Source organism: Streptomyces sp. NPDC001848 (genome assembly GCF_042891915.1).
GTDB lineage: Bacteria > Actinomycetota > Actinomycetes > Streptomycetales > Streptomycetaceae > Streptomyces.
Window position 1 is genome coordinate 1 of sequence record NZ_JBIATP010000012.1, and the last position, 55281, is coordinate 55281.

General features: G+C 71.0%; 54 protein-coding genes (1 of these 54 only partly in view). 23 read left to right on the top strand and 31 right to left on the bottom strand.

The annotated features are described in order from the left end of the window. Positions 1-231: 231 nt before the first annotated feature. The gene (locus tag ACFYZJ_RS24320) at positions 232-936 is read right to left on the bottom strand and encodes a PH domain-containing protein (RefSeq protein WP_388571249.1); all 705 of its coding nucleotides are present in this window, start codon (positions 934-936) and stop codon (positions 232-234) included. A 239-nt stretch (positions 937-1175) separates the two neighbouring features. Here ACFYZJ_RS24320 and deoC point away from each other — a divergent pair, with 239 nt between their 5' ends. From deoC to ACFYZJ_RS24335, 3 genes are read left to right on the top strand one after another with little or no spacing between them, the layout of a single operon-like run. Beyond that, on the top strand, positions 1176-2135 hold the full coding sequence (gene deoC / locus ACFYZJ_RS24325) for a deoxyribose-phosphate aldolase (protein WP_388571661.1): 960 nt from the start codon (positions 1176-1178) through the stop codon (positions 2133-2135). Between the two features lie 5 nt (positions 2136-2140). Continuing rightward, complete coding sequence (locus ACFYZJ_RS24330) at positions 2141-3577, top strand: aldehyde dehydrogenase family protein (protein WP_388571251.1); 1437 nt, start codon at positions 2141-2143, stop codon at positions 3575-3577. Continuing rightward, complete coding sequence (locus ACFYZJ_RS24335; protein WP_388571252.1) at positions 3570-4472, top strand: aldehyde dehydrogenase family protein; 903 nt, start codon at positions 3570-3572, stop codon at positions 4470-4472. The genes ACFYZJ_RS24330 and ACFYZJ_RS24335 overlap by 8 nt, the downstream gene beginning before the upstream one ends. Before the next feature lie 133 nt (positions 4473-4605). Here ACFYZJ_RS24335 and ACFYZJ_RS24340 read toward each other — a convergent pair whose 3' ends face one another. Then, positions 4606-5031, bottom strand: a complete 426-nt coding sequence (locus ACFYZJ_RS24340; protein ID WP_388571254.1) for a hypothetical protein — start codon at positions 5029-5031, stop codon at positions 4606-4608. A 63-nt stretch (positions 5032-5094) separates the two neighbouring features. Here ACFYZJ_RS24340 and ACFYZJ_RS24345 point away from each other — a divergent pair, with 63 nt between their 5' ends. After that, positions 5095-5793 carry a uridine kinase gene (locus ACFYZJ_RS24345; protein ID WP_388571256.1) on the top strand — a complete coding sequence of 233 codons (699 nt, stop codon included), beginning with the start codon at positions 5095-5097 and terminating at the stop codon, positions 5791-5793. Positions 5794-5973: 180 nt separating this feature from the next. Here ACFYZJ_RS24345 and ACFYZJ_RS24350 read toward each other — a convergent pair whose 3' ends face one another. Continuing rightward, positions 5974-6747: a SigE family RNA polymerase sigma factor gene (locus ACFYZJ_RS24350; protein ID WP_388571258.1), complete on the bottom strand. Its 774-nt coding sequence runs from the start codon at positions 6745-6747 to the stop codon at positions 5974-5976. Between the two features lie 263 nt (positions 6748-7010). On the opposite strand from ACFYZJ_RS24350, the gene afsQ1 reads away from it, so the two are divergent. The 5 genes from afsQ1 to ACFYZJ_RS24375 all read left to right on the top strand — a co-directional run bounded on the left by afsQ1 (position 7011) and on the right by ACFYZJ_RS24375 (position 11017). Continuing rightward, the gene (afsQ1, locus tag ACFYZJ_RS24355; RefSeq protein WP_103837555.1) at positions 7011-7688 is read left to right on the top strand and encodes a two-component system response regulator AfsQ1; all 678 of its coding nucleotides are present in this window, start codon (positions 7011-7013) and stop codon (positions 7686-7688) included. Continuing rightward, positions 7685-9250, top strand: a complete 1566-nt coding sequence (locus ACFYZJ_RS24360; RefSeq protein ID WP_388571260.1) for an ATP-binding protein — start codon at positions 7685-7687, stop codon at positions 9248-9250. The genes afsQ1 and ACFYZJ_RS24360 overlap by 4 nt, the downstream gene beginning before the upstream one ends. Positions 9251-9417: 167 nt before the next feature. Continuing rightward, complete coding sequence (locus ACFYZJ_RS24365) at positions 9418-10050, top strand: hypothetical protein (RefSeq protein WP_388571663.1); 633 nt, start codon at positions 9418-9420, stop codon at positions 10048-10050. Positions 10051-10129: 79 nt separating this feature from the next. Further along, a complete protein-coding gene (locus ACFYZJ_RS24370) occupies positions 10130-10681 on the top strand; it encodes a VanZ family protein (protein ID WP_388571262.1) in 552 nt (183 codons plus the stop codon). A 129-nt stretch (positions 10682-10810) separates the two neighbouring features. Beyond that, a complete protein-coding gene (locus tag ACFYZJ_RS24375) occupies positions 10811-11017 on the top strand; it encodes a PspC domain-containing protein (RefSeq protein WP_388571264.1) in 207 nt (68 codons plus the stop codon). A gap of 72 nt (positions 11018-11089) precedes the next feature. Here the strand turns inward: ACFYZJ_RS24375 and ACFYZJ_RS24380 are convergent, their stop codons facing one another. Both ACFYZJ_RS24380 and ACFYZJ_RS24385 read right to left on the bottom strand, forming a co-directional pair. Continuing rightward, a complete protein-coding gene (locus tag ACFYZJ_RS24380) occupies positions 11090-11440 on the bottom strand; it encodes an ATP-binding protein (RefSeq protein ID WP_388571266.1) in 351 nt (116 codons plus the stop codon). A 131-nt stretch (positions 11441-11571) separates the two neighbouring features. Further along, positions 11572-12726: an adenosine deaminase gene (locus tag ACFYZJ_RS24385; protein WP_388571268.1), complete on the bottom strand. Its 1155-nt coding sequence runs from the start codon at positions 12724-12726 to the stop codon at positions 11572-11574. A gap of 113 nt (positions 12727-12839) precedes the next feature. On the opposite strand from ACFYZJ_RS24385, the gene ACFYZJ_RS24390 reads away from it, so the two are divergent. Continuing rightward, positions 12840-13601, top strand: a complete 762-nt coding sequence (locus tag ACFYZJ_RS24390) for an alpha/beta hydrolase (protein WP_388571270.1) — start codon at positions 12840-12842, stop codon at positions 13599-13601. A 22-nt stretch (positions 13602-13623) separates the two neighbouring features. Here the strand turns inward: ACFYZJ_RS24390 and ACFYZJ_RS24395 are convergent, their stop codons facing one another. Then, a complete protein-coding gene (locus tag ACFYZJ_RS24395; RefSeq protein ID WP_388571272.1) occupies positions 13624-14586 on the bottom strand; it encodes a LysR family transcriptional regulator in 963 nt (320 codons plus the stop codon). Positions 14587-14649: 63 nt separating this feature from the next. Here ACFYZJ_RS24395 and ACFYZJ_RS24400 point away from each other — a divergent pair, with 63 nt between their 5' ends. After that, positions 14650-15930 carry an MFS transporter gene (locus tag ACFYZJ_RS24400; RefSeq protein ID WP_388571274.1) on the top strand — a complete coding sequence of 427 codons (1281 nt, stop codon included), beginning with the start codon at positions 14650-14652 and terminating at the stop codon, positions 15928-15930. Positions 15931-16093: 163 nt separating this feature from the next. Continuing rightward, entirely contained in the window at positions 16094-17101 is a 1008-nt protein-coding gene (locus ACFYZJ_RS24405; RefSeq protein ID WP_388571275.1) for a sigma-70 family RNA polymerase sigma factor, read from the top strand. On the opposite strand, the gene ACFYZJ_RS24410 is transcribed toward ACFYZJ_RS24405, so the two are convergent. The 14 genes from ACFYZJ_RS24410 to ACFYZJ_RS24475 all read right to left on the bottom strand — a co-directional run bounded on the left by ACFYZJ_RS24410 (position 16994) and on the right by ACFYZJ_RS24475 (position 34176). Continuing rightward, positions 16994-17380: an STAS domain-containing protein gene (locus tag ACFYZJ_RS24410; protein WP_388571277.1), complete on the bottom strand. Its 387-nt coding sequence runs from the start codon at positions 17378-17380 to the stop codon at positions 16994-16996. The genes ACFYZJ_RS24405 and ACFYZJ_RS24410 overlap by 108 nt on opposite strands. Before the next feature lie 18 nt (positions 17381-17398). Further along, the gene (locus ACFYZJ_RS24415) at positions 17399-17989 is read right to left on the bottom strand and encodes a Uma2 family endonuclease (RefSeq protein ID WP_388571278.1); all 591 of its coding nucleotides are present in this window, start codon (positions 17987-17989) and stop codon (positions 17399-17401) included. Positions 17990-18085: 96 nt separating this feature from the next. Continuing rightward, positions 18086-19369: a thymidine phosphorylase gene (locus ACFYZJ_RS24420; protein ID WP_388571280.1), complete on the bottom strand. Its 1284-nt coding sequence runs from the start codon at positions 19367-19369 to the stop codon at positions 18086-18088. Positions 19370-19461: 92 nt separating this feature from the next. Further along, positions 19462-19863 (bottom strand): cytidine deaminase, encoded by a 402-nt coding sequence (locus ACFYZJ_RS24425; RefSeq protein WP_388571282.1) that lies wholly within the window; start codon positions 19861-19863, stop codon positions 19462-19464. Further along, a complete protein-coding gene (locus ACFYZJ_RS24430) occupies positions 19860-21122 on the bottom strand; it encodes an ABC transporter permease (protein ID WP_388571284.1) in 1263 nt (420 codons plus the stop codon). Before ACFYZJ_RS24430 ends, ACFYZJ_RS24425 begins: the two co-directional genes overlap by 4 nt. Then, entirely contained in the window at positions 21119-22252 is a 1134-nt protein-coding gene (locus tag ACFYZJ_RS24435) for an ABC transporter permease (protein WP_388571286.1), read from the bottom strand. Before ACFYZJ_RS24435 ends, ACFYZJ_RS24430 begins: the two co-directional genes overlap by 4 nt. Continuing rightward, the gene (locus ACFYZJ_RS24440; RefSeq protein ID WP_388571288.1) at positions 22249-23958 is read right to left on the bottom strand and encodes an ABC transporter ATP-binding protein; all 1710 of its coding nucleotides are present in this window, start codon (positions 23956-23958) and stop codon (positions 22249-22251) included. Before ACFYZJ_RS24440 ends, ACFYZJ_RS24435 begins: the two co-directional genes overlap by 4 nt. Before the next feature lie 183 nt (positions 23959-24141). Next, positions 24142-25188: a BMP family protein gene (locus tag ACFYZJ_RS24445; protein ID WP_388571290.1), complete on the bottom strand. Its 1047-nt coding sequence runs from the start codon at positions 25186-25188 to the stop codon at positions 24142-24144. A 772-nt stretch (positions 25189-25960) separates the two neighbouring features. After that, positions 25961-26992, bottom strand: coding sequence for a BMP family protein (locus tag ACFYZJ_RS24450; RefSeq protein WP_388571291.1), 1032 nt, complete (start codon positions 26990-26992; stop codon positions 25961-25963). A gap of 344 nt (positions 26993-27336) precedes the next feature. Continuing rightward, entirely contained in the window at positions 27337-28560 is a 1224-nt protein-coding gene (locus ACFYZJ_RS24455) for an amidohydrolase (RefSeq protein WP_388571293.1), read from the bottom strand. Positions 28561-29178: 618 nt separating this feature from the next. After that, on the bottom strand, positions 29179-30495 hold the full coding sequence (locus tag ACFYZJ_RS24460) for a hypothetical protein (RefSeq protein ID WP_388571295.1): 1317 nt from the start codon (positions 30493-30495) through the stop codon (positions 29179-29181). Between the two features lie 26 nt (positions 30496-30521). Continuing rightward, a complete protein-coding gene (locus ACFYZJ_RS24465) occupies positions 30522-31460 on the bottom strand; it encodes an N-acetylneuraminate synthase family protein (RefSeq protein WP_388571297.1) in 939 nt (312 codons plus the stop codon). 14 nt (positions 31461-31474) lie between these two features. After that, positions 31475-32779: a cytidylyltransferase domain-containing protein gene (locus tag ACFYZJ_RS24470; RefSeq protein ID WP_388571299.1), complete on the bottom strand. Its 1305-nt coding sequence runs from the start codon at positions 32777-32779 to the stop codon at positions 31475-31477. A 23-nt stretch (positions 32780-32802) separates the two neighbouring features. Beyond that, a complete protein-coding gene (locus tag ACFYZJ_RS24475) occupies positions 32803-34176 on the bottom strand; it encodes a DUF6716 putative glycosyltransferase (protein WP_388571301.1) in 1374 nt (457 codons plus the stop codon). A 198-nt stretch (positions 34177-34374) separates the two neighbouring features. Between ACFYZJ_RS24475 and ACFYZJ_RS24480 the strand changes: the two genes are divergently transcribed. The 3 genes from ACFYZJ_RS24480 (at position 34375) to ACFYZJ_RS24490 (ending at position 37905) form a co-directional block, all read left to right on the top strand. Then, positions 34375-35352, top strand: coding sequence for a glycosyltransferase family 2 protein (locus ACFYZJ_RS24480; protein WP_388571303.1), 978 nt, complete (start codon positions 34375-34377; stop codon positions 35350-35352). Continuing rightward, positions 35349-36683: an alpha-2,8-polysialyltransferase family protein gene (locus tag ACFYZJ_RS24485; RefSeq protein WP_388571305.1), complete on the top strand. Its 1335-nt coding sequence runs from the start codon at positions 35349-35351 to the stop codon at positions 36681-36683. The genes ACFYZJ_RS24480 and ACFYZJ_RS24485 overlap by 4 nt, the downstream gene beginning before the upstream one ends. A gap of 253 nt (positions 36684-36936) precedes the next feature. Further along, a complete protein-coding gene (locus ACFYZJ_RS24490; RefSeq protein ID WP_388571307.1) occupies positions 36937-37905 on the top strand; it encodes a class I SAM-dependent methyltransferase in 969 nt (322 codons plus the stop codon). A 3-nt stretch (positions 37906-37908) separates the two neighbouring features. Here ACFYZJ_RS24490 and ACFYZJ_RS24495 read toward each other — a convergent pair whose 3' ends face one another. After that, a complete protein-coding gene (locus ACFYZJ_RS24495; protein ID WP_388571308.1) occupies positions 37909-38556 on the bottom strand; it encodes a TetR/AcrR family transcriptional regulator C-terminal domain-containing protein in 648 nt (215 codons plus the stop codon). A 71-nt stretch (positions 38557-38627) separates the two neighbouring features. Between ACFYZJ_RS24495 and ACFYZJ_RS24500 the strand changes: the two genes are divergently transcribed. Continuing rightward, positions 38628-40016 carry an FAD-dependent oxidoreductase gene (locus tag ACFYZJ_RS24500; RefSeq protein WP_388571310.1) on the top strand — a complete coding sequence of 463 codons (1389 nt, stop codon included), beginning with the start codon at positions 38628-38630 and terminating at the stop codon, positions 40014-40016. Here ACFYZJ_RS24500 and ACFYZJ_RS24505 read toward each other — a convergent pair. Beyond that, a complete protein-coding gene (locus ACFYZJ_RS24505; protein WP_388571311.1) occupies positions 39979-40479 on the bottom strand; it encodes a MarR family winged helix-turn-helix transcriptional regulator in 501 nt (166 codons plus the stop codon). The two genes, ACFYZJ_RS24500 and ACFYZJ_RS24505, sit on opposite strands and share 38 nt — an antisense overlap. 117 nt (positions 40480-40596) lie before the next feature. Here ACFYZJ_RS24505 and ACFYZJ_RS24510 point away from each other — a divergent pair, with 117 nt between their 5' ends. Further along, positions 40597-41133, top strand: coding sequence for a phenolic acid decarboxylase (locus ACFYZJ_RS24510; protein WP_388571313.1), 537 nt, complete (start codon positions 40597-40599; stop codon positions 41131-41133). 46 nt (positions 41134-41179) lie between these two features. Here the strand turns inward: ACFYZJ_RS24510 and ACFYZJ_RS24515 are convergent, their stop codons facing one another. After that, entirely contained in the window at positions 41180-41317 is a 138-nt protein-coding gene (locus ACFYZJ_RS24515) for a hypothetical protein (protein ID WP_388571314.1), read from the bottom strand. Positions 41318-41378: 61 nt separating this feature from the next. Further along, a complete protein-coding gene (locus tag ACFYZJ_RS24520) occupies positions 41379-42959 on the bottom strand; it encodes a methylmalonyl-CoA mutase (RefSeq protein WP_388571315.1) in 1581 nt (526 codons plus the stop codon). A gap of 238 nt (positions 42960-43197) precedes the next feature. Here ACFYZJ_RS24520 and ACFYZJ_RS24525 point away from each other — a divergent pair, with 238 nt between their 5' ends. Beyond that, positions 43198-44052: a L,D-transpeptidase family protein gene (locus ACFYZJ_RS24525; protein WP_388571316.1), complete on the top strand. Its 855-nt coding sequence runs from the start codon at positions 43198-43200 to the stop codon at positions 44050-44052. Between the two features lie 222 nt (positions 44053-44274). On the opposite strand, the gene ACFYZJ_RS24530 is transcribed toward ACFYZJ_RS24525, so the two are convergent. The 7 genes from ACFYZJ_RS24530 to ACFYZJ_RS24560 all read right to left on the bottom strand — a co-directional run bounded on the left by ACFYZJ_RS24530 (position 44275) and on the right by ACFYZJ_RS24560 (position 51081). Further along, positions 44275-45318: a hypothetical protein gene (locus ACFYZJ_RS24530; RefSeq protein ID WP_388571317.1), complete on the bottom strand. Its 1044-nt coding sequence runs from the start codon at positions 45316-45318 to the stop codon at positions 44275-44277. Beyond that, entirely contained in the window at positions 45318-45992 is a 675-nt protein-coding gene (locus ACFYZJ_RS24535) for an RNA polymerase sigma factor (RefSeq protein ID WP_388571318.1), read from the bottom strand. The genes ACFYZJ_RS24530 and ACFYZJ_RS24535 overlap by 1 nt, the downstream gene beginning before the upstream one ends. Before the next feature lie 409 nt (positions 45993-46401). Continuing rightward, the gene (locus ACFYZJ_RS24540) at positions 46402-47277 is read right to left on the bottom strand and encodes a hypothetical protein (protein ID WP_388571319.1); all 876 of its coding nucleotides are present in this window, start codon (positions 47275-47277) and stop codon (positions 46402-46404) included. A 36-nt stretch (positions 47278-47313) separates the two neighbouring features. After that, positions 47314-47931, bottom strand: a complete 618-nt coding sequence (locus ACFYZJ_RS24545; RefSeq protein WP_388571320.1) for an RNA polymerase sigma factor — start codon at positions 47929-47931, stop codon at positions 47314-47316. 189 nt (positions 47932-48120) lie between these two features. Beyond that, positions 48121-48438, bottom strand: a complete 318-nt coding sequence (locus tag ACFYZJ_RS24550) for a hypothetical protein (RefSeq protein ID WP_388571664.1) — start codon at positions 48436-48438, stop codon at positions 48121-48123. A 232-nt stretch (positions 48439-48670) separates the two neighbouring features. After that, positions 48671-49240, bottom strand: a complete 570-nt coding sequence (locus tag ACFYZJ_RS24555; protein WP_388571321.1) for a hypothetical protein — start codon at positions 49238-49240, stop codon at positions 48671-48673. Positions 49241-49395: 155 nt separating this feature from the next. Beyond that, positions 49396-51081 (bottom strand): glycoside hydrolase family 20 protein, encoded by a 1686-nt coding sequence (locus ACFYZJ_RS24560; protein WP_388571322.1) that lies wholly within the window; start codon positions 51079-51081, stop codon positions 49396-49398. 226 nt (positions 51082-51307) lie between these two features. Here ACFYZJ_RS24560 and ACFYZJ_RS24565 point away from each other — a divergent pair, with 226 nt between their 5' ends. The 5 genes from ACFYZJ_RS24565 to ACFYZJ_RS24585 all read left to right on the top strand — a co-directional run. Continuing rightward, complete coding sequence (locus ACFYZJ_RS24565; protein WP_388571323.1) at positions 51308-51910, top strand: 2-oxo-4-hydroxy-4-carboxy-5-ureidoimidazoline decarboxylase; 603 nt, start codon at positions 51308-51310, stop codon at positions 51908-51910. Between the two features lie 279 nt (positions 51911-52189). After that, positions 52190-52570 carry a succinate dehydrogenase, cytochrome b556 subunit gene (sdhC, locus tag ACFYZJ_RS24570; RefSeq protein WP_388571324.1) on the top strand — a complete coding sequence of 127 codons (381 nt, stop codon included), beginning with the start codon at positions 52190-52192 and terminating at the stop codon, positions 52568-52570. A 5-nt stretch (positions 52571-52575) separates the two neighbouring features. Next, the gene (locus ACFYZJ_RS24575) at positions 52576-53058 is read left to right on the top strand and encodes a succinate dehydrogenase hydrophobic membrane anchor subunit (protein ID WP_388571325.1); all 483 of its coding nucleotides are present in this window, start codon (positions 52576-52578) and stop codon (positions 53056-53058) included. A 19-nt stretch (positions 53059-53077) separates the two neighbouring features. Then, positions 53078-54832 (top strand): succinate dehydrogenase flavoprotein subunit, encoded by a 1755-nt coding sequence (sdhA, locus tag ACFYZJ_RS24580; RefSeq protein WP_388571326.1) that lies wholly within the window; start codon positions 53078-53080, stop codon positions 54830-54832. Next, positions 54832-55281, top strand: the 5' portion of a protein-coding gene (locus ACFYZJ_RS24585; protein WP_388571327.1) for a succinate dehydrogenase iron-sulfur subunit. It continues 321 nt past the right edge of the window; only the first 450 of its 771 coding nucleotides appear in the window; it begins with the start codon at positions 54832-54834; the stop codon falls past the right edge of the window. Before sdhA ends, ACFYZJ_RS24585 begins: the two co-directional genes overlap by 1 nt.

Sequence of the window (55281 nt, forward strand, 5' to 3'; positions counted from 1 at the left end):
CGCCCTTGACTCGGCCCGCGGAAGCACGACCCTGGCAAAGAAGCGGGCGGCCCCACGGCCACATCAGCACCACGCGTCCACCCAAACCACCCCCCGAGCCACCCAAACCACCCCCGAGCCACCCAAGCCCCCCCGAGCCACCCAAACCACCCCCGGCCGGCCCGGCACACTCCCCCAGCCCTCACAGCCCCCCAGACAACGCCGGACGCCACCGCCGCCGTCCGGTCAGCCTCAACCCACCGCCAGGAGAATCGCGAGCAGCACCGCTCCGGCGACCGTCGGTCCCGCGATCTCGTAGGCCCAGCGGACCGTCACCTCGCCCTGGGCCGTCTCCTTGTGCTCCCGAGTCTCGTGCAGCTCGCGCAGGTCAGCCATGATCTGGTCGGTAGCGGCGCGGACGGGTACGGTCGGCCCGGCGGCCCCCGCCGGACCGGCGCCCTGCCCACCGAGGCCGGAGGAAAGAGGCCGCGGCGGCCGGTCCGTGGTGCGCTCACCGGGTCCCGTCCCGGTGGCCCGCGCCTGCTGCCGTGCCGCCCTCTTGCGTGCCCGCATCGACACGGGTACCGCCCACAACTGGTACTTGGTGCCGGACTTGGCGATGACCTCGTTGGAGTAGCCGGACCGCAGCGCCGCGACCTGGCCCCAGGGCAGGACGATCACGCGGAAGGGGTTGCGGATGCGCAGCCGCTCGTCGTTGGCGTACACGGCCGGCCGCAGGGTGAAGGCGACCACCGGCGGCACGATGAGGATCATCGCGGCGAGCGCCAGCCATGGGGTGCGGCCGTGGCCGGTGAACAGCGCGTCGAAGCCGAGCCACGCGACGATGGCGAGCAGCAGGACACCGCCCGCGATGCCTCCGGACGACCGGTGGACCCGGTCCCTGAACTCGGGGGCCGGCGGCTGCGGCGCTGGTGACTCGTGCTCGGGCGTCGTCATGGTCCCGATTCTGCACGACGGGCCCGGCTTGGTCGTGGGCGGTCTCGCCGGTCCGTCCCCGCCGACCGTCTCGCGGGAGTGTCCCCGCCGACCGTCCCGCAGGATCCTTCCCGCCGACCGTCCCGCACGATCCTCCCGCCGACCGTCCCGCCGGACCGTCACGGCAAAGCTCGCTCCGTGGCGATGCCCACGCGGGGGTGTACAGCTGCTACGCGCGTAGATATGCTCGGCTGGTGACCATGCCCACCACTGCACCCCGCGCAAAAGCTCTCGCCGACGTCACCGCGTCCGACAGCGCGCTGCGCCGCTTCCTCCACGGGCTGCCCGGCGTCGACGCGGTCGGCCTCGAGGCGCGCGCCGCCTCGCTCGGCACCCGTTCCATCAAGACCACCGCGAAGGCGTACGCCATCGACCTCGCCATCTCGATGGTCGACCTGACGACGCTGGAAGGCGCGGACACCCCGGGCAAGGTCCGGGCGCTCGGCGCCAAGGCGGTGCACCCCGACCCGACGGACCGTACGACACCCTCCACGGCCGCGGTCTGCGTCTACCCCGACATGGTGGCCGTCGCCAAGGAGGCCGTCGCGGGCTCCGGCGTGAAGGTCGCCTCGGTCGCCACCGCCTTCCCGGCGGGCCGCGCCGCGCTCGAGGTGAAGCTCGCCGACGTCCGTGAGGCCGTCGCCGCCGGCGCCGACGAGATCGACATGGTCATCGACCGGGGGGCGTTCCTCGCGGGCCGGTACCTGAAGGTGTACGAGGAGATCGTCGCCGTGAAGGAGGCCTGCGGGACGTCCGCCCGTCTGAAGGTCATCTTCGAGACCGGCGAGCTGTCGACGTACGACAACATCCGCCGCGCGAGCTGGCTCGGCATGCTGGCCGGCGCCGACTTCATCAAGACCTCGACGGGCAAGGTCGCCGTCAACGCCACGCCCGCCAACACCCTCCTCATGCTGGAGGCGGTGCGCGACTTCCGCGCCCAGACCGGCGTCCAGGTCGGCGTGAAGCCGGCCGGCGGCATCCGTACCAGCAAGGACGCGATCAAGTTCCTCGTCCTGGTCAACGAGACCGTCGGCGAGGACTGGCTGGACAACCACTGGTTCCGCTTCGGCGCCTCCTCGCTGCTGAACGATCTGCTGATGCAGCGTCAGAAGCTGGCCACCGGCCGCTACTCCGGCCCCGACTACGTGACGGTGGACTGATCACCATGGCATCCGCATTCGAGTACGCACCGGCGCCCGAGTCCCGCTCGATCGTCGACATCGCCCCCACCTACGGCCTGTTCGTCGACGGAGAGTTCACCGAGGCGGCCGACGGCAAGGTCTTCAAGACGATCTCGCCGAGCACGGAAGAGGTGCTGTCCGAGGTCGCCCAGGCCGGCGAGGCCGACGTCGACCGAGCGGTGAAGGCCGCCCGCAAGGCGTTCGAGAAGTGGTCGGCGCTGCCCGGCTCCGAGCGCGCCAAGTACCTGTTCCGCATCGCCCGCATCATCCAGGAGCGCAGCCGCGAGCTGGCCGTCCTGGAGACGCTGGACAACGGCAAGCCCATCAAGGAGACCCGGGACGCCGACCTCCCCTTGGTCGCCGCGCACTTCTTCTACTACGCGGGCTGGGCCGACAAGCTCGACCACGCCGGTTTCGGCCCGAACCCCAAGCCTCTGGGCGTCGCCGGCCAGGTCATCCCCTGGAACTTCCCCCTGCTGATGCTGGCGTGGAAGATCGCCCCGGCGCTCGCCACCGGCAACACGGTCGTCCTGAAGCCGGCGGAGACGACCCCCCTCTCGGCGCTGTTCTTCGCGGACATCTGCCGCCAGGCGGGTCTCCCCAAGGGTGTCGTCAACATCCTTCCGGGCTACGGCGACACAGGGGCCGCCCTCGTCGCGCACCCGGACGTGAACAAGGTCGCCTTCACCGGCTCCACGGCGGTCGGCAAGGAGATCGCCCGGACCGTGGCGGGCACCCGCAAGAAGCTGACCCTCGAACTGGGCGGCAAGGGCGCGAACATCGTCTTCGACGACGCGCCGATCGACCAGGCCGTCGAGGGCATCGTGGGCGGCATCTTCTTCAACCAGGGCCAGGTCTGCTGCGCGGGCTCCCGCCTGCTGGTCCAGGAGTCGATCCACGACGAGCTCCTCGACTCCCTCAAGCGCCGCCTGTCCACGCTCCGCCTGGGCGATCCCCTGGACAAGAACACCGACATCGGCGCGATCAACTCCGCCGAGCAGCTGGCCCGGATCACCGCGCTCGCCGAGCAGGGCGAGGCGGAGGGCGCCGAGCGCTGGTCTCCGGCCTGCGACATCCCGGAGAGCGGCTACTGGTTCGCCCCGACGCTCTTCACGAACGTCACCCAGGCGCACACCATCGCCCGCGACGAGATCTTCGGCCCGGTGCTCTCCGTCCTCACCTTCCGCACCCCGGACGAGGCCGTCGCCAAGGCCAACAACACCCCCTACGGCCTGTCCGCCGGCATCTGGACGGAGAAGGGGTCCAGGATCCTGGCCGTCGCGAACAAGCTGCGCGCCGGTGTCGTCTGGTCCAACACGTTCAACAAGTTCGACCCCACCTCGCCGTTCGGCGGCTACAAGGAGTCGGGCTTCGGCCGCGAGGGCGGCCGCCACGGCCTGGAGGCGTACCTCGATGTCTGACAAGTCCGAAACGATTGAACGGCTTTCCGTCTTCAAGACCTACAAGCTGTACGTCGGCGGGAAGTTCCCGCGTTCCGAGAGCGGCCGGGTGTACGAGGTGACGGACTCGAAGAGCAAGTGGCTGGCGAACGCGCCGCTCTCCTCCCGCAAGGACGCTCGTGACGCGGTGGTCGCCGCCCGCAAGGCGTTCGGGGCCTGGTCGGGTGCGACGGCGTACAACCGCGGCCAGATCCTCTACCGCATCGCCGAGATGCTGGAGGGCCGCAAGGAGCAGTTCGTCCGGGAGGTCGCGGACGCCGAGGGGCTGTCCAAGTCGAAGGCTGCGGCGGTCGTGGACGCGGCGATCGACCGCTGGGTCTGGTACGCGGGCTGGACCGACAAGATCGCCCAGGTGGTGGGCGGCGGCAACCCGGTCGCGGGCCCGTTCTTCAACCTCTCCAGCCCCGAGCCGACGGGCGTGGTGGCCGTCCTCGCGCCCCAGGAGTCGTCCTTCCTCGGGCTGGTCTCCGTGGTGGCTCCGGTGATCGCGACCGGCAACACAGCGGTGGTCGTGGCGTCCGAGAAGGCCCCGCTCCCGGCCCTGTCCCTCGGCGAGGTCCTGGCCACCTCCGACCTGCCGGGCGGGGTGGTCAACGTCCTGTCCGGCCGTACGGCGGAGATCGCCGCGCCGCTGGCCGCGCACCAGGACGTCAACGCGATCGACCTGGCCGGCGCGGACGACGTCCTGGCGAAGGAGCTGGAGATCGCGGCGGCGGACAACCTGAAGCGCGTTCTGCGTCCACAGCCTGTGGATTACTTCGAGACGCCCGGCATCGAGCGCATGACCGCTTTCCTGGAAACGAAGACGGTCTGGCACCCGACGGGGTCGCTGGGCGCGTCCGGTTCGTCGTACTGACGCCGTCCCGGCGGGCCGCCGCCGACTGCCCCTCGCGGGCCGAAGACAAGCCCGTCACAGGCCGGAGAGCCGCGCCTTCCCCTCGTCCGGGGAAGGCGTGGCTCTCCGTATGCTGCCGCCGGTCGGGAAGCGGTCAGCGCAGCGCCCCGACCACCTGGCCGACCACCGGCACACTGCCGAGCGACTCCGCCTCGGCCACCGGCCGGGTCAGGGACCGGGACGACAGCGGCTTGAAGTCGGCGAGTTGGGTGGCGACACCGTTGTCGAGCGGGTCGACTCCCGTGCCCGCGAGCGGGTTGGGCTTCAGGCCCGCGAGCGGCCGGGCCGCGTACCGCACGGGCCCGGTGACGTACCCCACGGTCCCCGTCAGCGCCGAAACCCCCGCCTGCGGGTCGACCTTGCCCAGCGACGTGGGCCGGGTCCGCATCACGTCGGCCGGCGGGGCGCTGTCCGCCGCCGACGCCGAGGCGGCGCCCGCCCCCAGGGCGACGCCCGCGGTCGCGAGAGCGACGAACGCGCGCTGGGCGGTGGGGGACTTGGGGGACGCGTGTCGTGCCATGGCTGCTGCCACCTTCTTGCTGCGAAACGTGAGGATGTCGCCACGCAGCGTAGTTGAGGTGTGATGTGCGCTCCAAACGTCGACCCGCGGGGCCCGCAGGGTGAACGGAATGCGTCACACTGGTGTCTCGTGAGTCCTCATCCCCCGGCCCGCGCCCGCGTCGTGCTGCTGTGCGGCCCCTCCGGCTCCGGCAAGTCCCTCGTCGCCACCCGCTCCGGCCTGCCCGTGCTGCGGCTCGACGACTTCTACAAGGAGGGTGACGACCCCACCCTGCCACTGGTGGAGGGCAGCTCGGACATCGACTGGGACCATCCGCAGTCGTGGGACGCGGATGTCGCGGTCGCGGCCATCGCCGAACTGTGTGTCACAGGCCGTACGACGGTGCCGGTGTACGACATCGCCCTGAGTGCGCGTACGGGCGAGGAGACGCTGGACATCGACCGTGCGCCGGCGTTCGTCGCGGAGGGCGTCTTCGCCGCCGAGATCATAGAGCGCTGCCGGGAGCTCGGGGTGATGGCGGACGCGCTGTGCCTGACCCGTGGGCCCCTCACCACGTTCCGCCGCCGCTTCCTGCGCGACCTGAGGGAAGGTCGCAAGTCGGTGCCGTTCCTGCTGCGCCGCGGCTGGCGGCTGATGCGCGCCGAGCGGTCGATCGTTGCCCGGCAGACGGCGCTCGGCGCGTACGCCTGCGACCGGGAGGAGGCACTGGACCGGTTGGCCGCGGCGGCGGGACCGCGGGCGTCGGTGGGTACGGCGGCGTAGCCAGTAGGGCGCGTACAACAGGCGCGTACAACAAGAGCGGGACTGGATGGACCCCCCGGCCCTCCAGTCCCGCTCTCTTGTGCTCCCCCGTGATCCCCCGTTTTCCCCTTGTCCCCCGTGCTTCCCTCCCCGGTACCGCTCCCCCGTTTCCCCCGGTACTCCCCCGTGTCCCCCCGTCCTTCAGGCGACGAGCTCGCCGAAGGACTCCTCCTGGTCACGGCCGAAGCTGAGGACCTCGTCCTCGCGCAGCCGGCGGAGCGACCGCCAGATGCTGGACTTCACCGTGCCCACACTGATGTCGAGGATCTCCGCGATCTCCGGGTCCGTGCGGCCCTCGTAGTAGCGCAGGACCAGCATGGTGCGCTGGAGTTCCGGCAGCCGGGCGAGCGCCTGCCACAGGACGGCGCGCAGCTCCGTACCGCGCATCGCGTCCGTGTCACCGGGCGTCTCCGGCAGCTCCTCGGTCGGGTATTCGTTCAGTTTTCGGCGGCGCCACGCGCTGATGTGCAGGTTGGTCATCGTGCGCCGCAGGTAGCCCCCGACGGCGGCCTTGTCGCTGATCCGGTCCCACGCCCGGTAGGTCGAGAACAGCGCGCTCTGCAGCAGGTCCTCGGCCTCGAAACGGTCACCGGTCAGGTGGTAGGCGGTGGCGTACAGGGAGGCGCGGCGCTCCTCGACGTAGGCGGTGAACTCCGCCTCCGTCGCCGAACGACGCTCCCCCGAGTCCTCCCCGTACGCGGCTCCCCCGTGCGTTTCCCCCGTGTGAGCGTCGACCACCGTCATGAACGCGGTGTGCTGACGCCCGGTGCCGCGAGCGCAGCCCCGTCCTCCCCCACGCTCGAACACGCTCGCGCGGGAGGGACCGCCATCTGCACCGGACTTCTCGGAACCGCGGGTCACGTCGTGCAGACGCGTGACCACTGCACTGGTGCTTGTGCCCTGCAGCGTGTTCATCTCGCGCCCCCCGTCGTGGAGTCCCGGTCGTCGGCTCGTTTCCTTGCCTGTGCCGAAAAGCTTGCCCGGGGCAGTTCATGGCCGTGTCCGTCGACTGTCACAGAGCTGTCACAGGGGTCGTCCGCAGCCGTGTCACAGCCCGCTCACACAGAGGAGCGGTACGGCTGCGCAGGCGTTGCGGGCAGTGGCGTCCTGCCGTGCGGGAGGGGCCGGAGCAGCCCGACAGTCGAAAGACGGCCACGGCATGGGCCAGAATGACCCCCGTGCCTTCCCTGTTGCTGATCGAGGACGACGACGCCATCCGAACGGCCCTGGAGCTCTCTCTGACGCGCCAGGGACACCGTGTGGCCACCGCTGCCACCGGCGAGGACGGTCTGAAGCTGCTGCGCGAGCAGCGGCCGGACCTGATCGTGCTGGACGTGATGCTGCCCGGCATCGACGGGTTCGAGGTGTGCCGTCGCATCCGGCGCACCGACCAGCTGCCGATCATCCTGCTGACCGCGCGCAGTGACGACATCGACGTCGTGGTCGGGCTGGAGTCCGGCGCCGACGACTACGTCGTCAAGCCCGTGCAGGGGCGGGTGCTGGACGCCCGGATCCGGGCCGTGCTGCGCCGCGGGGAGCGCGAGGCCAGCGACTCGGCTGCCTTCGGCAACCTCGTCATCGACCGGGCCGCGATGACCGTCACCAAGAACGGCCAGGACCTGCAGCTGACCCCGACCGAGCTGCGGCTGCTCCTGGAGCTGAGCCGGCGGCCCGGGCAGGCGCTGTCCCGGCAGCAGTTGCTGCGGCTGGTGTGGGAGCACGACTACCTGGGCGACTCCCGGCTGGTCGACGCGTGTGTGCAGCGGCTGCGGGCCAAGGTGGAGGACGTGCCGTCCTCACCCACGCTCATTCGTACGGTCCGTGGTGTCGGTTACCGGCTGGACGCCCCTCAGTGACCGATTCGCCAGGGGGAATCCGCGGCTGGGCCGCGGCTCGCCGGACCGTACTGTCCCGTCTGCGCTTCACGAGTCTGCGTCTGCGCCTGGTCGTGGTGTTCGGGCTGGTCGCGCTGACCGCCGCCGTGTCGGCGTCCGGCATCGCGTACTGGCTGAACCGTGAGGCCGTGCTCACCCGCACCCAGGACGCGGTGCTGCGCGACTTCCAGCAGGAGATGCAGAACCACGCGAGTTCGCTTCCGCTGCATCCGACGCAGGACGAGCTGCAGCACACCGCCGGGCAGATGGCGAACAGCAGTCAGCGTTTCAGCGTGCTGCTGGTCGCGCGGGACGAGCGCGGGAAGACGATCGTCGGCAACTCCGACCTGGACTCCTTCACGCTCGACGACGTGCCGAGGTCGCTGCGGAAGGCCGTCGACAAGCAGCAGAAGGTGTCGTCCACCAACAGGTACGCCCACCACCTGTACTGGCAGCGGATCGTGGAGGGCGGCAAGCCGTACCTGGTGGGCGGTGCCCAGGTGATCGGCGGGGGGACGACCGGCTACATGCTCAAGTCCCTGGAGCCGGAGGCCAAGGACCTGGACTCGCTCGCCTGGTCGCTCGGTATCGCCACCGGTCTCGCGCTGATCGGCTCGGCGCTGCTCGCGCAGGCCGCCGCCACCACCGTGCTGAAGCCGGTGCACCGCCTCGGCGTCGCGGCCCGGCGCCTGGGCGAGGGCAAGCTGGACACCCGGCTGCGGGTGTCCGGCACGGACGAGCTGGCCGAGCTGTCACGGACGTTCAACCGCGCCGCCGAGTCCCTGGAGAAGACGGTCGCGGACATGAGCGCCCGGGAGGAGGCCTCTCGCCGCTTCGTCGCCGACATGTCCCACGAGCTGCGGACGCCGCTCACGGCGATCACGGCGGTCACGGAGGTGCTGGAGGAGGAGCTGGACGCGGAGACCGGCAGCGTGGACCCGATGATCGAGCCGGCCGTCCGGCTGGTGGTCAGCGAGACGCGGCGGCTGGGCGACCTCGTCGAGAACCTGATGGAGGTCACTCGCTTCGACGCGGGCACGGCCCGGCTGGTCCTGGACGACGTGGACATCGCCGACCAGATCACCGCGTGCATCGACGCCCGCGCCTGGCTGGACGCCGTCGAGCTCGATGCCGAGCGCGGCATCATGGCCCGCCTGGACCCGCGCCGCCTCGATGTGATCCTGGCGAACCTGATCGGCAACGCGCTCAAGCACGGCGGTTCGCCGGTACGGGTGTCGGTGCGTGAGGAGGGCGAGGAGTTGGTCATCCGGGTGCGGGACCACGGTCCCGGCATCCCCGAGGACGTCCTGCCGCACGTCTTCGACCGCTTCTACAAGGCGAGCGCCTCGCGCCCGCGTTCCGAGGGCAGCGGTCTCGGTCTGTCCATCGCGCAGGAGAACGCGCACATCCACGGCGGCAGCATCAGCGCCGCCAACTCCCCGGAGGGCGGGGCGGTGTTCACGCTGCGCCTGCCGCGCGACGCGTCGCCGTTGGTCGAGCAGGAGACGCGGAACGGGAACGGCACCGAGGAGAAGGCGCGATGAGGGCACGGGGCGGACGCCTGACGGCGATATGGGGCGGGCGCCCGGTGCTGCCGCGGCGCGGGCGCCGCGTGGCCGTACGGCGGGGACGCCCGGCGGCGTCGGACGGCGAGCGCGCCGGGGGTTCACGGGGCCCCCACGCGGCGGTGCTCCGGGGCGAACGGCCGGCGGTGGGCGGCACACGCCCGGTTGCCGGGCGCCGTGCACGCCCCTGGCTCGCCGTGCCGTTGCTCGCCGCGCTGCTGGCGGGGTGCGGGATCCGGGCCACCCAGGTGCCGACGGACTTCGGACCGGCGCCGTCCCGGATGCCGTGCGCGCTGTCCGGTGCGGACCTGGCCACGCAGGCGGCCCGGGGTGTTCCCGTCCAGGTCTTCCTGCTGTGCGCCTCGCAGCTGGTGACTGTGGACCGTTCCGTGCGCATCCCGGACGGAACGGCCGAGCGGCAGCGCCGGGTGCTGGTGGCGCAGGGGCTGCTCGACCAGCTCGCCACGACGCCGTCGCCCGCGGAGAAGCAGACCGGCTACACGACGGACGTGGCCGGCGGCATCACGGTGAGCGGCCCGCGTGGCAGGGACCCGGAGGACACGTTCCGGCTCAGCAGCCGGCTGCAGGACCTCACCTCCTCCGCGCTCGCGCAGATCGTCTGCACGTTCGCCGACTCGGAGGCGACCGCCGCCGACGACGGGACGGTCGTCCTCGGCGGACCGGACGACCGGCCGCTGCGCCGCTACCGGTGCACGCCTTCGGTGCGCTCGCACCCGGGGGCGGTGGCGCCGCCGTCGACCGAGGTCACCGGCGAGTGATCGGTGGGGGACGCCCCTGAGGTGAGCGAGCCTGTCACAAGGGGGAACCGATCGTGCCGGGTCCGGCGTCTAGGGGGGCGTGCAGCGTCAAGGCTCAATCGGCGGCAGCGCCGCGATCCGCGTCCGTGTGGCAGGGGGTGTCCTCCTCGTCGCACACCTCGCGCTCGTCGCCTGGATCACGCTGCGCCCGCTGGACGTTCCCTGGGTGAGGCCCGCCAACCTGCATCCGCTCGCCGGCATCAGAGCCGATCTGGCGCTGGGCTGGCCGGAGGCCGCCCGCCGCATCGGCAAGGGGCTCGCGCTGCTCGCACCTCTGGGGGTGCTGCTGCCCGTGGTGGGCGGACGGCTCGCCGTCTCCCCGCTCGCCTCGCTGGCGCGTACGGTCGCCGCGGGCACCCTGATCTCTCTGGGCATCGAGCTGCTGCAGACGGGGGTGCCCGGACAGGTCGTGGACATCGACGCGCTCCTGCTCAACACGGTCGGGGTGGCGCTGGCGCACGTCCTGGTCGTGCCCGTGGCACGGTTCCGGCTGCGTCGGCGGGTGGAGTCCCAGGGGCGGGACGCCCATCCCTGGGAGGAGCCCGCTCAGGGTCGGACCCCGACGATTCCCAGGGTGGGAATAGCTCCGTAGAGTGACGCTTCGTCCGCTTCGCCCCCGTAGCGTGGAACACGTCGAAAGCGCCGAGGAGTTCGGCGTCGGCCCCCGGGCTTCCGGCAGCCGCCGGAGCGGGGTTCCACCACGGTTCGCGAAGGAGCCACCATGACCGCCCTGGCCCGCCCCACCCACGGACGGATGATCGGCGGAGTGTGCGCAGCGCTGGCACGGCGCTTCGGCACCTCCGCGACCACGATGCGCGTGATCTTCCTGCTGTCCTGCCTGCTCCCGGGCCCGCAGTTCCTGCTGTACATAGCCCTGTGGATCCTGTTCCCCTCGGAGGAGAAGGCGGCGGCCGGCACGGCCTGGTGACCCTGGGGGTCGCAGGCACGCCGATGGGCGCCCCGAGGGGGGCGCCCATCGTGGTCGTGGGGGCGGCTTCGCTCAGCCCAGCGGGACGCCGTTCACCGGCAGGCCGTGCGTGGGCAGCCCCTGCACCGGCAGCCCGCCGAGCAGCCCGGTGACGGGCGCGACGGGGCCGTTGCGCAGGGCCTTCTCGGCGGCGGGCTGGGCGGCGGCCACCACGGTGCCGAGCGCGTTCTGCCCCTGGCCGAGCGCCTGGTCCGCGCCGGGCAGCGTCTTGGCGACGTTGCCCGTCGGCAGCGCCTGGGTGACGGAGTCCAGTGCGGCGGCGTCCGGCACGGCGGGGGCCGCGCTCGCGACACCCGCGCCCGCGGCGGCGAAGGCGGCGCCGAGGGCGGCGACACCGAGGGTCCTGGCAGCAGACTGCTTCATGTTGAACGCGTCCTTGGGTCCGATGGCGGAGATCTGAGCGGTCCAAAACCGTAAACACGCGCCGACGGACTCCGCAAACATACGAATACGGCCGGACGATGATCGCCCGGCCGTCTCGAAAAAGCCCTCCGTCACCCTTCCGGCGTGCCGGAACCCCTGGTGGAGGCGGTCTGCTGGAACAGCCATTCGGACTTCAACTCGGCGTATCCCGGCTTGATGACGTCATTGATCATCGCCAGTCGTTCATCGAAAGGAATGAATGCTGACTTCATAGCATTGACGGAGAACCACTGAAGGTCGTCGAGCGTGTAACCGAATGCCTCGACCAGGTGGTCGAATTCCCGGCTCATGCTCGTCCCCGACATCAGACGGTTGTCCGTGTTCACCGTGGCACGGAAGTGCAGCCGCCGCAGCAGGCCGATGGGGTGGTCGGTGTACGAGTCGGCGGCGCCGGTCTGGAGGTTGGAGCTCGGGCACAGTTCCAGCGGGATGCGCTTGTCGCGGACGTAGGAGGCGAGGCGCCCGAGCTTGACCGTGCCGTCCTGAAGGACCTGGATGTCGTCGATGATGCGCACGCCGTGCCCGAGCCGGTCGGCGCCGCACCACTGCAGGGCCTGCCAGATGGACGGCAGCCCGAAGGCCTCCCCGGCGTGGATGGTGAAGTGGTTGTTCTCCCGCTTGAGGTACTCGAAGGCGTCGAGGTGCCGGGTGGGCGGGTAACCCGCCTCGGCTCCGGCGATGTCGAAGCCGACGACGCCCAGGTCCCGGTACCGGTTGGCGAGTTCGGCGATCTCCAGGGCGCGGGCGGCGTGCCGCATGGCGGTGAGCAGGGCGCCGACACGGATGCGGTGGCCGGCCGCCTTCGCCCGCCGCTCGCCCAGCCGGAAGCCCTCGTTGACCGCCTCGACGACCTCCTCCAGGCTGAGCCCGCCCTCCAGGTGCTGCTCGGGCGCGTACCGCACCTCGGCGTAGACGACCCCGTCCTCGGCGAGGTCCTCGGCACACTCGGCGGCCACGCGCACCAGCGCCTCGCGGGTCTGCATCACGCCGACGGTGTGGGAGAAGGTCTCCAGGTACCGCTCCAGGGAACCGGAGTCGGCGGCCTCGCGGAACCAGACGCCGAGCTTGTCGGGGTCGGTCTCGGGGAGGTGGGAGTACCCGGTCTCGCGGGCGAGGTCGACGATGGTGCCGGGGCGCAGACCGCCGTCGAGGTGGTCGTGGAGCAGGACCTTGGGAGCCCGGCGGATCTGGTCCCAGCTCGGGGTGTTCTGGTGCTGGCTCGTCATTGCCGCACCATACGTCCTACGCGCGTAGAGCGCGGGGTGCGGCGAAGCGTCGATACCCAAAGGTGATCCACCGGCCAGGTTTCGTACACCGTCGCTTCTGACACTGTTCTGTCATGGCACATCAAGCGACGCCGGTTCGCAGGGCCCGGCTGGGGAGGGCGCTCGGCCCGGAACCGACGGCGGTGAGCGGCGCGGTTCTGCTGCTCCCCGGTGGTGACGAGGTGTCCTCCCGAAGACCGCTCCCTGTGATGGCCACCGCCTCGGTCCGCGGGCTCGGCCGCCGGCTGACCCGGGCCGGGCACGGCGAGGGCCTGGTCACGCATGTGGTGCACTACCGCTACCGCGGCTGGAACGGCAGCGAGGCACATCTGGCCCAGGACGCCGACTGGGCGGCCGAGGAGGTCGTCCGCCGCTACGGTGACGTGCCGGTCTGTCTGGTCGGCGTGGGCATGGGCGGCCGGGCGGCGCTGCACGCGGCCGGGCACACGGCCGTCAACTCGGTCGTGGCGCTGGCCCCTTGGCTGCCCGAGGAGGACGTCGCGGCGCCACCCGAACCGGTGAAGCAGCTCGCCGGACGCCGGGTGCTGATCGTGCACGGCACGAACGACGAACGCACGGACCCGGAGCTGTCGTTCCGCCTGGCGGCGCGGGCCAAGAAGACCAACCGGGACATCTGCCGTTTCGAAGTCCACTCCGACGGCCATGGGTTGCACCAGTACCGCTCGGAAGTCCACGCACTGGCCGAGGACTTCGTGATGGGGACCCTGTTCGGACGGGCGTTCTCCCGCCCGGTCCAGGACGCGCTGGCGGCTCCGCCGCCGCTGGGGTTGCGGATGCCGTTGGCCGCCGGCTTCGGGCGGTCGTTGCGACGGTAGCGCCGGTGGGGGCGGGGCGCGGTCAGTCGGGCAGAAGCCGCCCCCTCCTCGACAGCAGGAACTTCTTGAAGGCCGCCACCGGTGGCGTGTCCACGTGCCCCGCGAGCCACGCCACGCCGATCTCCCGCACCGCCCGCGGCGCGGTGACCGTGAGCTCCACGACCCCGGGCCGCGGCACGGCCGGCGGTGGCAGCAGAGCCACCCCCAGTCCCGCCGTGACCAGGCCGCGCAGTGTCTCCGCCTCCTCGCCCTCGAAGGCGATCCGCGGCTTGAACCCCGCCTCGCGGCACAGGTCGTCGGTGATGCGCCGCATCCCGTATCCGGGCTCCAGGGTCACGAACGTCTCGTCGGCCGCTTCCGCGAGCCGCACGCGCCGTCGGCCGGCGAGCCGGTGGTCGGCGGGCACCACCAGCCGCAACTTCTGCTCGTCGAGCCGCCGGGCGACCAGATCGGGCGCGTCCGGCACCGGAGAGGTCAGGCACAGGTCCAGCTCCCCCGCCCGCAGCCGCTCCAGCATCGCCTCGCCGTAGTTCTGGACGAGGCTGAAGCGGACGCGCGGATGGTCGGCGCGGAACGCGTGGATCAGCCCGGGCACGGTCTCGGCGCCCATCGTGTGCAGAAAGCCGAAGGCGACCTTGCCGGCGGCCGGGTCGGCGTCCGCGCGCACCTCCTCCGCCGCCCGTTCGATCTCCGCGAGGGCCCGCTCGACGGAGGCGAGGAACGTGCGCCCCGCCGGGGTGAGGGCGACCGTGCGGCCGCGCCGGGCGAACAGCTGCACTCCCAGGTCCTCTTCGAGCCGGACCAGGGCGCGGGACAGGGTGGACTGCGGGACCTGCATCTCCTGCGCGGCGCGCGTCACGTGCTCGGTGCGGGCGACGCCGGCGAAGTACGCAAGGCGCGGCGCGAGCAGCGTGACGATGTCTTCTGTGTCACTTGTGTCACTGAACGATGACAGGCGAGCGGCTGACCTCTGCTGATGCACCATGGGAACGATTATGGCGTTTCTGTGCATTGGACGGATCAACGGTGGTGTCCGTACGTTCGAGGCATGCCTGCTGCCGATACCGGGGCGTCCACCACCGTGGGCGCCGATGCCGTCACCGTCCCCGCCCAAGACTCCCGGATGACCCCGGGTGGCCCCGGCTACCGCCGGATGAGCCTCGCGCTCTTCCTGGCCGGCGTGGCCACCTTCGCACTCCTCTACTCCACGCAGGCCCTCCTGCCGCTCGTCTCCCGTGACTTCGCAGTGAGCGCGAGCGCGGCGAGCTGGACGGTGTCCGGCGCGACCGGCGCGCTGGCGCTGTTCGTGCTCCCCATGAGCGCCCTGTCGGAACGCTTCGGACGGCGCACGCTGATGACGGCGTCGCTGGCCGTGGCGGTGACCGTCGGACTGCTCGTCCCCTTCGCTCCGTCGCTCGGCTGGCTGATCGTGCTGCGGGCGGTGCAGGGCGCGGCGCTGGCCGGGCTGCCCGCGTCGGCGCAGGCGTATCTGGCGGAGGAGGTCCGGCCCAAGGCCCTGGTCACGGCGATCGGTCTGTTCGTGGCCGGGAACAGCGTCGGCGGGATGAGCGGCCGGATCATCACCGGCTGGGTCGCGCAGGAGTGGGGCTGGCGGGTGGCCGTGGGCACGGTCGGGGTGATCGCGGTCGCCTGCGCGGTGGCGTTCCGTCTGCTGTTGCCGGCGCCGAAGCACTTCACGGCGGGCTCGTTGCGCCCGCGCGTGCTGGCCCGCACGGTCCGCGACCACCTCGCCAACCCGCTGCTGCGCCGGCTGTACGCGATCGGCGCGCTGTTCATGATGGTGTTCGGCGGCGTGTACACGGTGATCGGCTACCGCCTGACGGAGGCGCCGTTCGGGCTGCCGCAGGGCATCATCGGCTCGATCTTCCTGGTGTACCTGGTGGGCACGGTGTCGGCGTCGACGGCGGGCCGGCTGGTGGGCCGACTGGGCCGTCGCGGGGCGCTGTACCTGGCGGGCGGCACGACCACGGCGGGCCTGCTGCTCTCCCTGGCCCCCACGCTGCCGCTGGTCCTGCTGGGCCTGGTCCTGATCACGGCGGGGTTCTTCGCGGGCCACGCGGTGGCGTCGTCGGCGGTCAGTCACACGGCGAAGGAGGGCCGCGCGCAGGCGTCCGCCCTCTACCAGTCGGCGTACTACATCGGGTCCAGCACGGGCAGCACGCTGGGCGCGGTCGCCTTCCACGCCGGGGGCTGGGCCGGAACGGTGGGGATGGGCGTGCTGGCGGTCGCGGGCGTCGTGGTGATCACCCTGTTCGGGTCGCGGGCGGCTCGGGTCGCCGCGCGCCGGGAGCCGGTGCCCGCGCACTGAGCCCGGTCCCGAGGCCGGCGCCCGCCCGCTGAGCCCCACCCGGAAGCCGTCCTGACCTGGTTGTTCACCCGCTCCGGGGGCCATTGTCAGTGGGCTGCTGTAGCTTCCGAAGTGCTGGGGCGCGAAGGTGCGCCACAGGAACGGCCGCAGGGGTGGGTGGACCATGAGCGACGGTACGGCGATGGTGGAGGACCTCGACGTCCGGCTGGAGAAGCACCGGGTCGAGCTGACGGGGTACTGCTACCGCATGCTCGGCTCGTCCTTCGAGGCCGAGGACGCGGTGCAGGACACGATGGTCCGCGCCTGGCGGAGCTACGAGAAGTTCGAGGGCCGCTCCTCCTTGCGTTCGTGGCTGTACCGGATCGCGACGAACGTCTGCCTGGACATGCTGAACGCGGGCCACAAGCGGGCCCGCCCGATGGACCTGACCGAGGCCACGCCGCTGGAGCGGGCCGCCCTGTCCCCGCGCCCGGACCACACCTGGCTGGAGCCGATGCCCGACGCTCGCGTCCTGCCGGCGACCGGGGACCCGGCGGAGGCGGCCGTGGCCAAGGAATCCGTCCGCCTGGCCTTGATGGCGGCCCTGCAGCAGTTGCCGCCCAAGCAGCGGGCGGTGCTCATCCTGCGGGAGGTGCTGGCCTGGAAGGCGAGCGAGGTCGCCGAGCTGCTGGACACCTCGGTCGCGTCGGTCAACAGCGCGTTGCAGCGGGCGCGCGCGACGCTCTCGGAGAAGAGTGGCGAGGGGTCCGAAGCGGCCGTCTCCGATCCCCTCGACGAGGAGCAGAAGAAGCTTCTGGAGCGCTATGTGGCCGCCTTCGAGGGGTACGACATGGCGGCGCTGACGGCTCTGCTGCACGAGGACGCGGTGATGACGATGCCGCCGTTCGACCTGTGGCTGCGCGGCACCTCGGACATCACCGGTTTCATGACCACGCTCGGCGCCGCCTGCGCGGGCTCGCGGCTGGTGCCGGTCGCGGCGAACGGCCTGCCGGGGTTCGCCCAGTACAAGCCGGACCCGGACAAGGGCGGCTTCACGGCCTGGGCGGTGCAGGTGCTGGAGATGTCAGCGGGCCGGATCACCGGGTTCCACTGCTTCCTCGACACTCAGCGGTGGTTCCCGCTGTTCGGGCTGCCCCTCGAACTCGATCGGGAGGCCGACGAGGTCGAGTAGCGCGCGCAGGGCGGGCGCCGGGTCGCGCAGCCGGATGCGGCCCCCGGCCCGGCGGGCGGCGAGCTGGAGGCGGGCCAGTACGTCGACGGTGGCGAGCCGCACGGGTCTGAGGGCGCCGACGTCGCATACGACGACCCCGGTGCCCGTGGCCTTCAGCAGCGCCTGCACGTTGTCGCCGAGCTGCGCCACCTCGTCGGGGGCGACGGGGCCGGTCAGCACGAGTACGGGGGGTGTCTTGGCGTCCACGGAGGGTGGACCGGGCGGACGCCGGCAACTCATCGGCTGGCGGCGGTACCTCTAGCCGCCCGGAAACTCGCTGGTGTCGATGACGAGATCGAAGGGAGCCGGAAGCTTGATGGTCGCGCCGAACTTGGCGGTGCTCAGCGGGCGGTAAACGTCACCCTTCGGTTCTCCGTAGAGCGTGGCGGTGGGGCCTTCGGGAGCCCAGCGGTCGACGAGCAGGTAGAGCGGGATGCCTGCGGCGGCGTAGGCGGCAGGCTTGCTGATGCGGTCGTGCCGGGCGTTGGACTTGGAGGTGACCTCGACGACGAGTTCGGCGAGGGCCGCCGGGATGTGGGTGTCCGTGTCCGTGTCCGCGTCCTCGCGCCTCGGGGCCACGACGAGATCCGGGATGAGCATGTCCAGACGCGACGGCACGGCGATCGCCAAGGTCTGGAAGATCCCCCAGTCCTCGGGGATCACGGAGTAGAGGCGACGCTGGATTCGTTCCGCGATCAGGTTGTGACGGTACGCGGGAGCGGGTGACACGGTGATGATCCCCTCGATGATCTCCACCTTGCTGCCCTCAGGCCACTCCATCTCCTCCCAGAACCGGACGAGGTCGTCCCAGCTCTGCTCGGGGTCCTGGCTGACGGTGAGTGCGCTCATGGCGGTTCTCCCATCGGTGCGTCACCGAGTCCAGCATGCCGAACGGGACCGGCGTGGGTCCACCGATCCCGTTCACCCGAAAGGGAAAACACCTGGTCAGGCGATACGTTCCAGCACCACCGGCGACGCCGTGAAGTCCGCCCCGTGCGCCGCGATGTCGTAGGAACCCTCCACCGCCTCCACCGCGTACGCGAACCGCTCGGGGGTGTCCGTGTGCAGGGTCAGCAGCGGCTGGCCCTCCGTCACCGTGTCGCCCGGCTTGGCGTGCATCTCCACGCCCGCCGCCGCCTGCACCGGGTCCTCCTTGCGGGCACGGCCCGCGCCGAGGCGCCAGGCGGCGACGCCGATGCCGTAGGCGTCGAGGCGGGTCAGGACACCCGAGGACGGGGCCTTGATCACGTGCTGCTCCTTCGACGTGGGCAGCGGCGCGTCCGGGTCGCCGCCCTGGGCCGCGATCATGCGGCGCCAGACGTCCATCGCGGAGCCGTCGGCCAGCGCCCTCGCCGGGTCGGCGTCCTTCACGCCGGCCGCGTCCAGCATCTCGCGGGCCAGGGCGATCGTCAGCTCCACCACGTCAGCCGGGCCGCCACCCGCCAGGACCTCCACCGACTCGCGGACCTCCAGCGCGTTGCCCGCGGTCAGGCCCAGCGGGGTCGACATGTCGGTCAGCAGCGCGATCGTCTTCACGCCGTGGTCCGTGCCGAGGCCCACCATCGTCCGCGCCAGCTCGCGGGCGTCGTCCAGGGTCTTCATGAAGGCGCCCGAGCCGACCTTCACGTCCAGGACCAGCGAGCCCGTGCCCTCCGCGATCTTCTTCGACATGATGGAGGAGGCGATCAGCGGGATGGCCTCCACCGTGCCCGTCACGTCGCGCAGGGCGTAGAGCTTCTTGTCCGCGGGTGCCAGGCCGTCGCCCGCCGCGCAGATCACCGCGCCGACACCGTCCAGGACGGACAGCATCTCCTCGTTCGACAGCAGCGCGCGCCAGCCGGGAATCGACTCCAGTTTGTCCAGGGTGCCGCCGGTGTGGCCGAGGCCGCGGCCCGACAGCTGCGGGACCGCCGCGCCGCAGGCGGCGACCAGCGGGGCGAGCGGCAGCGTGATCTTGTCGCCGACGCCGCCCGTCGAGTGCTTGTCGGCCGTCGGGCGGGACAGCGACGAGAAGTCCATGCGCTCACCCGAGGCGATCATCGCCGCCGTCCAGCGGGCGATCTCGCGGCGGTTCATGCCGTTGAGCAGGATGGCCATCGCGAGCGCGGACATCTGCTCGTCGGCGACCTCGCCCCGCGTGTACGCGTCGATGACCCAGTCGATCTGCTCGTCGCTCAGCTCACCGCGGTCCCGCTTGGTGCGGATGACGGAGATGGCGTCCATGGCCATGGGTTCCTTCCGGAGGTTCGAAGGACCTTCAGGTCCGAAGGAGTACGGCCCCTCCGAGTCTCACAGGTCGACTCGGAGGGGCCGCACGGGAGTTACTTGGTGAGATGGTCCGGGCCGAAGGCCTGGGGCAGCATCTCGGACAGCGGCAGGATCCCCGCCGGGGTCTCCAGGAGCAGGTCCGGGCCGCCGAACTCGTACAGCAACTGACGGCAGCGACCGCACGGGACGAGGATCTCCCCCTCGCCGTCCACGCACGTGAAGTGCGTGAGCCGGCCGCCCCCGGTGTTCTGCAGCTGCGAGACGAGCCCGCACTCGGCGCACAGGCTGAGGCCGTAGGAGGCGTTCTCGACGTTGCAGCCGGTGACGACGCGCCCGTCGTCGACCAGGGCCGCCACGCCGACCGGGTAGCCCGAGTAGGGGGCGTAGGCGCGGGACATCGCCGCGCGCGCCTCCTGTCTGAGGGCCGCCCAGTCGAACGTCGCGGGAGCGGTCACTTGCCCTGTCCCTTCCGGTACGGCAGACCGTCCGCCTTCGGCATCCGCAGGCTCTGCGCGGACAGCGAGAGCACCAGCAGGGTGACGAGGTACGGGGTCGCGGTCACCAGCTGCGCCGGGACCTCGTTCGTACCGGCGTACCAGACGAACACCAGGGCCGCGACGACGGCCGTGATCAGCGCGGGGACGTACCTCTTCTTCCACACGAGGTACGCCGCGCCGAACACCACCAGGATGCCGAGCAGCAGGAGCAGGGCGTGCACGTTGGTGGTGCCGCCGCGCAGGTTCAGGCTGTCGGTGTAGCCGAACAGGCCCGCACCCAGGGCGAGGCCGCCCGGCATCCAGTTGCCGAAGATCATCGCGGCGAGACCGATGTAGCCGCGGCCGGCGGTCTGGCCGTCCAGGTAGACGTTGGAGGCCACGATCGACAGGAACGCGCCGCCCAGGCCCGCGAAGCCGCCGGAGATGATCACGGCGATGTACTTGTACTTGTAGACGTTGACGCCGAGGGACTCCGCCGCGACCGGGTTCTCACCGCAGGAGCGCAGCCGCAGACCGAAGGCCGTGCGCCACAGCACCCACCAGGTGACCGGCACGAGCGCCACCGCGATCACGGTGAGCGGCGACAGGTCGGTGACGAGCCCGCCGATCAGCCCCGCGATGTCGGAGACCAGGAACCAGTGCTTGCTGTTCAGGGTGTCCAGCCAGCTGGACAGGCCGGGGATGTCGAAGGTGCCGAGCGAGTCGATCGGCGGGGACTGCTTGGAGGAGCCCTGCGGGGCGTTCTCGAAGGTGAACTTCGACAGGTAGCGGGTGGTGCCGAGGGCCAGGATGTTGATCGCCACACCGGAGACGATGTGGTTCACGTTGAAGGTGATGGTGGCGATGGCGTGCAGGATCGCACCCAGGGCGCCACCGAGGATGCCGAAGACGACACCGGTCCACGGACCCCACTGGTAGCCGGCCCAGGCGCCGAACCAGGTGCCGAGGATCATCATGCCCTCGAGGCCGATGTTGACGACGCCGGCGCGCTCGGCCCACAGGCCGCCGAGGCCCGCCAGGCCGATCGGCACGGCGAGGCGCAGCGCGGTGGACATCTGTCCGGTCGACGTGATGCCGTCCGCGCCGGTGATCAGGCGGACGATCGAGGTCAGGACCAGGACGCCCGCGATGATCAGCAGGAGTGTGGGGAGCGAGATACGGCGGCTGCCCTTGCGGGGCTGCTGCGCCTTGGGCTTGGCGACGGTCGCGGTGGTCATCGGGCAGCCACCTCCTTCTGGTGCGAGTTGTTGTTGCCGACGGCCTCCGCGGCCAGCTCCGCGCCGACCCGCTTCTGCTGGCGGCGCAGGCCCCACTGGCGTACGGCCTCGTAGGAGATGACGACCGCGAAGACGATCAGGCCCTGCATGATCGTGGCGATCTCCTTCTCGTACGCGACCGGGGTCGCGTAGTCGAGGGCCGGGGACGCCTTGTCGAGGAAGGCGATCAGCAGCGCGGAGAAGGCGATGCCGACCGGGTTGTTGCGACCGAGCAGGGCGATGGTGATGCCGGTGAAGCCGAGGCCGGTAGGGAAGCTCAGGCTGTAGGTGTGGGCGTCGCCGAGCAGCAGCGGCAGGCCCGACAGGCCCGCGACCGCGCCGGAGATCAGCATCGCGGTGAGGACCATCCGCTTGGCGTCGACGCCGGAGGCCGCGGCGGCGGTCTCCGAGGCGCCGGTGGCGCGCAGGTCGAAGCCGAAGCGGGTGCGGTTGAGGACGAGCCAGTACAGGACGCCCGCGACGACGGCGAGGAAGACCAGGCCGTAGATCTCACCGACGTTGGCGCCCAGGTTGATGCCGGGGAACCAGCCGGACTTCTTCATGATGCCGGTCGTCATGTTGTTGCCGACCTGCACGCCCCACACGTTGGACAGGGTGAGGTAGCCGATGAGGCTGGTGGCGATCGCGTTGAGCATGATCGTCGCGACGACCTCGCTGACGCCCCTGGTGGTCTTCAGCACGCCCGCGATACCGGCCCAGAAGGCGCCGGTGAACATGGCGACCAGCATCAGCGCCGGGATCTGCAGGAAGGACGGCAGCGCGAGGTGCGCGCCGACCACCGCGGTCATCATCGCGGCGAGGCGGTACTGGCCGTCGACGCCGATGTTGAACAGGTTCATCCGGAAGCCGACGGCCACCGCGAGCGCCGCGAGGTAGTACATCGACGCCTGGTTGACGATCAGCACCTGGACGTCGGAGTAGCCCGCCTGCTGGAGCATCAGGGCGTACGGCTCGAACGGGTTCTTGCCGGAGGCGATCAGCACGATCGAGGTGAGCAGGATCGCCGAGACGAGTGCGATGACCGGGCCGGCCACCGCGAGGAGCACGCGCTCCTTGTCGAACTTCTTCATCGGGCGTCGTCCTCCGGACCGGCGGCTGCCTCGTCTGTGTCGGTCTCTACGTGTTCCAGGTGTCCGGACGCGGCACCCGTCATGGCCGAGCCCAGCTCCTCCGGAGTGATGGTGGCGGGGTCGGCGTCGGCGACGAGCCGGCCGTTGTAGATCACCCGCAGGGTGTCCGAGAGGCCGATCAGCTCGTCCAGGTCGGCGGAGATCAGCAGCACGGCCAGGCCCTCGCGGCGCGCCTCGCGGATCTGGTCCCAGATCTGCGCCTGCGCGCCGACGTCCACACCGCGGGTGGGGTGGGCGGCGATCAGGAACTTCGGCTTGTGGCTCATCTCGCGGCCGACGATCAGCTTCTGCTGGTTGCCGCCGGACAGGGAGGCCGCGGTGACGTCGATGCCGGGCGTGCGGACGTCGTACTGCTCGACGATCCGCCGGGTGTCCTCCTGGGCGCCCTTGGGGTCGAGCCAGAAGCCCTTGGCGTTGGGACGCTCGGTGACGTGGCCGAGGATGCGGTTCTCCCACAGCGGGGCCTCGAGGAGCAGGCCGTGGCGGTGGCGGTCCTCGGGGATGTAGCCGACGCCCCGCTCGCGGCGCTTGCGGGTGGCCCAGGCGGTGATGTCCTCGCCGAGGAAGGAGATGGTGCCGGAGTCGGCGTGCTTGAGGCCGATCAGCGCGTCGATGAGTTCGGTCTGGCCGTTGCCCTCGACGCCGGCGATGCCCATGACCTCGCCCGCGTGGATGGTGAAGGTGACGTCGTCGAGGACGCGCTTCACGTCACCGCCCGCGGCGAACTCGGTGAGCCCGCCGGCCGCGGGCACGGCCTCCACCCCGAGGGAGGCGCCGCCGGCCGCGTACACGGTGAGGCCCTTGACTTCGATGACGGGCTTGTCCGTCACGGTCGACTCGGCGGTCTCCGGGGTCGGCAGCTCGCTGCCGACCATCATCTCGGCGAGCTGGCGCGGGGTCGTCTCGGAGGGTACGGCGGTGCCGACCGTCGTACCCCGCCTTATGACGGTGATGTCGTCGGCGACCGACAGGACCTCGCCCAGTTTGTGGGAGATGAAGATGACGGACAGGCCCTCGGACTTCAGTTCGCGCAGGTTGTCGAAGAGCGCGTCGACCTCCTGCGGGACCAGCACGGCGGTCGGCTCGTCCAGGATCAGGGTGCGGGCACCGCGGTAGAGAACCTTCAGGATCTCCACGCGCTGGCGGTCGGCGACACCCAGGTCCTCGACCAGGACGTCGGGGCGTACGTTCAGCCCGTACCGGTCGGAGATCTCCTTGATCTTCTTACGGGCGCCGCCGCCGATGCCGTACAGCTTCTCGCTGCCGAGGACCACGTTCTCCAGGACCGTGAGGTTGTCGGCGAGCATGAAGTGCTGGTGGACCATGCCGATGCCGCGCCCGATGGCGTCGGCGGGGCTGGAGAAGCTCACCTGCTCGCCGTCGACGACGATGGTGCCCTCGTCCGGCTTCTGCATGCCGTAGAGGATCTTCATCAGGGTCGACTTGCCGGCGCCGTTCTCGCCGACGAGGGCGTGCACGGTGCCCTTGCGGACCGTGAGGTGGATGTCGTGGTTGGCGACGACACCCGGGAATCGCTTGGTGATCCCCGCCAGCTCGACCGCGGTCGTCGACTGTGCGGTGAGCGGAGGGCTGGTGGACGCGTCGATGGCGCACTCTCCTTGGAAAAGGGGCCGCTCTACGCGCATAGCGCCCCTGCCTTGAATTTGCCCGGACCTGATCGGGCTTGTTTCGGTACCCGATCCGTTCCGGGCATTCTGCCGCGCGAACGGGGCGCGAGTCCGATATCGTTCCCGCACCCCGTTCCAGGACCGTGACACTGCGATTACAGCGTTCTTCCGGTCATGCCTTCGACAGGCCTACGACCACGGTCAGGAGGTCTTGACCTTGATCGTGCCGTCCTTGATGCCCTGCTCGGCCTTCTTCAGCGCGGCCTGCAGGTCGGCGTTGTTCTTGAACACCGGGTTGGAGTCGGCGAGACCGACACCACCGTTGGCCAGGGAGCCGCGGACCTCGCCGGACAGCGGCTTGTTGTCCTTGATGACCGACTTGGCGAGGTCGTACACCGCGCCGGAGACGTTCTTCAGGGCCGAGGTGAGAATGTACTGCTTGTACGAGGCCAGCGCGCTCTGGTTGTACTGGTCGGAGTCGACACCGATGGCCCACACCTTGTGCGTGGCGGCGGCCTTGATGACGCCCTGACCGGACAGGCCGGCCGCGTGGTAGATCACGTCGGCACCGGCGTCGATCTGGCCGTTCGCGGCGTTCTCGCCCTTGTCGGGGCTGGAGAAGCCGCCCTCCTGGGCGGTCTGGGTCAGGAACTGCGTCTCGACCTTGATGTTCGGGTTGACCGACTTGGCGCCCTGGATGTAGCCCGCCTCGAACTTGTGGATGAGCGGGACGTCCACGCCACCGATGAAGCCGATGTGGTTCTTCTTGGTGGTCTTCGCGGCGGCGACACCGGCGAGGTAGGAGGACTCCTCCTCGTGGAAGACCAGGTCGGCGACGTTCTTGGCCTGGATCGTGTTGTCGTCGATGATGCCGAAGGTGATCTTCGGGTACTTGGCGGCGGCCTCCTTGACGGCCGGCGCGTAGGCGAAGCCGACACCGATCACCGGGTTGTAACCGGCCTTGGCCAGCGTCTCCAGACGCTGCACCTTGTCGGCGTCGGACTCGTTGTCCTGCGGCTCGACGTCACGGCCGCCGACGCCGAAGTCCTTCTCGGCCTTCTGGAAACCGGCGTACGCGGCGTCGTTGAAGGACTGGTCGCCCTTGCCGCCGACGTCGTAGGCGAGGCCGATGCCCTTGCTCTTGCCGCTTCCGGCGGACTCGGTGGACGAACTGCCACAGGCGGACACGGTGACGGCGAGGGCTGCGGTGGCAACACCCGCGACGGCGATTCGGGACACCCGGCGCATGGAACGAGACTCCTTCGTGCAAGCGCCCATACCAGGCGCTGGTTCCGCGGCAGCGTAACGCGCGTAGACCGGACGGAAAACCCCTTCTGTCCGGTCCGTTATCGAGATGTGGCCACCGTCTCTTTCGTGGGTTACGGAGAGCGTCGGGGCACTTGCGGGAGGCGAGGGGAAGCGGTGTGTGAGGGGTTGAGGGTGGTGCTGTGCCCTCAGGGAGCGATGGTGTGCCTGTGGGGATTCTTGCGGAGGGGATGGCTGTGGTGCGGGGGGTGACCCGCGGCTGCGCGGAGAGTCGTTCCGGGGGCCGCGCAGACCGATCATCGTCCTTGGAGGGCTTCGCACGGTTCTGGCCCATGGTCATCGGCACCGGGTTGCCATAGGCACGTCTTCCATGCCGGCCCGGCGCCGCCTACGCGCCATGTTGGTGCCGCGCCGCCTACGCGCCATGTTGGTGCCGCGCCGCCTACGCGCCATGTCGGTGCCCGCCGCCGGTGCGCCATGTCGTCGGTGGCGCCCCACGCACGAAACCCACCCCGCGCGGCGGAGTGGGTTTCGTATCGGAGCGCCGGGCAGGCCTTGCACCTGCATCTCCCCGCAGGAAGCGGGGCGTCTTTCCTTGGACCACCAACGCGCGACCTGGCACCGGGAGTTCGGGCGACCAGCTCAAGATCAAGTGTATCAGAGCCTCCGCCCGGCCCGGTCTGTCGCAGCGGACGGGCGCCCTCGGCCCGTACTCCCGGCCGAGGGCGCCCCGTCGTCGGTCGAGGCGAGGGTGTCACTGGGTCTTGACGACGACCTTGCCGTCGATGATGTCCTGCTTGGCCTTGTTCACTGCCGCCATGACGTCCTTCATCGCCTGGTACTTCGGGTTGGAGTCCGCGAAGCCCACCCCGCCCGACTTCAGGTCGCCACGGACCTCGCCGGTCAGGGGCTTGCCGTCGACGACCGACTTGGTCAGGTCGTAGACCGCGCCACCGACGTTCTTCAGGGCCGAGCCGAGGATCCAGTCCTTGTACTTGGCCAACGCGCTCTGCTCGTACTGGTCGGAGTCCACGCCGATCGCCCACACCTTGTGCTCGGCGGCGGCCTGGATCACGCCCTGCCCGGACAGACCGGCCGCGTGGTAGATCACGTCGGCGCCGGCCTCGATCTGGCCGTTCGCCGCGTCCTTGCCCTTGTCGGGGCTGGAGAAGCCGCCCTCCTGGGCGGTCTGGGTCAGGAACTGCGACTCGATCTTGATCTTGGGGTTGACCGACTTGGCGCCCTGGTCGAAGCCCGCCTCGAACTTGTGGATGAGGGGGATGTCCACGCCGCCGATGAAGCCGATGTGGTTCTTCTTGGTCGCCTTCGCCGCCGCGACACCCGCCAGGTACGAGGACTGCTCCTCGTGGAAGACCAGGTCGGCGACGTTGCTCGCCTTGACCGTGTCGTCGTCGATGATGCCGAAGGTGAGCTTCGGGTACTTGGCCGCGACCTCTTTGACGGCGGGTGCGTAGACGAAGCCGACGCCGATGATCGGGTTGTAGCCGGCCTTCGCGAGCTGCTCCAGGCGCTGCACCTTGTCCGCGCTGGACTCGCCGTCCTGCGGCTCGATGTCCCGGCCGCCGATCTTGAAGTCCTTCTCGGCCTTCTGGAAACCGGCGTAGGCGGCGTCGTTGAAGGACTGGTCGCCCTTACCGCCGATGTCGTAGGCCAGGCCGATGCCCTTGCCGGTATAGCCGGAGGAGCTCTTGCCGGAGTCGCTGTTCGCCTCCGTGCTGGACTTGCCGCACCCGGCGGCCGCGAGGGCGACGACCGCGACGGTCACCGCAGCTTGGGAGAACCTGGTTCTCCGAGAGACCCGAGAGATCAGACGCACAGCAAGCACCCTTCATCCCCACGGCACCGTCACCGGTCCGCATGCCCAAAGCGCCGCCACCGCAGCGATTTCGGCGCACAGTAACGCGCGTAGAAGGGGAGGGGAACGGGGTTTCTCGCGGCCGTTATCGATTCGTGCCGCCGCCGGGTTACGGCTGCGCGACAGCCGTTACGGGCGGGTGACGGAAGGGGGCGGACGGGTGCAGAACGGGGCACCACCCCTTCCGGTCACCGGATGCCGACCGCCCGGGCAGCGTCTACCGCCCGAGCAGCGTCTACCGCCCGGGCAGCGCCCTACCGCTCCTGCGCGTCCAGCAGCGCCGCCGCCGTGAACAACTCCACGCCCACCGTGATGGCGTGCTCGTCCGCGTCGAAGTCACCCTGGTGCAGGTCCCGCACCACGCGGTCCCCGGGGCGGCGGACGCCGAGGCGGGCCATGGCGCCGGGCACCTGCTCCAGGTACCAGGAGAAGTCCTCGCCGCCGAGGCTCTGCTCGGTGTCCTCCACGGAGTGGGCACCGCGCCGCGCGGTCATCGCGTCGCGCAGCAGTTCCGTGGCACCGGCCTCGTTGACGACCGGCGGCACTCCGCGGACGTAGTTGATCTCGGGCTTGGCCTTGTACTGGTTGGCGATCTCGTCGACCGCCGCGTGCACCAGGTCCGGCGCCTGCCGCCAGGCGTCGAGGTCCAGACAGCGCACGGTCCCGGAGAGCTCGGCGTGCTGGGGGATCACATTGCAGGCGTGCCCGGACTCGATGCGCCCCCAGGTGACCGAGAGCCCGCTGCGGGCGTCGACGCGGCGCGCGACCAGCCCCGGCACCTCGGCGGCGACGCGCGCGGCGGCCAGCACGAGGTCCGTGGTGAGGTGGGGGCGCGCGGTGTGACCGCCCGGGCCGTCGAGCGCGACTTCGAGCCGGTCGCAGGCGGAGGTGATGGGGCCGTGCCGCAGCCCGATGCGCCCGGCGTCGACCTTGGGGTCGCAGTGCACGGCGATGATCCGCCCGACCCCGTCGAGAACACCGGACTCGATGGCGTCGGCCGCCCCGCCCGGCAGGACCTCCTCGGCGGCCTGGAAGATCAGCCGCACCGGCCGCGGCAGCCGCTCCTCGCGGTGCAGCTCGGCGAGGACGAGCCCGGCGCCGAGGACGACCGTGGTGTGCACGTCGTGGCCGCAGGCGTGGGCGCGGTCCGGCACGGTGGAGCGGTAGGCGCAGTCCGCCTTGGTGTCGGGGATGGGGAGCGCGTCGATGTCCGCACGGAGCGCGAGCATGGGGCGTGCGCCGTCCGGCTCGCCGATGTCACACACGAGTCCGGTCCCGGTGTCGAGGACGCGCGGCGTGAGACCCGCCTGCTCCAGGCGGGCCTTGATCGCGGCGGTCGTACGGAACTCCTGGTGGCCGAGTTCCGGGTGCATGTGCAGGTCGCGACGGAAGGCGACGAGTTCGGCGCGCAGCGCCTCGGACAGCGCGCCGGGAAGCACCGCTTCCCCGGGGTGATCGGCCTCGGACTCTAGGGACATCACTTGGTTCACCCTTTGTAGGGTAGGGCGATCGAACGGCCGGCCTCCCCTCGATCAACAAAACTTCAGCCCGTCAGGGGAAGAAAATCCGGCCGCACGTCGCATGGTCGGCAGTGGAGATGGGTAGACTCGCCCGGCTTTCCGGGCGACGGGATCGCGTCGGACCTCGGGAGCGGGGCCGCGGGGGTGATCGCGGAGGCGTCCCGGCGCCGTGGGAGGCGCCTGGTGATCCCGGGACGGGACCGCTTCCGTGTACGGGCGTCCCGCTGCGAGAACGCTCGGAGGCCTCCGAGCCATTCCCGTACACCACGGATACCACGCACGCCGCCTTCCCGTCGCGGAAGCGTCACCTCTCCTACGACTCCCCCACCCGTGCGCGGCCTCACCTGGCAAGTGGTGAACGCTTGAGAAGCGGACCTTCCGGGCCGCCCGCGCGGGTGGGCCGCCGGCGTGAACGCCGAGGAACCGGACTCGGACTTCATACGGATCACCCGGGCGTCGTACGACGCCGTGGCACCCGGCCGCGCCGACCGCTTCCCCTACGGCCCGGTCCCGCAACCGGCGCGACGGGGCGTGACGGCCACCGTGCGTGACGCTCCGCCCGAGCCGTCGGCGCGTCTATCCGGCTGCCACGTCCTGCTCCGCCGCCGCTTCCGGTCCCCCCGGCGCCGAGGAGACCCGGTCCACGTCCCGTGCCGTCCCCGTCACCCCCGACAGGAAACCCTGCGCCCGGGGTGATGCGTGGTCCGTCAGCCAGGCCGGGTCGATGTCACACACCGCGACGCGGACCTCCGTGCCGACCAGGGCCAGCGGCAGGGTGTGGACGACCGTGGAGGGGAAGCTGAGGATCGTACGGCCGATGGGGCCGCGGCGGGCGATCAGTTCCAGGGGCAGGTCCGGGCGGACCACCTCCAGGCCGGTCTCGACCGCCAGCTTGTGGAGTTTCTCGCTGCTTTCGCGGCGGTGGGCGAAGTAGCGGGTCGCCCCGTGCGCCGCGGCGAGGGACCGCACCGCCTCCAGATAGCGCTCGCCGTCCACCACGCCCGTCTCGACGAGGGAGGTGCCGACCAGGTCGGCGCCCCTGGTCAGACGGGGCGGGCCGAAGCGGGCACGGGTCCAGGCGAAGTCGTTGGACGTGACGGTGACGCCGGCCGGGGCCTCGTCGATCGGCATCGAGGAGAAGACCTCCACCGTGCCCCGGGTGCCCGGTGTCAGCCTGCGGCGCGCCGTCGAGGACACCGGGGCGAACAGCAGGTCCCGGGGGCCCCGTCGGCCACCCTTGCGGTGCCAGCGCACCAGGCGCTCACCACGGGCGAGCTGCGCGACGAACTCCATGGTCGCGGTGCCGTCGTCCACCACCACCAGCTCCCGGGCCCGGGTGATGGTCAGCAGCAGCTGGACGTAGCGGGAGAACGGGTCGCCCATCACCACCCGGTGCGCCCGGCGCAGCAGTGGGGTGAGGCCGCCGATCGTCTGGAAGGGGGCCAGGGCACCGCCCCGCGCCTCCTCCCAGCGGACCTCGTACCCCTCGTCACGGGCCAGTTCCGCCATGCGGCGCAGCTGGCCCCGGGTCATCGGGTCGGTGGGCGACAGCACCACGAGGGTGAGCCCTTCGAGCGCCGTGCGGTCCGCCGCGCCCGCGCCGCCCGCCCTCCCGCCGCCCGCCGCCGTACCGTCCGCGGCCGTACCGTGCGGCCCGCCGCCGCCCGCCGCCGGACGCCCCGCCCCGGATCGACGGCCCCCCTGCGCGGGAATCCCCCGCGGCCGCCGGCGCCCCTGCGCCGGGATCGCCGCCGCGCGCCCGGGCACGGCGCCCCCCGCGGTGCCCAGGGCGTGCGCGTGGGCCCACTCCAGCACGTTCAGGAGCTGTACCGGGCTCTCGACGAAGGCCAGCGTGGAACGGGGGTGGCCGGCGGATCCGGCGCGGGGGCTCATCGGTGTACGACCGTCCCGTAAGGCGCTCAGACCGCCACCGGCTCGCCGGCGGCCGCGGCGATCTCCGCCTCGGCGACGACGCCGGTGACGCGGCGCAGCTTCTTCATCGGGCCGAGCTCGGAGTCGTAGACCTTCTTCACGCCGTCGCCCAGTGCCGCCTCGATGGTGCGGATGTCGCGCACCAGGCGCGTGAGGCCCTGCGGCTCGACGGAGGCCGCCTGGTCGGAGCCCCACATGGCGCGGTCCAGGGTGATGTGGCGCTCGACGAACACCGCGCCGAGGGCGACCGCGGCCAGCGTGGTCTGCAGGCCGGTCTCGTGGCCGGAGTAGCCGATCGGGACGTTCGGGTACTCCTTCTCCAGCGTGTTGATCACACGGAGGTTGAGCTCCTCGGCCTTGGCCGGGTAGGTCGAGGTGGCGTGGCACATGAGGATGTTGTCGCTGCCGAGCACCTCCACCGCGTGGCGGATCTGCCTCGGGGTCGACATGCCCGTGGACAGGATGATCGTGCGGCCGGTCGCGCGCAGGGAGCGCAGCAGCTCGTCGTCGGTGAGGGACGCGGAGGCGACCTTGTGGGCGGGGAGGTCGAACTTCTCCAGGAAGGCGACCGCCTCGGTGTCCCACGGGGACGCGAACCAGTCGATGCCCTTCTCCCTGCAGTACTCGTCGATCTGGCGGTACTCGTCCTCGCCGAACTCCACGCGGTGGCGGTAGTCGATGTAGGTCATCCGGCCCCAAGGGGTGTCGCGCTCGATGTCCCACTGGTCGCGCGGGGTGCAGATCTCAGGGGTGCGCTTCTGGAACTTCACGGCGTCGCAGCCGGCCTCGGCGGCCACGTCGATCAGCTTGAAGGCGTTCTCCAGCTCGCCGTTGTGGTTGATGCCGATCTCGCCGCAGATGTAGACGGGCTTGCCCGGGCCGACCTCGCGGGAACCGAACGTGCGCAGACGGGAGTTGGTGCTCATGGCAGGAACTGTCCTTACTTGTTAAGGGAATCGAGAGAGGGGCCGAGGATCCAGCTGGCGATCTCTCGGATCGCGCCGTCGCCACCGGGGACGGTGGTGACCGCACGGGCGGCGCCGCGTACCACGTCGTGGGCGCTCGCGACCGCCACGGGCCAGCCGACGAGGGCGAGGCACGGGAGGTCGTTGACGTCGTTACCGACGTAGAGCACGCGCTCGGGCGCGATGCCCTGCTCCTCGCACCACTGCTTCAGCGCGAGGTCCTTCCGGTCGATGCCGTGCAGGACCGGGATCTTGAGCTTCCGGGCCCGTGCGGCGACGACCGGGTTCACTTCCGTGGAGAGGATCAGCATCTTCAGCCCGCTCTTGCGCAGGGCCGCGATGCCGAGTCCGTCCCCGCGGTGCACGGAGACGAACTCCTTTCCATCGGCGTCGATCAGCACCCGGTCGTCGGTCTGGGTGCCGTCGAAGTCCAGTACGACCGCGTCGACGTCATCCGCGGTGGGCAGCGAACCGATGGGGGTCCCCCCGGCTCGAGCGAAGTCGAGAGCTTGGGGGAGGTCCGCGTCGAAGAGGGGCGCCAGAGCCCGTGCCCGCGCCAGGTCGTGCGGGTCGTCGATCTCCAGGACCCGCGCCGGGTCCGTCCGCACCAGTTCCGTACGGCCGAAGAAGCGGTGCTGGTGCTTGCGGAAGCCGGCCGCGTCCATCGCATAGGCGGCGCCGGTCTCCAGCAGGTCCTGGGGGCGGTCCTGGCGGCGTGGACGGAAGGACTTGTCGTGGTTGACGCCGTAGCCGCCGCCGACGGCCCCGTCGGCCTCCGCGACGGTGCCGGCGGCGAGCTCGTCCTCGGTGTCCCGCCAGATGAAGCCGTGGAAGGGGGCCACGGTCACCGCGGTGTCCGCGCCGTTCTCGACGACCGCGCCCGCCACCCCGTCGATGTCCTCGCGGACGATGAACGGGCTGGTGCACTGCACGAGCAGGACGACGTCGACGGACGCGCCGTGCAGCGCCTCGTGGGTGTCCATGGCGTGCAGGACGGCGGCCTCCGAGGTCGCCGTGTCGCCGGCGATGGCGGCCGGCCGCAGCACGACCTCGGCGCCGGCCTGGCGCGCGGTCGCGGCTATGGCCTGGTCGTCGGTGGACACCACGACGTCCGTCACCAGGCGGGTCGCGAGGCACTCGCGCACCGCGCGCGCCACCAGCGGCACACCGCCGACAGGGGCGAGGTTCTTCGCGGGCACTCCCTTGGAGCCGCCGCGCGCGGGGATCACCGCGAGCACCCGGCGCACCGAAGCACCTCGGCCCGCTTCCGGGTTGGGCATGGGGTCTACTCCTTGGAGAGAGGTCACAGCTCACCCATCCGCCGGATGACGGGCGCCACCCGCTGCACCCCGTGCCGGTACGCTCCCCGTGCCGCGCGGCGGACGATCCGGCGTACGGGTCCGGGCGCCTTGTCGGCGGCGGGCGCGCCCGGCAGCGGGCTGCCGTCCGGGGCGAGGTGGTGGCGGGCGAGGACGCCGGGCAGGTAGCCGGGCGCGGTGACGGGGGTGTAGTAGGGCCTGAGCGGCGGGAGTCCACCGTTGCTCAGCAGCTCGCCGATGCGCTTGCGGGCCTCGTCGAAAGCGGTGGCGTACGAACTTCCCCCGGAGGGGCTGTCCCCGGCCGCGACGCCCTGCCGGGCCACCCACTCCGCATCGGGTACCGGCTCGTGTCCGGCGTCGAGCTGGTCCCAGGAGGCGAGGCAGCCCGAGCCCACGAAGTGGTGGTTGCCGAGCGCCTCCCGGATCCCGAGGTCGGTGAGGACGACGGTGGGGATACGGCGGTGCAGGGATTCGAGGGCGGCCGTCGAGCTGACGGTGACCAGCAGGTCGGTGCGGTCGAGGACCTCGCCCATGTTCCCGTAGACCAGGCGGAAGTTGGCCGGCAGGTCCTGCCGCTGGGCCAGCTTCTGGTAGGGCAGTTCCTCGATGTGGGTGGTGTGCTCGCCCGGCTTGGAACGCAGTTTGAGCAGCACCTCGCGCTCGGGGTGGCGGCGCGCGTGCTGGATGAGCCGGTCCAGCAGGTACGCGCGGTCCTTGCGGGTCTCCGGGACGGAGGGCTGTGCGGCGAAGACGACCGTGTAGGGGTCCTTCTTCTTGTACGGGGCGCCGCCGAGGAAGGGCAGCGCGACCTCGGTCACCGACGAGGCGTCGGCGCCCACCCCCTCGTAGACGGCCCGGAAACGCTCGGCGTCCTGGCGGGAGTTGGCGAGGACCAGGTCCGCGCCGTGCCGCAGCAGCAGGCCGTCGGCGAGCTTCTCGTAGACGACACCGACATAGCCGGTGACCACCACGGGCCGCTCCGGGCGTCCCCGCCAGGCGTGGGCGAGGCCGTGCAGCATCGCCTGGACGCCGCCGCCGACGAGGGCGAGCACGAGGACGTCGTACGTCTCCTGCGTCATCTCGCGCAGGAATTCCACGGCGGTGACCTCGCGGAGGGAGTCGGCGCGGACGCCGACCTCTCCGAGCTGGCGGGCGGTGGGGGTGGCACGGCCCCGCAGGAGGAAGCCGTCGAGCCGGATGTCCGAATCGGCTGTTTTATCGGGTGTTTCCGTCGATTCGGTGGTCTCCGCCAATTCCGTCGGCGAAATACGGGCAGCGGTGAGCGCACCCCATTTCCACCGGGTGTCGGAATCGGCTAGAACGGCGACCCGCAGGCGCCTCGCGGTACTTGCTGGCACATCAAAGACGCTAGGAAGGGATTTCGAGGGGCAGCCGACGCGGAATACAACAAAGGGTTAACAGCACGCCGCCGAACAGCGAATCAGGCCGTGAAACCGCGAGGAAACAGCTGGGTTCACTATTCCGCCACGCGTCGTTCACTCCCCATCAAGCCACCGGTCAAGACGAATGCCGGGCCGCCGCCTAACGTCACGGGCGTGGTCAAGCTCTCCGTCATCGTGCCGTTCTACAACGTGCAGCAATACGCGCCCGACACCCTGAAGAGTCTGCGTGCGAACGCGCGCGACGACTTCGAATTCATTCTCGTCGACGACTGCTCGCGCGACGAGACACCGGACATCCTCGCGCGTGCGGAGCGCGAGTTGCCAGGCGCGGTTTATGTCCGGCACGAGAAGAACGGAGGGCTGGCGACCGCGCGCAACACCGGGATCGACACGGCGCGCGGCGAGTACCTCACGTTCCTCGACGGGGACGACTGGCTCGAGCCCGGGTACTACCCCAGGCTGGTCGCCGCCATCGAGGAGTTGGGCTGCGACTTCGTGCGCACCGACCACGTCCAGTGCACCGGGCGGACGCGGGCCGTTCACCGGGTGCCGCACGGCCGGCGCGGCGTGGTGGTGAACCCGCGTGACGCGATCCTGCCCGCCGACCGCTCCACCTCCGTCGACTACGCCTACGCGTGGGCGGGTGCCTACCACCGGCGCCTCGTCGACCGTGGTCTGCTGCACTTCACCGACGGCCTGCGCACCGCGGAGGACCGGCCGTGGATCTGGAAGCTGCACCGGGAGGCCGAGTCCTTCGCCGCGGTGAGCCTCATGGGCGTCTACTACCGGCGTGGTGTCGCCTCCTCGCTCACGCAGATCGGGGATGTGCGGCAACTGGACTTCATCCGCGCGTTCGACCAGGTCGTGGCGGAGACCGCCGAGGACCGGGACGCGGCCGTACTGCTCCCCAAGGCCGTGCGCACCTATTGCGCGATCATTTCTCACCATCTGGGATCCATCGAAAGGTTCGAGCCGGCGGTGGCACGGAAACTGAAGTCGATGAGTGCTGTGGCACTGCGGCGCATGCCGCAGGACGTGCTCGACGAGGCCCTGGACTCCATGGACATCGAGCGCGCCTCGCGCCTGCGCAGGCTGCGCCGTCGCCCCGCCCCGGCGGGGGTGGCCGCGTGACGACGCAGATCTTCCTGGCGTCCACGCTGTACGGCACGGCGACCCTGGCCGCTGCCCTGGACAGCGAGTGCTTCACGCCCGCCGACCGGCGCATCCTGCTCGTGTCCAACAACGCGGCGACGCCCGAGACCACGCCCGGCCTGGACGAGATGCCCGGCTTCGAGCGCCTGCGCGACCGCTTCGACGAGGTCCTCTCCTGGAACGAGACCATCCACCCCTTCCACCCGGGCGGCTGGGCCCCGCGTCCGGACGATGTCCCGCTGTGGGAGCGGCACCTGCGGCTCCTGTGGAAGCTCGGCGACGACGACGTCGAACTGGCAGTCGAATCCATCCAGGTCAACCCGGCGCTCGCCGTCTGCCAGATCTTCACCGGCGCGCCCGTCACCGTGTACGCGGACGGTCTGATGAGCTACGGTCCCACCCGCAACAAGATCGACCCGCTGGTGGGCACCCGCGTGGACCGGCTGCTGCACCTGGACCTGGTGCCGGGCCTGAGGCCGCTGCTGCTGACCGAGTTCGGCGTCGAGCCGGAGATCGTGCCGACGGACGCGTTCTCCAAGGTGCTCACGGAACTCGAGGCGACCGGCGCCGCGCTGCCCGCCGTGGAGGCCCCCGCGCTGCTGCTCGGCCAGTACCTCTCGGCGCTCGACATACTCACCGCGGTGGAGGAGGAGAACCTCCACGTGCGGATGCTGAAGGGCGCCGTCGAGCTCGGGCACACCCAGGTCGTGTTCAAGCCGCACCCCTCCGCGCCGGCCCGCTGGTCGCGCGCGCTGGAGAAGGAGGCGGAGAGGCTGGGCGCCGACCTGACGGTGCTCGACACCCCGGTCCTCGCCGAGGTGCTGTACCAGCGCATGCGTCCGACGCTGGTCGTCGGCTGCTTCTCCACCGCGCTGCTCACCGCGTCCGCGTTCTACGGCCTCCCGGTCGCCCGTATCGGCACCGAGACCCTGCTGGAGCGGCTGGCCCCGTACGAGAACAGCAACCGCGTCCCGGTCACGATCGTCGACGCGCTGCTGCCGGAGCTGGCATCCCGCAAGGCGGTCGAGGACCAGCGACGGGGCATGGCGGTCGAGGACCTCGACGCGCTCGTACGGGCCGTGGGCTTCGCGATGCAGCCGAAGATCTACCCGGATCTCAGGGCGGACGCCGAGCGCTATCTCACCGAGCACCTGAGCCCGCACACCTGGCGGTACTTCAAGCGCCGGCGCCTGACCTCGCTGGCGCTGCCCGGCGGGATCCCGGTCCAGCTGGCGTTCATCCCGCGCAACGCCACCGTCCGCCGGGTCGCCCGCCGGGCCCGGGCCCTCAGGCGCGCCTCCCGCGGCTGAGCTCCCGGAGCACACACCGCACCGCTCCCGTCCCCGCCCTCGGGGCTGACGCCGAAGCTTCGGACGGCTCTGTCGAAACCCCGGCTCCGAGAGCCCTGAACAAGACGGCGCAACCCCGCGTGCGGGGCTCTGAGCCGGCTCACAGGAATTGGCCCGCTGTTCACCTCGGCGCCCGTTCGGACGACCACTTCCGGGCAGATGCTGGGCAGTTCCGTGCACCGTTCCCGTCCGCGCAAGGGAGTGCCCCGTCCTCATGGTCACCACAGCAGAAACGGCTCCACCGCCCCGCCGGCTCGATGACGTCCCCGGCTGGTTCCCCGTTCTCGACCAGGTGCTCTTCAACTGGTTCCTCGAACGGCAGGAATCCGCCGGGATGCGCGGCGACCTGCTGGAGGTCGGGGTGTACATGGGCAAGAGCGCGATCTTCCTCGGCCGGCATCTCCGGGACGCCGAGGAGTTCACGGTGTGTGACCTCTTCGGGGGTGACGCACCGGACGACGCCAACAGGGCGGAGTCGTCGAAGTCGTACAGCGCCCTGACCCGGCGGGCCTTCGAGGAGAACTACCTCTCCTTCCACGACACGCTGCCCCGCATCCTGCAGGGCCCCAGCTCGATGGTGCCCGGCGAGGTCCCGCCGCGCTCCTGCCGGTTCGTCCACATCGACGGCTCGCACCTGTACGCGCACGTCCACGGCGACATAGGCGCGGCCCACGACCTGCTGCTGCCCGGAGGAATCGTCGTGCTGGACGACTTCCGCTCGGAGCACACGCCCGGTGTCTCGGTGGCCGCCTGGGAAGCCGTGCTCAACAGGGGCCTGCGCCCGATCTGTCTGAGCACCCAGAAGTTGTACGGGACCTGGGGCGACCCGGAGCCCGTGCAGGAGGAACTGCTGGCGATGGCGGAGGGGCGCGAGGACTGCCACCTGAGCGTCCAGGAGGCCGCCGGGCACCGCATCGTCCGCCTGAAGTCCAAGGGCATGCAGGCACCATCGTTCCCGCCGTCGCGGCACGCGGACGCCACGGAGCCCCGCGCTGCCGCGATTCCCGCACAGCCCACGCAGGTCACGCAGGCCACGCGGCCCGCTCAGCCCGCCGAACCCGCGGCCCCGCCGAAGCGTCCGGTGGCCCCCCGCAGCCACGCCCGGAAGCTCGCCGTGGACCTGCTGCCCCCGGTGGTCACCCGCGCGGTACGCCGGGCCCGCAGGCGCAGGCGTACGGTCTGAGCATCAGGTCGGGTAGCGGGCCTCGATGCCCGCGATCACCAGGGCCAGCCCCTCCTCGAAGTGCTGGTCGTAGTCCTGGAAGAGCTCCGCGCCCGCCGCGGCCGACAGGGGGAAGTCGGCCATCCGGCGGGCGCGTTCCTCGATGTCGTAGCCCTCGCGGTGTTCGTCGGGCAGAGGGCGCACGCCCTGTTCCTCGGTGACGAAGCCGATGGTGTACGCGTACGCGGTCCGGCCCGCGAGGACCGCCTGGGCGAGGGTGAGACCGGCCGAGGTGAGGACGCGCAGGTTCGCCTCCATCTCACGGGCGTGGTCCGTGCCCGTGAAGCGTGAGCCGCTGTAGACCTTGGCGCCGTCGCGGTAGCCGAGCAGCGCGGCGCGCAGTCCGCGGTTGATTTTGAGCAGCCGCTCCTGCCAGGTGTCGGCGGGGTCGAGGGCGGTGTCGGCGACCATACGGCGGTACATCTCGGTCGCCATCTCGTCGAGCAGCGCCTGCTTGTCCTTGAAGTGCCAGTACAGCGCCGGGGCCTTGACGTCCAGCTCCTTGGCGATGGCCCGCAGGGTCAGCCCCTCCAGGCCGACCTCGTTCAGCAGCCGCAGTGCCGTCTGCGCGACCCGCCTTCGGTCGAGGGGCGCGCGTCGTTCCGTGCTCACACTTGACAGCTTAACAGCGTTAAGGGCAGCCTCGTAAACGACCGAACTTAACGACGTTAAGGAGAGTGGCGATGGATGTCCTGATCGTGGGTGCCGGTCCCACCGGTCTCACTCTCGGCGTGGACCTCGCCCGGCGCGGTGTGGACGCCCTCGTCGTGGAGCGGGCGGAGGTACTGTTCCCCGGGTCGCGCGGCAAGGGACTCCAGCCGCGCACGCTGGAGGTCTTCGACGACCTCGGCGTCCTCGACGCCGTCCGCGCGGCCGGCGGGCCCTATCCGACCCGGATGGTCTGGCAGGACGGCCGGCGGATGGGCGAGCGGCGGATGTTCGACCCGATGGAGGCGGACGAGGGTGCGCCGTACACCGAGCCCTGGATGGTGCCGCAGTGGCGGACGCAGGAGATCCTGCACGAGCGGCTCGTCGAGCTGGGCGGGACGGTGGCCTTCGGGCGCGAGGTCGTGGGTACGGAGCAGGACGCGGAGGGCGTCACCGCGCACCTCGCCGACGGCTCGACGGTGCGCGCCCGGTATGCCGTCGCGGCCGACGGCGGGCGTTCCGCGGTGCGGCGGGCGGTGGGGATCGGGATGACCGGGGAGGCGGTCGAGCCGAACCCGATCCTGGTGGCGGACGTGCGCGTGAGCGGTCTGGACCGGGAGAACTGGCACGTCTTCCCCGGGGACGGCGGTGGTCTCATGCTCTGCCCGCTGGCCGGCACGGAGGAGTTCCAACTGCTCGCCCGGCTCTCCGACGGTACGGCCCCCGACCTGTCCCTCGACGGCATCCGCAAGCTCGTCGCGGCCCGCTCGCACCTCGCCGCCGAGGACGTGACCGAGGTGCGCTGGGCCTCGGAGTTCCGGCCGCGCGCGGCCCTCGCGGACCGGTTCCGCGCCGGCCGGGTGTTCCTGGCCGGGGACGCGGCCCACGTTCACTCACCGGCGGGCGGGCAGGGCCTGAACACCAGCGTGCAGGACGCCTACAACCTGGGCTGGAAACTGGGCGCGGTCCTGCGGGACGGCGCCCACGAGTCACTGCTCGACTCCTACGAGGAGGAGCGGCGCGCCGTCGCCGCGGAGATGCTCGGACTGTCCACCAGCGTCCACCGCGGGGAGACCCGGCGCGGGGAAGCGACGTTCCAACTGGGGCTCGGCTACCCGGACTCGTCCCTCACCGAGGAGACGCGGACGGAGCCGGGGCCGGTCCGCTCGGGCGACCGAGCCCCGGACGGCAGGGTGGCCGGCACTCGCCTCTTCGACGCGTTCCGGGGACCGCACTGGACGCTGCTCGCACTGGGGACCGAGGCGCCCGAGGTGCCTGGTCCGGTACGCGTGGTGCGCGGGCCCGCCCATGGCTCGTACGGGGCGGGGCTGTTGCTCGTGCGGCCCGACGGGTACCTCGGGTGGGCCGGGGACACGGCGGACGGTTTCAGGGAGTACCTCGCCCGTTTCGGCCTGCGGCGCTAGCCACTTGGGCCTCCAGGGCGGGAACCAGGCCGTCGAGCACCGGTAGCGCGGCCGACAGGGTCTCGCGGTCGGCTGCGGGGAGGGCGCGGACAGCCCGGGACAGCGCCGAGGTGCTGGCGCGGTCGTAGCGTGCGAGCAGGTCGAGGGCGCGGGACGAGGGTGTCAGGACGACGGCCCGGGCGTCATGGGGATCGGGGGTCCGTTCGACGAGGTCCGCCGCCGCCATCGCCTTCACCAGGTTGCTCACCGTGGACGGCGCGATCCGCAGCCGGGCCGCCGCCTCGCGCGGCGCGAGCGGGCCTTCGGCGGCCAGGACGCGCAACAACTCGATCTGCGCCTCGGGGAGGTCGGGGAGCCCCTCGACGCTGCGGGTGGCCCGGAACACGGCGCGCCGCAAGGGGCCGAGCAGCCGCCCGAGTTCGAGGGCGACCTCGTCGGGGTCACGGCCGTTGCTGCTGTCCATGGCCTCATTCTGCCGACTCCCCGAGGCTGGTCGTTTTGTCACAAAACTATTTTGTGGCAAAATGAAATGGACGGCCGGATTGACCGCCGGTTGGCAAACAAGGCAAGGAGCACCACCATGAGCACGGCAGCGCCCGAGACCACGGTCCACCACCCCGTCCCCCCGCAGGACCTCTCCGGCATCGTCGGGCACCGCTTCATCTACACGTACGCCAACGGCTGGCAGTACGAGATGTACGTCAAGAACGCGACGACCATCGACTACCGCATCCACAGCGGTCATGTCGGCGGCCGCTGGGTCAAGGACCAGAAGGTGGATCTGGTCCGGCTCACCGAGGGCGTCTACAAGGTGTCCTGGACGGAACCGACCGGCACCTCGGTCGTCGTGGACGTGGTCCCGGCCGAGCGTGTGCTGCACGGCGTGATCTTCTTCCCGGACTGGATCCGCACGCACGGCGAGCGGACCGTGTGCTTCCAGAACGACCACCTGGACGAGATGCGGAAGTACCGGGACGAGGGCCCGACGTACCCCATCTACGTGGTGCCGGAATTCGCCCGGATCACGCTCTTCGAGTACGTCGGCGAGGACGACGAGGACGTGGTGTCGGTGGCGCCGGGCGACCTGCCCGAGGGCTGGTCGGACCGCACCGGCTGACGGGGGGGTACGACACTCCGGCTGCGGTTTTCGGGGAGTGAGACCGTCAGTCGCCGTCGAGGAGGGTGTCGACGGGGAGTTCGAACCGAACGCCGACGGACAGCAGCAGGGTCACAATCCGGCTGCTCCTGAAGCTCTGCGCGTCGGGGTACTTGCCGTCGACCGGGTCGGTGTGGAGGAGCAATGAGCGTGACCGGGGACGTGCGGCTTCCGCCCCCGGTCACCCATACGGATGGACCACCTGGTCAGAAAGCATCCGACGGCACGTACGTGCCCCAGACCTCCCGCAGCGCGTTGCACACCTCGCCCACCGTGGCACGGGCCTTGAGGGCCTCCTTCATCGGGTACAGGACGTTCTCCGTGCCCTCCGCCGCCTTCTTCAGCTCCTTCAGGGCCGCGTCCACCGCCGGCTGGTCGCGCTCCGCGCGGAGCTTGGCCAGGCGTTCGGCCTGCTGGGCCTCGATCGCGGGGTCGACACGCAGCGGCTCGTAGGGCTCCTCCTCATCGAGCTGGAAACGGTTGACGCCGACCACCACCCGCTCGCCGGAGTCGGTCTCCTGGGCGATGCGGTAGGCGTTGCGCTCGATCTCGTTCTTCTGGAAGCCGCGCTCGATCGCCGAGACCGCGCCGCCGAGCTCCTCGACCTTCTGCATCAGCTCCAGCGCCGCCGCCTCGACCTCGTCCGTCATCTTCTCGATGACGTAGGAGCCCGCGAAGGGGTCGACCGTGGCGGTCACGTCGGTCTCGTAGGCCAGCACCTGCTGGGTGCGCAGCGCCAGACGCGCGCTCTTGTCGGTCGGCAGGGCGATCGCCTCGTCGAAGGAGTTGGTGTGCAGCGACTGGGTGCCGCCGAGCACGGCCGCGAGGCCCTGGACGGCGACGCGGACGAGGTTCACCTCGGGCTGCTGGGCCGTCAGCTGCACGCCCGCCGTCTGGGTGTGGAAGCGCAGCATCATGGACTTCGGGTTCTTCGCCCCGAACTCCTCCTTCATCACCCGCGCCCAGATCCGGCGGGCCGCGCGGAACTTGGCGACCTCCTCCAGGATCGTCGTCCGGGCCACGAAGAAGAACGACAGGCGCGGCGCGAAGTCGTCCACGTCCATCCCGGCCGCCACCGCCGTGCGCACGTACTCGATGCCGTCCGCCAGCGTGAACGCGATCTCCTGCGCGGGAGAGGCGCCCGCCTCCGCCATGTGGTAGCCGGAGATCGAGATCGTGTTCCACTTCGGGATCTCGGCCTTGCAGTACTTGAAGATGTCCGCGATCAGACGCAGGGACGGCTTCGGCGGGAAGATGTACGTGCCGCGGGCGATGTACTCCTTCAGGACGTCGTTCTGGATCGTGCCGGTCAGCTGGTCGGCCGACACGCCCTGCTCCTCGGCCACCAGCTGGTACAGGAGCAGCAGCAGCGCGGCCGGGGCGTTGATCGTCATCGAGGTGGACACCTTGTCCAGCGGGATCCCGCCGAACAGCACCCGCATGTCGTCGACCGAGTCGATCGCCACGCCCACCTTGCCGACCTCGCCGTGCGCGATCGGGGCGTCGGAGTCATGGCCCATCTGGGTGGGCAGGTCGAAGGCGACCGACAGGCCCATGGTGCCGTTCGCGATCAGCTGCTTGTAGCGGGCGTTCGACTCGGTCGCGGTGCCGAAGCCCGCGTACTGGCGCATCGTCCACGGACGGCCGGTGTACATCGTGGGATACACGCCGCGGGTGAAGGGGTACGCCCCCGGCTCGCCCAGCTTCTCGGCCGGATCCCAGCCCTCGAGGGCACCCGGCCCGTACACCGGCTCGATGGGCAGTCCGGACTCCGACTCGCGCGCCATGGTGTATGCCTCCGCGTTGCTTCGTTGCTTCGTACTCGGCTTGGTGACCTGGCTTCGTTACTCGCCAGTACAGACGACCCTCGCGACGGACTGTAGCGGCGGCCGTGCGCGCGGTGGAATGCCGCACGCTGGGACCTTGCTCACAACCATGCACCGTAGTTCGCCGGCGGTCACGCGCGGGGAACATCTGAGGAGATGCGTACGGACGAAGGCGTCCGGCGAGACGGCGGGGGGCGGTATGCGTACCAGGGGCGTGGGGAAGTCTCTCGTCGCCGTCGCCGGGGCCGCCGTGCTCCTCACGGCCGCCGGCTGCACGGCGCAGCCGGGGGACGCGGGCGGTGAGGACGGCGGACATCGCCCACCGGTGCACATCGAGATCCCGCGCACCCCGTCCGGCGCCGGACACACCGGGTCCGGGGGCGGCGCGCCGAGCGCCGCCGCACCCGTCCCGAAGGCCTCCCCCGCCGCCCTGTTCCGCCGCGGGGACTCCGGCCGCGGGGTGCGCGAGCTGCAGGCGCGGCTGCGCCAGGTCGACTGGCTGTTCGACGGCCCGACGGGGACGTACGACGACCTGACCGAGAACGCCGTCAGGGGTTACCAGGGCAAGCGCGGCCTGCCCCGAACGGGCGAGGTCGATTCGGCCACCTGGCAGCGGTTGCTGGCCATGACGCACGAGCCCGGTACGTGGGAGCTGTACCTGATGGGCGGGCAGCAGGCGGCGGCCCCTGACCCGCGCTGTCTGTTGGGCCGGGTGCTGTGCATCAGCAAGACGAGCCGCACGTTGCGCTGGATGGTGGACGGACGGACGCTCTCGACGATGGCGGTCCGGTTCGGCACGGAGTACACCCCCACCCGCGAGGGTGTGTTCCACGTCTACTGGAAGTCACGCGACCACGTGTCCACGCTCTACCACTCGCCGATGCCGTACGCGATGTTCTTCAGCGGCGGTCAGGCGGTGCACTACTCCTACGACTTCGCGGCGCGCGGCTACGCCGGGGGCTCCCACGGATGTGTGAACGTACGGGACGAGACGGCGATCGCAGCGCTGTTCGCGCAGGTGCGGGTCGGCGACAAGGTCGTCGTCCACTGGTAGACGACGGAAGAGGGATGTGGGGCGCGGGCGGGACCGGGGGAACGTGTCCCGCCCGCGCCGATGCACGAGCCGTGGGTACGGGGGGAACCCCGGCTCCGTGCGACGGCCGATGACCAGTCGGCTCACTCAGTACTGCGCCAGGGCGGCCGAAAGTGTCACACCTTCGCCGAAGAATTTTTCGGAGATGCGAAACCGCAGGTCAGCGCGGCATCAGCGAACGGCTCAGCGGTTCTCGGCGGAGCCCAGCGCGCTGTACGTGGGGCTCGGGGACGCCGTGCGCGCCGGCACGGGACCGACCAGGCCGCGGGGTGTGGCCGGTGGAGTGACGACGGGCGCTATGTGGCCTTCGCCGTCACCGCCGTTGCCGCCCTGGTCGCCCTCGCCACCGCCGCTGTTCCCGTTGCCGTTCCCGTCACCGCTGCCGTTCCCGTCACGGCCCTTGCCGCTGCCGTCCTGGCCGGAACCCTCGTCGCCGCTGCCCAGGACGCCCTTGCAGTACGCCTTCACCCGGCCGCTGCCGCCCGCCGCGTCCGCCAGGTTGCGCCACCGCTCGGTGCCGAGGGCCTTGCCACCGGCCATGTCACGGCAGGAGGAGCGCACCTCGGTCCACCAGTCACCGGTCCGGCCCGCGGCACGGTTGCCGGCGCCGCCGGGCAGGCCGGTCCCGGTGGCACCGTCGCCCGCCTCGTCGCGCGCGGAGCCGCTCTGCCCGGGCTCACCGGAGGGGGTGCCCGGCCTCGTGGAGGAGAGGCCGCCGGTTCCCGTCGCGCCGGGCGTCGGGGTGACCGACGGCTGAGGGGACGTCAGCGCAGGCGACACGGACGCGGCGGGTGCCGGCTCGTCGTGGAACGGTGTCCGCAGCACTCCGGTTCCGGCCGCCACCGCGACCCCGCCGATCATCCCGGCGGCCACCGTGGCGGCCAGCCCGAAGCGCACCGTGCGCCACCGGCGGGCACGCCGCCCGCCCGCTTCGGGACGGCCGAGACGGACCAGCCCGGCGTCGGCGGACTGAGCCGCGAACTGCGGATGGAGCGCCGTCCCGTGGTCCTGGCGGGCCGCGCGGGCGGCCCGGAACGCGGCCACCGCGGCCTCCTCACCCGGGAGTTCCTCGCCGGCCGGAGAAGGAGCGGCGGCCAGAGCGGTGAGGGCTTCGGCGAGCCGTTCGGCGCGGGCACGCGCGTCGGCGTCGACGGCGGCCGGGGGCTCTCCACGCAGCAGACGCTCCGCCGCGTCCCTGTCCAGCCACCTGTCCTGCTCGTCGGCCATCACATGTCCTTCTGCGTCCGCGAACGCATATGCGTCACACCGGCGGACGACACCGCACGTCTGTGCCCCTCCCGCTGAGGGGGCATGGCGTCGAGCGCGCCGGCCGATTCCGGATCCGTGTCCGGGTTCACACCGAGCAGCTCCGCGAGCCGCTTCAGCCCACGGTGCGCCGCCGTACGAACGGCCCCCGGGCGCTTGCCGAGCGTCTCGGCGGCCGTCTTGGCGTCGAGACCGACGACCACCCGCAGCACCACCGCCTCCGCCTGGTCCTGCGGAAGCTGGGCGATGAGGGAGAGCGTGCGGTCGGTGGCCAGGGCCTCGATGGCCTCACCGGCCGTGTCCGACTCGGCGGGCTTCCCGGTCAGTTCCGTCTCGTCGCCGCCGATCGCGGGGCGGCGGCCGCGCATCCGTATGTGGTCGAGGGCGCGGTTGCGAGCGATACGGGCCGCCCAGCCGCGGAACCGGTCGGCGTCGCCGCTGAACCGCTCCAGGTCACGGGCGATCTGCAGCCACGCCTCGGAGGTGACGTCCTCCGCGTCCGGGTCTCCGACCAGCGTGCGCACATAGCCGAGCAGCCGCGGATGCACCGCGCGATACACGGTACGGAAAGCGGTCTCGTCCCCGTCCTGTGCCGCAAGTACCGCGGCCGTCAGCTCCGCGTCGTCCCCCAGCACCCGAACTGCCCCTCTGTGCGCCTGATCCGGCACCGCTCGCGCGCGCCGGGTTCTCGCCGTCGTGATTGCTCGTCCTGCCTGTGGTCTTCAGGCCGCTCGTGGTCGGCGGCGGTGGCATCACCCGTTATTGCTGATCGTCGCGGTCGGCGCGAAAGGCACGTTACGGCCTGAAACCGCGCTTCGTCCACGCCCGTACAACGTGCAACCAACCCGTGACGCGATGAGGTGTGACAGAAAACGCATCCACGACGCTGTAGAGAGTGACGGGCCGCCGCGCGGCCCGTAGCGCGCGACGGCCGGGGCCTCTCCTGTGGGGGGTGGCGGCCCCGGCCGTTGCCATGGCCGCCGACCGGCCCACCGCTGGGACCACTTACGGCCGCTCCTTCCGGACATGCGCGGGCATCGCGGACTACTCGGCAGCCTTCGCCGACTCGGGGGCGGGCTTGCCCGTGGACGTGCCGGGGGACTTCCGGGCCTTCGCGTTGTCGCCGGGCTTCTTGTCCGCCGCCTTGTCCGCGTTCTTGCCCTTGTCCGCGTTCTTGCCCTTGTCCGCGTTCTTGCCGGTCTTTTGCTGCGCCTTGGCGGTCTTGCCCGCCGCCTTGCCGGCAGCCTTGGCCGACTTACCCTTCTTGTTCGTTTTGTTCGCCTTGTTGGCCTTGTTGGCCTTGTTGGCCTTGTTGGCCTTGTTGGCCTTGTTGGCCTTGTTGGCCTTGTTGGCCTTGTTGGCCTTGTTGGCCTTCTTCGCTTTGCCGGCCTCGTCGACACCCTTGCCCGACTTGCCCGCAGCCTTGCCTTTCGGCCTTTCGCCCGGTTTGTCGGTCGCCGTGCCGGAGGCCGGCGATGCCGTGCCGGTGTCGCTCGGGCCGGGTGTCTCGCCCGCCCCCTCCGTTCCGCCGGTGTGGTCGCGCGGCGCCGGCGAGCCGGGCGCCACCGTCCCGGCGGGTCGGTGCGGGGCGGTGACGTGCGGCAGCTCGCCGATGGCCGCGACGGCGACTCCCCCCAGGGCCGCGCCGCCCAGCAGCACGGCGAGCAGTGTCCGCAGCGAACGTCCCAGCCCGCGCCGGGCGCTCGGACGCCAGTCGTCGCGTCGCCGGGCGCGCGGCGGCCGTGCGCCCTGCCGTGCCTGGTGGGCGGCCCGGAAGGCGGCGACAGCGCGCGCCTCGGCCTCCGGGTCGAGCCGCCCGGGCCGTACGGCGGCACGCAGCGCGTCGGCCGTCACCGTCTCGGGGCAGGGGCGCACCGGCGGGCGACCCGCGCGTCCGGCGCCCTCGCGTCGTTCACCCATCCCCGTGTCCGTCCCTGACCGGCAACCTGGTGGCGCTCATTCCGACTTCCCCAGCGTCCCGTCGCCGTCTTCCGTCACACCCAGGCCGGCGAGTTGGCGTGCGAGGCGCTTCAGGCCCCGGTGGGCGGCGGTGCGGACCGCCCCGGGCCGCTTGCCGAGGACCCGGGCCGCAGCGGGTGCGTCGAGGCCGACGACCACGCGCAGCAGCACCGCTTCCGCCTGGTCGCGGGGCAGCCGGGAGATGAGGTCGAGGGCGCGCTCGGTGGAGAGGGACTCCAGGGCCTGGTCGTGGGTCTCGTGGCGGCCGGGCAGTTCCAGGACGTCGCCTTCGAGAGCCGTCGAGCGGGGGCGGACCCGCTGGCGGCGCAGATGGTCGAGCGCGCGGTGCCGGGCGATGGTGACGGTCCAGCCCCGGAAGCCGGCGCCGTCGCCCCGGAACCGCGCGAGGTCCCGGGCGATCTCCAACCAGGCGTCGGACGCCACGTCCTCCGCGTCCTCGCCGACGAGCCCGCGCAGATAGCCGAGCAGGCCCGGTTGCACGATCCGGTACGCCACCGCGAAGGCGGCCTCGTCTCCCAGCTGCGCGCGTGCGACGGCCGTGCCCAGCTCCCCGTCGTACGCCTGCGCGTGACGGGGTTCCCCTCCCTGGCCCAAGGCAGTCCTCGTTCGTGGCGAGTGGTCTCGCGTCCCCACGCGTACGGCACACCTGTCATGCCGACGCCCCCACGGTCATCAGCGTCGGGGCCCACAGAAATGTCACTGCGCGTCAATCACCGTGATCGGATCGTCATTTTGATGGGCATGGCATCGGATGCGGAGGACCCGGACACCAGGTCCGGTCCATCAGGTCCCGGCGTTGCTCGTCGCGTCCCGGCACAGCAGCCGCAGCGAGCCGTCCCCGTGGTAGCAGCGGCGGGCCTCGTCGATCGGGTCCCACAGGCGGCCGTCGGGTGTGCGCACCCAGTGGTCGCCGCCGGACGACCACCACTCCCCGCCGGTCAGCCGCACCACCACCTCGCCCGCGTACGCCCCGAACTGGCGCAGGACGCTCTCCACGGCGGCGTACGGCGCACCGTGACGACGTATCTCCTCGATCGTCCGGTCCACACGCCACAGGCTCTGCGCCGAGTAGTCGAGGCGCAGCCGGGCGCCCTCCCGCATGGCCGTGACGGCGTCGGCGGCCCAGCGGACGGGCTTGGTGGCGGCGTGGGGCCTGGTCACCTCAGTTGCGTTCACACCCGGAAGAGCGCGCTCCGCCGCCGTGGCGTCACGCCGTCCGGAGGGGGTTCCCGACACCGGCGCAGGACCGCCCCACCGCACCACAGGACGGTCACAGGATCCTTGCAGCGAAGGGGGTTTGCGTGACCGTGCCCCTGCAAGCGGTCACGGCCGGCTACGAGCGGCCCCGTGCGCGCCGGGACACCACGGCCCGCAGCACCCGGCGTCCCTCGGTGGACACGTCGAGGGCCTGGCGCAGTCCGCCCGCGCCGTGGCCGGTGACCAGCTCCAGGACGGCGACCTGGCGCCGCAGTTCGGCGGCGACGAGCGGTGGCATGCCGTCCGTCCGGCCCTCGCGACAGGCCGCGACCGGGGAGTCGTCGTCGGCGGGGTCCAGCAGCCGGTGGATCTGGAGCGCGGCCACCGAGCAGCCGTCGGCCCACCGGCGCAGGGCGTCCGCGGACGGCTCGGCCGGAACCGCCTCGAGCATGCGGCGGGCGAGCTGTGCGGCCTCGGCCTCGAAGGCGCACTCGGGGTCCGCCTCGGGGGCCTGTTCGGCCGCCAGTTCGGCCCGGGCCTTGGCGAGCCGCTGCTCCCACTCCTGCCCCTCGACGAGGCTCCCCCACAACGGCCGCAGGACCTCGTCGTCGCCTCCGAGGAGCGGGACGCACCGGTCCAAACAAGCCAGTCCGCTCGCCGCGAGTGCCCGCTCGTCGGCCTGTGCGATCAGGTCCACCAGGCTCATCAAGCCTCCTCGAAACGCCTCGTCGGGGCGCCTCATCCGTACGGAGCCCGCATCTTCCCTTACTGCGTGCGACGGACCGGGAGTGTCACAGCCGCACTACGCAGAGGGGTCGAGGCGTTCGAGGAGAGCGTTTTCGGCCACCCGGCTCGGGCGTCTCAGCCCAGCCGGCCGGCCAGCGCCTTGAACTGCGTCCAGGACAGCGACGGCGTCCGCGCGTCCCACAGCTTCTGCGCCGTCGCCCGCAGCGGCATCCGGATGCCGGCCGCCACCTGGTCCTGCGTCTGGGCGTTCGGGCGGTCGCCCCAGACGGCGAAGACGCCGCCGAGGATCTGCCCGTCGTACCGGGCGGGCACCGCCGTCGCGCCCCGCAGCACGCGCGGGGTCCACTGCTCGTAGATCCGCTGCCCGGTCGGGTAGACGAAGGTCTGCGGCTGGCCGAGCACGTAGTAGAGGTACTCGTCGTTGTAGTTGATCACCTTGCGGCCCGCGCCCAGGTAGTCGGTGGGCGGCCGGGCACCGAGCTCCTTGCCGGTCCAGTACGCGGTCTGGAGGTCGCCCGCAGGCTGCACGGAGCTCGCCCGGTAGAAGCCGTCGTTCCAGGCGCGCATGGTCCTGCCGTGCCCGCGCATCACGTTCGCGCGGTCGTTCAGCCAGCCGGTCGCGAGGTCCGCGATGGTGGCCTTCGGCCCGAACCGGGCCCGCGCGGCGGCGGCGAGCTGCGGGTAGGAGGCGGCCGGGTTGCGCGCCATCAGCGCCAGGTACTCGTCGCCGCCGAGGTGCCAGTACGCCCCGGGAAACACGCCCGAGAACTCGTTGAGCAGGTCGTCGACGATCTTCGCCGCCGCGGGCTTGGAGATGTCGACCGCCCCGGGCGTCGCGACTCCGGAGGCGTTGCGCAGCTGGATGTCGGGGTGGGCGGCGATCACGGCGCCCAGGTGGCCGGGTGAGTCGATCTCCGGGACCACGGTGATGTGCCGGCTCGCCGCGAGATCGACGATCTTCTTCACGTCGGCCTTGCTGAGGTGCTGCCTGGAGACGATCTCCGGGTGCGAGGAGGACTCGATACGGAAGCCCTGGTCGTCGGAGAAGTGCAGACCCAGTTCGTTGTACTTCAGGTCGCCCAGCTCGCGTATGCGGTCCTCGATCCAGCCGGCCGTGTAGTACTTGCGGGCGATGTCGAGCATGAACCCGCGCCGCGGCTTGGCGGGCGCGTCGTTCACGACCCCCTCGGGCGCGGTGCCGCCGCCGCGCACCTCCTGCTTGAGGGTGCGGGTGCCGTAGAAGACGCCGGCCTCTCCGGGCCCGGTGATCTTCACCCGCCCGTTGCCGACAGTCAGCGTGTACGACTCCTGGTTGCCGCTGCCGGCCAGGCCCAGCTCCACGTCACCGGCCCGGGCGCCGGTCTGCCCGCCGTACGCCACCCCCAGCTCCCCGGCGAGCAGCCGCCCCTCGTCGGCGAGCTGGGGGTTGTCGACGACCACCCGGTGTCCGGAGGCCGGCCGCCAGCCAGGTCCCCGCGCCGCGGTGAACCGGCCGACGGCGGGGATGGTGCGGGGCGGCTGCGACAGGGGGTAGGAGCGGGACGGGACGGAGCGGGCGGAGCCCGTGGACGCCGCCGCCGTCCCCACGGAGGCCCCGGCCCCGTACGGCGAGCCGCCGCCGGAGGGCCACAGCGTCACGGCCGCCGCCACACCACCCGCCACGACGATCGCGGCACTCGCGAGCAGCAACCTGGTGTGCCGCACGTGCGTCTTCCCCTCGGGGACCTGCCTGTCCCCGGTCACCAGGCCACATCCGTTTCGAGACCGGGGCGCGGCCACACCGTGTCCCGCTGCATGCATCCGCGTATCGGTATTCGTCCGACCTTCGACCGCACGTGACTCACCTCCACACGCTGCCCCCTCACCGTTCCTTTCCGAAGCTACGGCCCTCGTCCGACCCACGTGTCCACGAGAGGCCCCGAAACTCTCCCATCCGGGTGAAATCCGGGCAGCGACTGGACGCCGACCCGACCGCCGTCGATAACGTGGCGGCGCATTTCTCCCACGATCCCCTGCCGACCCGCACGTGGCGCGCACGAGCCGTCACGCCAGCCGCCGAGGACCCACGCTGCCCGCGCACCGTCTCCCGCACCTCCCCGGCCACACCGCCCTACCGGCGCAACTCCGCACCGAGGCCACCACGGGCCTGGAGCGGTTCAACCGCGCGCCCGCCGACGACGTCCGGCGCGCCCTGCTCACCTGCTGCCGCAGCCTCCGCTGGGCCCACCGGGTCACCGAGCACCGCCCCTACCCGGACCTGGCCTCCCTGCTCGCCGCGTCCGACGAGGCGACGTACGACCTCACCCCCGGGGACCTCGCCGAGGCCCTGGCCGGGGAGTCCCTCGCCCCGCTCCCCGACGGCACCTACTCCGCCGCCCACACCGCTCTGAGCGCGGCGCACGCGGCATACGAGGCCAAATTCGGACACGTGTTCATCATCTGCCTGGATGAGGTACCGCCGGAGGAGCTGCTGGACCGGCTGCTGGCGGGCATCCGATCACGATTGGCAAACGATCCGGAGGAGGAACGGGTCCTGGCGACGGAGGAACTGCGCCGCCTGGCGAGGGGAAGGCTGACCCGCCTGGTGCGGAACCTCACTCAGCGGCCTGTGGTGGAACGCGCCCCTTAGGGGCGGGGCTGTGACGACATGCGGCTCCGCCACATGGGCGTGATTCGTCACAAACCAGCCCGCACCAGACCGAAACCAAGCTTCCCCACGCCCGTAGCCGCCCGGCCACTCCCCCATCCGTGCTCGTTTGAGTGCCGGTTCGATCACACCGGTAGGCCCCCCGTAAGCGCCGCAGGCAACCGTGGCTACCATGCTGGGGGCCGGTGGACCGTACCCGGCCGGGCCCGACCGACAGACAAGCCGGCGCGGCCCTAGTCCCCGCTCCCGGAGGGTTCTTCCGTGCCGGCTGGAACGCTGTACCGCGGCCGGGAAGGAATGTGGTCCTGGGTGGCTCACCGAGTCACCGGCGTCCTCATCTTCTTCTTCCTGTTCGTACACGTGCTGGACACCGCACTCGTCCGTGTCTCTCCCGAGGCCTACGACAAGGTCGTGGCCACGTACAAGACACCGATCGTCGCGTGCCTGGAGTACGGCCTCGTCGCCGCCATCCTCTTCCACGCGCTCAACGGCCTCCGCGTCATCGCGGTCGACTTCTGGTCGAAGGGCCCGCGCTACCAGAAGCAGATGCTCTGGACCGTCGTCGGCGTCTGGGTCGTGCTGATGCTCGGGGCCATCTACCCCGTCCTCGGCCACGCCGCTCGTGAACTCTTCGGGAGCTGACGCGTATGTCCACCACTGAAACCACCACCTCCGGCATCGGCCCCGTCGAGGGTGCCCCGCTGTACGACGTCGACAACCCGGCGCCGCTCATCGAGCCGCCCCGCAAGCGGACGAAGAAGACCCCGAAGTCGACCCGCGGCAACTTCGAGATGTACGGCTGGCTGTTCATGCGCCTGTCCGGCATCGTGCTGGTCGTCCTGGTCATCGGCCACCTGCTGATCCAGCTCGTGCTGGACGGCGGTGTCTCCAAGATCGGCTTCGCCTTCGTGGCCGGCCGCTGGGCCTCCCCGTGGTGGCAGGTCTGGGACCTCGCCATGCTGTGGCTGGCGATGCTGCACGGCGCCAACGGCCTGCGCACGGTCATCAACGACTACGCCGAGCGGACGAACACGCGGCTGTGGCTGAAGGGCCTGCTGTACACCGCCACGGTGTTCACCATCCTGCTGGGCACGCTGGTGATCTTCACCTTCGACCCGAACATCCGCTAGGCACGGGGCTGCGAGAATCATGAAGATCCACAAGTACGACACCGTCATCGTCGGCGCCGGTGGCGCGGGCATGCGCGCCGCCATCGAGTCGACGAAGCGCAGCCGCACGGCCGTGCTGACCAAGCTCTACCCGACCCGCTCCCACACGGGCGCCGCGCAGGGCGGCATGGCCGCCGCGCTCGCGAACGTGGAGGAGGACAACTGGGAGTGGCACACCTTCGACACGGTCAAGGGCGGTGACTACCTGGTCGACCAGGACGCCGCCGAGATCCTGGCGAAGGAGGCCATCGACTCCGTCCTCGACCTGGAGAAGATGGGCCTGCCGTTCAACCGCACCCCGAACGGCACGATCGACCAGCGCCGCTTCGGCGGTCACAGCCGGAACCACGGCGAGGCCCCGGTCCGGCGCTCCTGCTACGCGGCCGACCGCACCGGCCACATGATCCTCCAGACGCTGTACCAGAACTGCGTGAAGGAGGGCGTGGAGTTCTTCAACGAGTTCTACGTCCTGGACCAGCTCATCACCGAGGTCGACGGCGTCAAGCGCTCGGCCGGTGTGGTGGCGTACGAGCTGGCGACCGGCGAGATCCACATCTTCCAGGCGAAGGCCGTGATCTACGCCTCCGGCGGCTGCGGCAAGTTCTTCAAGGTGACGTCGAACGCGCACACGCTGACCGGTGACGGCCAGGCGGCGGTGTACCGGCGGGGCATCCCGCTGGAGGACATGGAGTTCTTCCAGTTCCACCCGACCGGCATCTGGCGCATGGGCATCCTCCTGACCGAGGGTGCGCGCGGTGAGGGCGGCATCCTCCGCAACAAGGACGGCGAGCGCTTCATGGAGAAGTACGCGCCCGTCATGAAGGACCTCGCCTCCCGTGACGTCGTGTCCCGCTCCATCTACACGGAGATCCGCGAGGGCCGCGGCTGCGGTCCCGAGGGCGACCACGTCTACCTGGACCTCACCCACCTGCCGCCGGAGCAGCTGGACGCCAAGCTGCCCGACATCACCGAGTTCGCCCGCACGTACCTCGGCATCGAGCCGTACACGGACCCGATCCCGATCCAGCCCACCGCGCACTACGCGATGGGCGGCATCCCGACGAACGTCCAGGGCGAGGTCCTCGCGGACAACACCACGGTCGTCCCGGGCCTGTACGCGGCCGGCGAGGTCGCCTGCGTGTCGGTGCACGGCGCCAACCGCCTCGGCACGAACTCGCTGCTGGACATCAACGTGTTCGGGCGCCGCGCGGGCATCGCCGCCGCCGAGTACTCGCAGACGGCGGACTTCGTCGAGCTGCCGGAGAACCCGGAGGAGCTGGTCGTCGCGCAGATCGAGCGGCTGCGCAACTCCACGGGCAACGAGCGCGTGGCGGACCTGCGCCGTGAGCTGCAGGAGACCATGGACGCGAACGTCATGGTGTTCCGCACCGAGCAGACAATCAAGACGGCGGTCGAAAAGATCGCCGAGCTCAAGGAGCGCTACAAGAACGTGGCGATCCAGGACAAGGGCAAGCGGTTCAACACGGACCTGCTGGAGGCCGTCGAGCTGGGCAACCTGCTGGACCTCGCCGAGGTCATGGCGGTCTCCGCGCTGGCCCGCAAGGAGTCCCGCGGTGGTCACTACCGCGAGGACTACCCGAACCGCGACGACGTCAACTTCATGCGCCACACCATGGCGTACCGCGAGGTGGGCGACGACGGCACCGAGTCCATCCGTCTCGACTACAAGCCGGTCGTCCAGACCCGCTACCAGCCGATGGAGCGTAAGTACTGATGGCTACCCCTGTTCTGGACAAGGCCGAGGCGAGCGCTTCGGGCTCGGCAGCGTCCCCCTACATCACCGTCACCTTCCGCGTCCGCCGCTTCAACCCGGAGGTCTCGGCCGAGGCGACCTGGGAAGACTTCCAGCTGGAGATCGACCCCAAGGAGCGCGTCCTCGACGGTCTGCACAAGATCAAGTGGGACCTGGACGGGTCGCTGACCTTCCGCCGCTCCTGCGCGCACGGCATCTGCGGCTCGGACGCCATGCGGATCAACGGCAAGAACCGCCTCGCGTGCAAGACGCTGATCAAGGACATCAACCCCGAGAAGCCGATCACGATCGAGCCCATAAAGGGCCTGACGGTCCTGAAGGACCTGGTCGTCGACATGGAGCCGTTCTTCCAGGCGTACCGGGACGTGATGCCGTTCCTGATCACCAAGGAGACGAACGAGCCGACGCGT

Coding starts and splice junctions, on each gene's coding strand:
- ACFYZJ_RS24320 (WP_388571249.1), bottom strand. CDS start 936: ATGACGACGCCCGAGCACGAGTCACCAGCGCCGCAGCCGCCGGCCCCC.
- deoC (WP_388571661.1), top strand. CDS start 1,176: ATGCCCACCACTGCACCCCGCGCAAAAGCTCTCGCCGACGTCACCGCG.
- ACFYZJ_RS24330 (WP_388571251.1), top strand. CDS start 2,141: ATGGCATCCGCATTCGAGTACGCACCGGCGCCCGAGTCCCGCTCGATC.
- ACFYZJ_RS24335 (WP_388571252.1), top strand. CDS start 3,570: ATGTCTGACAAGTCCGAAACGATTGAACGGCTTTCCGTCTTCAAGACC.
- ACFYZJ_RS24340 (WP_388571254.1), bottom strand. CDS start 5,031: ATGGCACGACACGCGTCCCCCAAGTCCCCCACCGCCCAGCGCGCGTTC.
- ACFYZJ_RS24345 (WP_388571256.1), top strand. CDS start 5,095: ATGTGCGCTCCAAACGTCGACCCGCGGGGCCCGCAGGGTGAACGGAAT.
- ACFYZJ_RS24350 (WP_388571258.1), bottom strand. CDS start 6,747: ATGAACACGCTGCAGGGCACAAGCACCAGTGCAGTGGTCACGCGTCTG.
- ACFYZJ_RS24375 (WP_388571264.1), top strand. CDS start 10,811: ATGACCGCCCTGGCCCGCCCCACCCACGGACGGATGATCGGCGGAGTG.
- ACFYZJ_RS24380 (WP_388571266.1), bottom strand. CDS start 11,440: ATGAAGCAGTCTGCTGCCAGGACCCTCGGTGTCGCCGCCCTCGGCGCC.
- ACFYZJ_RS24385 (WP_388571268.1), bottom strand. CDS start 12,726: ATGACGAGCCAGCACCAGAACACCCCGAGCTGGGACCAGATCCGCCGG.
- ACFYZJ_RS24390 (WP_388571270.1), top strand. CDS start 12,840: ATGGCACATCAAGCGACGCCGGTTCGCAGGGCCCGGCTGGGGAGGGCG.
- ACFYZJ_RS24395 (WP_388571272.1), bottom strand. CDS start 14,586: ATGGTGCATCAGCAGAGGTCAGCCGCTCGCCTGTCATCGTTCAGTGAC.
- ACFYZJ_RS24400 (WP_388571274.1), top strand. CDS start 14,650: ATGCCTGCTGCCGATACCGGGGCGTCCACCACCGTGGGCGCCGATGCC.
- ACFYZJ_RS24405 (WP_388571275.1), top strand. CDS start 16,094: ATGAGCGACGGTACGGCGATGGTGGAGGACCTCGACGTCCGGCTGGAG.
- ACFYZJ_RS24410 (WP_388571277.1), bottom strand. CDS start 17,380: ATGAGTTGCCGGCGTCCGCCCGGTCCACCCTCCGTGGACGCCAAGACA.
- ACFYZJ_RS24415 (WP_388571278.1), bottom strand. CDS start 17,989: ATGAGCGCACTCACCGTCAGCCAGGACCCCGAGCAGAGCTGGGACGAC.
- ACFYZJ_RS24420 (WP_388571280.1), bottom strand. CDS start 19,369: ATGGCCATGGACGCCATCTCCGTCATCCGCACCAAGCGGGACCGCGGT.
- ACFYZJ_RS24430 (WP_388571284.1), bottom strand. CDS start 21,122: ATGACCACCGCGACCGTCGCCAAGCCCAAGGCGCAGCAGCCCCGCAAG.
- ACFYZJ_RS24435 (WP_388571286.1), bottom strand. CDS start 22,252: ATGAAGAAGTTCGACAAGGAGCGCGTGCTCCTCGCGGTGGCCGGCCCG.
- ACFYZJ_RS24440 (WP_388571288.1), bottom strand. CDS start 23,958: ATGCGCGTAGAGCGGCCCCTTTTCCAAGGAGAGTGCGCCATCGACGCG.
- ACFYZJ_RS24445 (WP_388571290.1), bottom strand. CDS start 25,188: ATGCGCCGGGTGTCCCGAATCGCCGTCGCGGGTGTTGCCACCGCAGCC.
- ACFYZJ_RS24455 (WP_388571293.1), bottom strand. CDS start 28,560: ATGTCCCTAGAGTCCGAGGCCGATCACCCCGGGGAAGCGGTGCTTCCC.
- ACFYZJ_RS24460 (WP_388571295.1), bottom strand. CDS start 30,495: ATGAGCCCCCGCGCCGGATCCGCCGGCCACCCCCGTTCCACGCTGGCC.
- ACFYZJ_RS24465 (WP_388571297.1), bottom strand. CDS start 31,460: ATGAGCACCAACTCCCGTCTGCGCACGTTCGGTTCCCGCGAGGTCGGC.
- ACFYZJ_RS24470 (WP_388571299.1), bottom strand. CDS start 32,779: ATGCCCAACCCGGAAGCGGGCCGAGGTGCTTCGGTGCGCCGGGTGCTC.
- ACFYZJ_RS24490 (WP_388571307.1), top strand. CDS start 36,937: ATGGTCACCACAGCAGAAACGGCTCCACCGCCCCGCCGGCTCGATGAC.
- ACFYZJ_RS24500 (WP_388571310.1), top strand. CDS start 38,628: ATGGATGTCCTGATCGTGGGTGCCGGTCCCACCGGTCTCACTCTCGGC.
- ACFYZJ_RS24505 (WP_388571311.1), bottom strand. CDS start 40,479: ATGGACAGCAGCAACGGCCGTGACCCCGACGAGGTCGCCCTCGAACTC.
- ACFYZJ_RS24510 (WP_388571313.1), top strand. CDS start 40,597: ATGAGCACGGCAGCGCCCGAGACCACGGTCCACCACCCCGTCCCCCCG.
- ACFYZJ_RS24520 (WP_388571315.1), bottom strand. CDS start 42,959: ATGGCGCGCGAGTCGGAGTCCGGACTGCCCATCGAGCCGGTGTACGGG.
- ACFYZJ_RS24525 (WP_388571316.1), top strand. CDS start 43,198: ATGCGTACCAGGGGCGTGGGGAAGTCTCTCGTCGCCGTCGCCGGGGCC.
- ACFYZJ_RS24530 (WP_388571317.1), bottom strand. CDS start 45,318: ATGGCCGACGAGCAGGACAGGTGGCTGGACAGGGACGCGGCGGAGCGT.
- ACFYZJ_RS24540 (WP_388571319.1), bottom strand. CDS start 47,277: ATGGGTGAACGACGCGAGGGCGCCGGACGCGCGGGTCGCCCGCCGGTG.
- ACFYZJ_RS24550 (WP_388571664.1), bottom strand. CDS start 48,438: ATGCGGGAGGGCGCCCGGCTGCGCCTCGACTACTCGGCGCAGAGCCTG.
- ACFYZJ_RS24555 (WP_388571321.1), bottom strand. CDS start 49,240: ATGAGCCTGGTGGACCTGATCGCACAGGCCGACGAGCGGGCACTCGCG.
- ACFYZJ_RS24560 (WP_388571322.1), bottom strand. CDS start 51,081: ATGCATGCAGCGGGACACGGTGTGGCCGCGCCCCGGTCTCGAAACGGA.
- ACFYZJ_RS24575 (WP_388571325.1), top strand. CDS start 52,576: ATGTCCACCACTGAAACCACCACCTCCGGCATCGGCCCCGTCGAGGGT.
- sdhA (WP_388571326.1), top strand. CDS start 53,078: ATGAAGATCCACAAGTACGACACCGTCATCGTCGGCGCCGGTGGCGCG.